The sequence below is a fragment of the Nocardioides sp. Soil_C_8 genome, from assembly GCF_057656315.1.
Genome location: NZ_JBDGKQ010000002.1, coordinates 112,895 through 169,765 on the forward strand (window position 1 = coordinate 112,895; position 56,871 = coordinate 169,765).

Genomic DNA, 56,871 nt, shown 5'->3' on the forward strand with positions numbered 1-56,871 from the left:
ACGGTGTCACCCGGGCGGACGTCCTTGCGCTCGACCTCGTGGCGGTTGTGGAGGGTCGCGTTCTCGACCGTGGACCCCGCCACCTTCGTCGGCTCCATGACGCCGTAGGGGGTGGCCCGCCCGGTGCGACCGATGTTGACGCGGATGTCGAGGAGCCTGGCGTTGACCTCCTCGGGCGGGTACTTGAACGCAATCGCCCACCGCGGGGCTCGCGACGTCGAGCCCATCCGCCGCTGGAGCGAGACCTCGTCGACCTTCACCACGACGCCGTCGATCTCGTAGGGGACGATGGAGTGGCGGTGCTCGCCGGCGTGCTCGACATAGGCCTCGACGTCCTTCAGCGTCGGCACCACCCGCACCTGGTCGGAGGTCGGCAGGCCCCAGGCAGCCAGCGCCTCGTAGGCGTGGGACTGGGCCACCGGCTCGAACCCGCGGCGCTCGCCGATGCCGTGGCACACCATGCCCAGCGCCCGGCTCGCGGTCACGCGCGGGTCCTTCTGCCGCAGCGAGCCCGCCGCGGCGTTGCGGGGGTTGGCGAAGGCGGGACGGCCCGCCTCGGTCATGGACACGTTGAGCCGCTCGAAGGCCTCGACCGGCAGGAACACCTCGCCGCGCACCTCCAGCAGCTCGGGGACCGGGAAGCCGTCCGCTGCCGTCAGCCGGTGGGGCACGGAGTCGATCGTCTTCACGTTGGGCGTGACGTCCTCGCCGGTGCGCCCGTCACCCCGGGTGAGGGCCCGCACCAGCCGGCCGTCCTCGTAGAGGAGGTTGATCGCGAGGCCGTCGACCTTGAGCTCGCACAGCAGCGCCGGCGCCTCGAGGCCCTCGCGCTGCAGCCGGGCGTACCACCCCTGGAGCTCGTCGTAGCTGAACGCGTTGTCGAGGCTCTCCATCCGCTGGAGGTGGTCGACCGCGGTGAACTCGGTGGACACCGCCCCGCCGACCTTCTGGGTGGGCGAGTCGGGGGTGCGGAGCTCGGGGAACCGGTCCTCCAGCGACTCGAGCTCGCGCAGGCGCACGTCGAAGTCGGCGTCCGACAGCGTCGGGTCGTCGAGCACGTAGTAGCGCCAGCGGGCGTCGTCCACCTGCTCGCTGAGCTCACGGTGACGCTCCCGCGCCTCGGGTGGGGCGGACGCCACCGTGGCGTCGGTGGCCTCGAGGTCGGGCTGCTCGGACGTGCTCATGGGCACAGTCTGCCGGTCGGGTCCGACAGACGCTCAGCGCGGCACGCGCCCGGTGGTCTGGACCGGATGGAACTGATTTGTTCCATCGGAATGCATCTGGCTACCGTGACGTTGTGGAACGAAACCGTTCCGTTTCATCCATGACCAGGAGCAGCCCGTGACCCCGACCGAGACCGGCACCCGTCCCCGCGTGGCGGGTGAGCGTGAGCTGGAGATCCTCGAGGCGACCCTCGAGGTGCTCGACGAGGTGGGCTACGACCTGCTGACGATGGACGCCGTCGCGAGCCGCGCCAAGGCGTCGAAGGCCACGCTCTACCGCCGCTGGAGGGGCAAGCCCGAGCTCGTGGTGGCCGCGATCATGGCGCACAAGGGTGACGCGGTGGTGCCGGACACGGGCACCCTGCGCGGCGACCTGCTCGCCGCCTACTGCGGGACCGGCGGCCTCAACGACCCCATCGCGCAGACCGTCCTGTCCGCCGTGGTCACCGCGATGGGGCGGGACCCCGAGTTCGCGGAGGTCTACCGCCGCGACTTCATCGCTCCCAAGGTCGCGGCCTCGCGTGCGATCTACGAACGGGCCCGTGAGCGCGGAGAGGTCCACCCCGACACCGACATCTCGATCCTCGCCCCGTCGCTCGCCGGGATCGTCCTGCACCGGGCCTTCCTGCTCGGCGACGCCGTCACGCCCGAGCTCGTCGGCCGGGTGCTCGACGAGGTCATCCTGCCCGCAGCGCTCCGGGGACCCGCGCCCTCCACCGACTGACCCACCACGTCCGGCACCGCTGTCGGACCCCTCTGCTCGACTCGACCTGCACCACCATCACGAAGGACGTTCCATGACCGACAGCACCCTGGTTGCCGACGAGGTGACCCCCGAGCAGCACAAGCGGCTGCGCTGGGCACTCGTGCTCATCTCGCTCGCGCAGCTGATGGTGGTGCTCGACAGCACCATCGCCAACATCGCCCTCCCCTACATCGGCACCGACCTCTCCATCGACCAGGCCAACCTGCAGTGGATCGTCACCGGCTACGCCCTCACCTTCGGCGGCTTCCTGCTGCTCGGGGGTCGCCTGGCCGACCTGATGGGCCGCCGCCGCATCTTCATGGCGGGTGTGCTGCTCTTCGCCGTCGCCTCGCTCGTGGGCGGCGCCGCGCAGGACGAGGCGATGCTCCTCGGTGCGCGGGCCTTCCAGGGCCTCGGCGCGGCGCTGGCCTCGCCCGCCGCCCTGGCGCTGATCGCCACCACCTTCCCGGCGGGCAAGGAGCGCAACCGCGCGTTCGCGGTCTACGCCGCCATGGCGGGCATCGGTGCCGCCGTCGGCCTGATCCTCGGCGGCTGGCTCACGGGCCTCGACTCCCCCCTCGGCATCGCCGGCTGGCGCTACACCTTCCTCATCGTCGTGCCGATCGGCATCGGCGCGGCGCTGTTCGCCCCCCGGTTCTTCGACGAGTCCGAGCGCCACGAGGGCCAGCTCGACGTCCCCGGCGCCATCACCGGCACCGCCGGCCTGCTCGCGATCGTCTTCGGCCTGAGCCGTGCCGGCCAGCAGGAGTACGGCTGGGACGCCACCAGCACCGTCCTCAGCCTGGCCCTCGGCGTCGCCCTGCTCGCCCTCTTCCTCATCATCGAGTCGCGCGTCGACCACCCCCTGCTGCCGTTCCGCATCTTCGCGAGCAAGAACCGCGCGGCCGCCTTCGCGGTCATGATGATCGTCCCGGCCGCGATGTTCGCGATGTTCTTCTTCCTGTCGCTCTTCATCCAGCTCGTCGTGGGCTACTCCCCGCTGCACACCGGCGTGGCGTTCCTGCCGTTCTCGGTGGCGATGATCATCTCGGCCACGACCGCGTCCAAGCTGATCAGCCACGTCGACCCGCGCATCCTCTCCGGCGTCGGCACACTGCTCTCGGCGGCCGCCCTCTACGGCTTCAGCCGGCTCACGGTCCCCGACAGCGCGTCCGGCATGATCCAGGCGGTGACCGCCGGCAACCTCGGCGACGACGTCAGCTACTGGACCCACGTCCTGCCCTACGTCGTGCTGATGGCCTTCGGCATGGGCCTCAACTTCGTGCCGCTCACGCTGGTCGCCGTCCACCGCCTGCGGGCCCAGGACTCCGGCATCGGGTCCGGCGTGCTCAACACGATGCAGCAGGTCGGTGGCGCGCTCGGCCTGGCCACCCTCAGCACCGTGGCGCTGCACTTCTCCTCGGCCCGCGCCGAGGAGGTCGCGCCGCAGATCGGTGCGGCTGCCCAGGGCCAGATGTCCGCGGACCAGGTCGGCTCGCTGGCCGGGCTCGTCGGGTTCGCCGACGGTGCGACCCACGCGTTCCTCGTCGGCTCGCTGATGATGCTGGCCGCGTCCGCGATCGTCTGGATCTTCCTCGACGTCCGCCACGAGGAGCTCGCGACCGACGAGGCACCCGAGGGCGTCGGGGTCCACTGAGCGATCCGCGGCGGTCGACCGGGTCAGAGGTTCCGGGCGACCGCCGCGGAGAGGCGGACGGCCCTGCCCGCCCACGCCTGCGACGCTCCGGCGAGACCACAGGTCGGCGTGACGACGAGCTGCTCGCCGACGCCGTCGGGGTCGAGGCCGAGCATGTCGAGCCACCGCTGCACCCGCTCGGTGGTGCGCGCGTCGGACGCGTCGGCGGCCGGCGCCGTGGACGGTACGACGCCGAGCGCGGCGGTGCGGCCCGACTCGAGCGCCTCCGCGAACGTGTCGAGATCGGCCGGGCCGAGCATGTCGAGGTCGGCGGACAGTCCGTGCACCCCGGTCCCGGCGACCAGCGACCACGGCGTCTGCGGCGCGCAGGAGTGCACCCACGCCTCGCCGCCCGCCTCGACGATCGCCGCGACGACCCACTCAAGGTGCGCCGACGCCTCCGGGAGGTCGATACTGCGGTGCCGGCCGTAGCCGCTGGCGGTCGGCACCTGGCCGGCCACGACGGCGGCCAGCGCCGGCTCGTCGACCTGCACGATCCAGCGGTCGACGCCGCGCAGCCGCCGGCGCAGGTCCTCGAGGTGCGTGCGGACACCCTCGGCGAGGGCCTGCGCGAGCTCGCGGCGGGCGCCGTGGTCGGCGAGCACCTTGTCGCCGCGCGGCTTCTCGACGGTGGCGGCCAGGGTCCACGGCCCGGCGGCCTGGGTCTTGAACGCGCCGGCGTAGTCCTGCGCCAGCTCCTCGACGGTGTCGAGGTCCTGGGCGAGCAGTGACCGCGCACGTCGATGGTCGACCCCGCTGGCGTCGGTCAGCCGCCACCCGGCCGGCTGCAGGTCGGCCCCGAGCCCCTCCACGACGGCGAGGCCGCGGCCGGTCATCGCCGCCGTGACACCCCGACCGGGCACCTCGGGCACGTGCGGGAGGTCGGGCAGCTCGCCGAGGACGAGTCGGGTCGCCTCGGCGTGGTCGGCGTCGGTGGCCCCCGGCATCGAGCCCACTCCGGTGGCACGCGTCATGCGGGATCACCGGCCTCGGCCAGCAGTCGCGTCGCCGCACGGTCGACCGAGCGGGTGGACGCGCTGACGAGCGCCACGCCGACCCCGTGGTCACGGTCGATCCCGACGAAGGACCGGAAGCCGCCGGTGCCGCCGTTGTGCCAGGTCACGGTGCGTCGCAGGAGCGGCCCGGTCAGCCAGCCGGCGCCGATGCGCATCGGGCCGACGAAGGGCGCGACCGCGTCCATCGCGTCGGCCCCGGCCACCGTGCGGTCGAGCATCGCCCGGAGCAGGAGCGCCAGGTCCGCGGCCGACGCGCGCACTCCCCCGGCGGGTGCGACCGCCTCGTCGGCCCAGGGCTCGACGACGCGCCCGGAGCGGTTGCGGGGTGCGACCGCGCCCTCGCGCACCTGCTCGGCGGAGGTGGGCACGTAGGTGTCGACCATCCCCAGCGGCCCGGTGACGCGCTCGGCCACGAGGTCGGCGTACGGCCGCCCCGCCGCGCTCGCGACCGCGTGCCCGAGCAGCTCGAAGCCGAGGTTGGAGTAGGCCGCCTTCGGCTTGCCCACCTTCACGCCCTCGAGCTGCGTCAGCAGGCCCGCGACGTCCTCGCGGTAGGGGTTGCGACCGCCGCGCCACAGCTCCCAGGTGCGGCGCACCATCTCGGAGCCGCCCGCGAGGCGGGGCAGGCCCGAGGTGTGCGTGGCCAGAGCAGCCAGTCGGATGCCGGACACGTGGAGCGGGACGTCGAGGTGGTCGCCGAGCGCCGCGTCCGGCGCGACCTCGGCCCGCGCGAGCGCATCGCGCCACAGGAACCCCGTGATGCCCTTGCTCACCGAGCCGAGCTCGACGTCCGCATGCTCGTCGGCCCCGACCGCACCGACCTCGGCACCGGCTGGGGTCACGAGCGCGACGACGTAGGACGTGTGGCGCGGGCCGAGCAGCGCACCGGCCCGGTCGGCCAGCGTCGACGACACGATCACGCGGGGGCCTCGACGCGGCGCGTGGACCCGATGGTCGCCGAGCCGACGACCCGGGTGCCGTCGTAGATCACCGCGGCCTGGCCGGGCGCGATGCCCTCGGCCGGGTCGACGAGGTCGATCCCCACCCGGTCGCCGGACACGACGACGACCGCCCGGTGCTCCGCGCCGTGGGCGCGCAGCTGCACGGTGCCCTCGACCCGCTCGGGGACGGTGCCGCACCAGCGCGGCCGGATGCCCTCGATGCGGTCGACCGCCAGGCGCTCGCGCGGACCGACCGTGACCGTGCCGCTGACCGGCTCGATGTCGAGCACGAACCGCGGCTTGCCGTCGGCGGCGGGCACGCCGAGCCGGAGGCCGCGGCGCTGGCCGATGGTGAAGCCGTAGGTGCCGGTGTGGCTGCCGACTGTCTCGCCGGTGGTCGCGTCGACGATGTCGCCCCCGTGGTTGGGCGCGCGGTCGCCCAGCTTCTCGCGCAGCCAGCCGGCGTTGTCGCCGTCGGCGACGAAGCAGATGTCGTGGGAGTCTGGCTTGTCGGCGACCAGCAGGCCACGCGCCTCCGCCTCACGGCGTACGGCGGGCTTGTCGGTGTCGCCGAGCGGGAAGAGCGAGTGCCGCAGCTGCTCCTGGTCGAGCACGCCGAGCACGTAGGACTGGTCCTTCCCGTGGTCGGCCGCCCGGTGCATCTCGATCAGGCCGTCGGCCCCGGTGCGCAGCTGCGCGTAGTGGCCGGTGGCCACCGCGTCGAAGCCGAGGGCGAGCGCCCGGTCGAGCACGGCCGCGAACTTGATCTTCTCGTTGCACCGCAGGCACGGGTTGGGCGTGCGGCCGGCGGCGTACTCGTCCATGAAGTCCTCCACGACGTCCTCGTGGAAGCGGTCGGACAGGTCCCAGACGTAGAACGGGATGCCGATGACGTCGGCCGCGCGGCGCGCGTCGTTGCTGTCCTCGATGGTGCAGCACCCGCGTGCGCCCGAGCGGTACGACGCCGGGTTGCGGCTGAGGGCGAGGTGCACGCCGGTCACCTCGTGACCGGCCTCGACGGCGCGGGCAGCCGCGACGGCGGAGTCCACCCCGCCCGACATCGCGGCGACGACCTTCATCCCTGACCCCAGCCGTCCTCAGCGCGCCTTGGCTGCCCGGGCGCGCTCGACCACCGGGCCGATCGCCTCGACCAGGGCGTCGATGTCGTCGGGGGTGGTGGTGTGGCCCAGGGAGAACCGGAGCGAGTGCCGCGCCTGGTCGGCGTCGCAGCCCATGGCGAGGAGGACGTGGGAGGGCTGGGGCACGCCCGCCGAGCAGGCCGAGCCGGTGGAGCACTCGATGCCGCGGGCGTCGAGCAGCATCAGCAGCGAGTCGCCCTCGCAGCCGGGGAAGCCGAGGTGGGCGTTGCCCGGGAGCCGCTGGGGCCCGGCCGACGCACCGTGCAGGTGGGCGTCGGGCACGACCTCGATCACGCGGCGCACGAGGTCGTCGCGCAGGGCCGCGACGCGCACCGCGTGCTCGTGCTGGTGCTTGACCGACTCCTCGACGGCGGCCGCGAGGCTGGCGATCGCCGGGACGTCCAGGGTGCCGCTGCGGATGTCGCGCTCCTGCCCGCCGCCGTGCACCAGGGCGCTCACCGCCAGGTCTCGGCGTACGACGAGGGCGCCCACTCCGTAGGGGCCGCCCACCTTGTGGCCGGTGAAGGTGAGCGCGTCCACGCCCGACGCGGCGAAGTCCACCGGCACCTGGCCCAGGGCCTGGACCGCATCGGTGTGCACCGGGATGCCGTGCTCGGCGGCGATGGCGACGACCTCGTCGACCGGCTGCAGCGAGCCGACCTCGTTGTTGGCCCACATGACCGAGATCAGCGCGACCGACTCCGGGTCCCTGGCGACCGAGTCCCTGAGCGACTCGAGGTCGAGCACGCCCTGGGTCGACACCGGGAGCAGCTCGACCTCCGCGCCGTCGCTCTCCGCGAGCCAGTGCAGGGGGTCGAGGACTGCGTGGTGCTCGATGGCGGTGGACAGGATGCGCGTACGACGCGGGTCCTCCGCCCGGCGCGCCCAGAAGATCCCCTTGAGCGCGAGGTTGTCGGACTCGGTGCCGCCGGAGGTGAAGACGACGTCACCGGGGCGGGCGCCGATCACGCCCGCGATGGTCTCCCGGGACTCCTCCACCACCCGCCTGGCGCCGCGTCCGGAGGCGTGCAGCGAGCTCGCGTTGCCCACGCCGGTGAGCTGGCGCGTCATCGCCTCGACGGCGACCGGGAGCATCGGCGTGGTCGCGGCGTGGTCGAGGTAGACGAGCGGCTGGTTCATGACCTGCCAAGCCTACGGGGCCGACCTGCGCCAACCGGCCCCGCGTGGCCACCTTCAGACCTAGGCTCCCACCGTGCGCGTCTCCCGGGCCTGGCTCGCCTGCCTCCTGCTGCTGCCGACCCTCGCGTGCGAGGCGGGCGGCCGGCCGTCGGACGTGTCCCCGGCAGCGGGCGGTCCTGCGCGGTCGGCGACGGCAGCCGGGAGTGACGAGTCGCTGCGCGAGCAGGCACTCGCACTCCTCGACGAGCGCGAGCGGGCGCTGGCCGACGGCGACCGCGAGGCGTTCCTCGCCACCGTCGACCCCGACGAGCTCGGCTTCTCGGCGACCCAGGCCCGGTGGTTCGACAACCTCAGCCGCCTGCCGGTGAGCGACGTGTCGTTCGAGCTCGGCGAGGAGGACGCCCTGGCCGACGACTTCGAGGACGGCGAGCTGCGGCTCCCCGTGGACTTCACGATGCGGCTCCGCGGCTTCGACAGCCGCCCCGTCACGGACCTGATGACGTGGACGTTCGTGCACCGCGACGGCGACGTGCTGCTGACCGACGACCGCGACGAGCAGGTCGACCTGGTCAACGGCTGGATCCCGGCTCCGTGGGACCTCGCCCACATCGAGGTGCGCCGCTCCGGCGGCATCCTCGCGGTCTTCGACGAGGACACCAGCCCGCACGCCGACTACGTCATGTCCGACCTCGCCGACGCCACGGCGGTCGTCGAGCGCCACTTCCCCGACTGGTCGGGCCGCTTCGTCGCGTACGGCACCTCCGACACCACCGCCATCGCCGAGATGAGCGGCATGACGGTCAACCAGACCGCCGGCGTGGCGTTCCCCGTGCTGGCGCGTCCGGGTGGTCGGGTGGCCGCCTACCGGTTCGCGGTCAACCCCGACGTCGTCGGTGACGTCCTCAGCCGCGGCCTGGTGTTCCGCCACGAGCTGGCCCACGTCGCGCTGGGCGCCACCGACGACCGCTCCCCCGTCTGGTTGAAGGAGGGCGCCGCCGAGTACGTCGCCCGCTCGACCATGCCTGTCGTCCAACGCCAACAGATCGCCGCCTACCAGCTCGGCGCCGCGTCCCCACGCCGGCTCGAGCCGACCCGGCGCTTCTACGCGGGCGACCCCACCCTGAGCTACAACCTCGCGGCCCTGGTGTGCGACTACGTCGCCACCACGAGGGGCGAGGCCGTGCTGTGGGACCTCGTCCGCACCTTCCGCACGGCCCGCTTCTTCTCCTGGGCCCAAACCGAGGACGTCGTGCGCCGCGAGCTCGGTCTCTCGACCAGGGAGCTGAGCGCGCACGCACTCGCCTGGGCGCGCGCGGCCTGAGGCAGGATCGCGCCATGGACTTCCAGCAGATGCAGCAGCGGGCCCGGGCGGTGCGCGCGAGGTACGCCGAGGCCGAGGCCTCGGCCTACGGCCGGTCGTGGACCACCGAGGAGGTCATGCTGGGGTTCCTGGGCGACGTCGGCGACCTCGCGAAGCTGGTCCAGGGCAAGGCTGGAGTGCGCCCCCGCGAGGACCTCGACGAGGCGCTCGCCCACGAGCTGGCCGACTGCCTCTGGAGCATCCTCACGCTCGCCGACGCCTACGACGTCGACCTGGCCGGCGCATTCAACAACACCATGGACGAGCTGGACGAGGTGCTCGCGAGCGACTGACCCCTAGAGCAGGACGAGGTCGTCGCGGTGGATGACCTCACGCTCGTAGGCCGAGCCCAACGCCTCCTTGAGCTCGCTGGTCGAACGACCCAGGAGGGCGGGCAGCTCGTCGGCGTCGAAGTTGACGAGCCCGCGACCCACGACGGCGCCGTCCGGGTCGAGCAGGTCGACGGCATCCCCCGCGACGAAGGCGCCGTCGACAGCGGTCACGCCGGCCGCGAGCAGAGAGGCACGACGCTCGACGACGGCTCGCACCGCGCCACGGTCCAGGGTCAGCGTGCCCTGCCCGGACGTGGCGTGCGCCAGCCACAGCAACCGGGTCGGACGACGCTTGCCGGTCGCCTCGAAGTGCGTCCCGACCTCGGCGCCGGCGAGCGCGGCCGCCGCCTGCTCGGCCGAGGTCAGCAGGACGTCGATCCCGGCGCCCGTCGCGATCCGGGCGGCGTCGACCTTGGTGGTCATGCCACCGGTGCCGACGCCGGCCGCGCCTGCGGCCCCGACGGTCACCGAGGCGAGGTCCTCCTCGGAGCGCACCACCGGGACCAGCCGCGCACCGGGACGCGACGGCGGGCCGTCGTAGAGCCCGTCGACGTCGGACAGCAGGACCAGCAGGTCGGCGTGCACGAGGTGGGCCACCAGCGCCGCCAGCCGGTCGTTGTCGCCGAAGCGGATCTCTGAGGTGGCGACGGTGTCGTTCTCGTTGACGATCGGGACGACTCCGAGCTCCAGCAGCTTGGCGAAGGTCTGGTGGGCGTTGCGGTAGTGCGCGCGCCGCGTGACGTCGTCGACCGTGAGGAGGACCTGGCCCGTGACGATCCCGTGCCAGGCGAACTCCTCCTGGTAGCGGTGGGCCAGCAGCCCCTGCCCCACGGAGGCGGCTGCCTGCTGTGCGGCGAGGCCGCGCGGACGCTTCGTCAGCCCGAGCGGTGCCAGGCCGGCCGCGATGGCGCCCGACGAGACCAGCACGAGCTCGGCCCCTCCGTCGCGGACGGCGGCGAGGACCTCCACCAGCTGGCGTACGCGAGCGGGGTCGATCCCGCCCGCGGCGGTGGTGAGCGACGACGACCCGACCTTGACGACGATGCGTCGCGCACCGGCGACCAGTCCCAGCCGGGCGGCCGAGCGCTCAGTCGTCACTGCCGTCCCAGTCGGGGTCGTCCTTGCTGCCGATCTCGTAGGCCATCGGTCCCACCCCGGAGCTGCCCGAGCTGCGGTTGGGGCCCTTCTTCCTCCGGCTCTCGTCGAGGCGGCGGGCCACGTCGGCACGGGCCTCCTCCTCCGCCTTCGTCTCCATCGCCTCGTCGATGTCGCGGCGACGGGCACGGGCCGGGCGGTCCTCGCGCAGCCGCTCGTCCTCACCACGGCGACCGAGCATCTCGGCGCCGGCCTCGATGCTGGGCTTGAAGTCGAAGACGACCGAGTTGGCGTCGCTGCCGATGAGGACCGCGTCGCCCTCCTGGGCGCCCATCTGGGCGAGCTTGAGCTCGACGCCGAGCCGGTTGAGGCGGTCGGCGAGGAAGCCCACGGCCTCCTCGTTGCTGAAGTCGGTCTGGCGCACCCACCGCTCCGGCTTGGTGCCGCGCACGCGCCAGCCCTCGTCGGTCGCGACGACGTCGAAGTCGTCACCGCCGTCGACGGCCCGGGGTCGGAGCACGATCCGCTGCGGCTCGGCCTCGGGTGCGGCCTCGCGGGACGCCTCGACGATCTCGGCCATGGCGAACGTGAGCTCGCGCAGGCCGGCACCTGAGGCGGCGCTGACCTCGAAGACCCGCAGGTCGCGGCCGCGGAGCTCCTCGACCACCATGTCCGCGATGTCCTGGCCGTCCGGGACGTCGACCTTGTTGAGGGCGACCAGCCGGGGCCGGTCCTCCAGGCCGCCGTAGCGGGCGAGCTCGCCCTCGATGACGTCCAGGTCGTCGAGCGGGTTGCGGCCGGGCTCGATCGAGGCGGTGTCGACGACGTGCACCAGCGCGGCGCAGCGCTCGATGTGGCGCAGGAAGTCGTGGCCGAGGCCCCGGCCCTCCGCCGCACCCTCGATCAGGCCCGGCACGTCGGCGACCACGAAGGTCGTCTCGCCGGCGGTGACGACACCGAGGTTGGGGATGAGGGTGGTGAACGGGTAGTCGGCGATCTTGGGCCGGGCTCGCGAGATCGCGGCGATCAGCGAGGACTTGCCGGCGCTCGGGAAGCCGACGAGCCCGATGTCGGCCACGACCTTCAGCTCGAGGCGTACGACGAGCTCGTCGCCGGGCTCACCCAGCAGCGCGAACCCGGGGGCCTTGCGCTTGGAGGACGCGAGGGCGGCGTTGCCGAGGCCACCGCGACCGCCCTGGGCGACGACGAGGGTCGTGCCGTGGCCGACGAGGTCGGCCAGCACGGCGCCGTGCTCGTCCTTGACGAGGGTGCCGTCGGGGACGGTCAGGACCAGGTCCTTGCCGTTGCCGCCGTTCTTGTGGTCCCCGGCACCCTGGCCGCCGTTGTCGGCGCGACGCTTGGGGCTGTGGTGGTAGTCGACGAGGGTCGTGACGCTCGTGTCGACCTGCAGGATGATCGACCCGCCCTGACCACCGTTGCCGCCGTCGGGGCCACCGAGGGGCTTGAACTTCTCGCGCTTGACCGAGGCCACTCCGTTGCCACCCCGTCCGGCCGCGAGGTGCAGCGTGGCCTGGTCGACGAACGTGGGGATGGCCATGGTGTTCCTTTGCTCAGGTGCTCTCGGTGGTCGAGGCGCGGGCCTCGAAACCACGAAGGGCGCCCCCGAGTCGGGGACGCCCTTCGCAGAAGTGGATCAGTGTCGCGGTGACGTCACTCGCCAGGAACGACGTTGACGACCTTGCGACCGCGGCGGGTGCCGAACTCGACGGCGCCGGCCTGCAGGGCGAAGAGGGTGTCGTCGCCGCCGCGACCCACGCCGGTGCCCGGGTGGAAGTGCGTGCCGCGCTGGCGGACGATGATCTCGCCGGCGCCGACGACCTGGCCGCCGAAGCGCTTCACGCCGAGGCGCTGCGCGTTGGAGTCACGACCGTTCTTGGTGCTCGCAGCACCCTTCTTGTGAGCCATTGTTCAGTCCTTCTGAAGAGACTTGGTCGACCTCGAGCGAGCGCTCAGAGGGAGATGTCGGTGACCTTGACCTGGGTGTACTTCTGGCGGTGACCCTGGCGCTTCTTGTAGCCGGTCTTGTTCTTGTACTTCTGGATGACGATCTTCGGGCCCTTGGCGGCACCGGTGACCTCGACGGTCACGGACGCCTTGTCGAGACCGGTCGCGGTGACCTTCTCGCCGTCGACGACCATGACGACCGGAAGCGTGAGGGTGTCACCCTGGGCGGCCTCGGTCTTGTCGATGTTGATGACGTCGCCCACGGCAACCTTCTGCTGCTTGCTGCCAGCGCGCACGACTGCGTACACGGCGACTCACTCTCCTCGTCAGACTGCGAAAACTCAAAGGACTTCGAACTGGGCCTACGCACGACACCGCCTCAGGATCGGGCGAGTACGCCGCGGGGCGGGCGCGTAGGGGTGGTGTGTCGAACACCGAGGGTCAAGACTACGGGATCGGGTGCCGACCGGGCAAAACGAGGTCGGCCACCCGCTCCCGAGGACTCATCGCTTGCGCGAGCCCTTCTTCTTGATCGGGACGTGCTCGACGGTCGGCGGCTCGCCGGGGCCACCGGACGCGGCGTCCGGACGCTCGTCCCCCTGACCGTCGACGGCCGTCACGGCCGACACGGCGGTGGGGGGCTCCGTGGCGGCGACGTCACCGGCCGGCGCGGCCGACGGCGGACCCGCGGGCCGGCTGGCGGAGCGACGACGCGTGCGCGTCACCACCTGGGGCTTCTCCGGCTCCGCGGGCTCCTCGGCGGGCGCGTCCGCGGCGGGAGCCTCGACCGGGGCCTCGGCGGCCTCGGCGGCGGCCTCGGACGGGGTCTCCTGCTCCGGGACCTCCTGCTCCGGGATCTCGACCGCGGTCTCGACCGGGGTCTCGACCGGGGCCTCGGCCTGTGCCTCGTGCGCCGGCGTCTCCACCGGAGCCTCCTCGTCGGCGGGCTTCTCGTGGCGCGCCATCGCGGCCACGTCCTTCGGCGAGGGAGCGTGGTGCTCGGCCGGCTTGCCGCCCCCGTTGCCGCCACCGTTGCCGCCTCCGTTGCCGGAGTCGTCGCTGCCCGAGCCACGACGGCCGCGGCGGCGGTTGCTGCGGCGGCCCTCGCCCTCGTCCGAGCGGGCGTCCGGGTCCACCGGCTGGTCCTTGATGACCACGCCGCGTCCGTGGCAGTGCTCGCAGTTCTCGCTGAACGCCTCGAGCAGGCCGGTGCCGATCCGCTTGCGGGTCATCTGCACGAGGCCGAGCGAGGTCACCTCGGCGACCTGGTGGCGGGTGCGGTCGCGACCGAGGCACTCGACGAGCCGTCGGACCACGAGGTCACGGTTGGACTCGAGCACCATGTCGATGAAGTCGACCACGATGATGCCGCCGATGTCGCGCAGCCGGAGCTGGCGCACGATCTCCTCGGCTGCCTCGAGGTTGTTCTTGGTGACCGTCTCCTCGAGGTTGCCGCCGGAGCCGGTGAACTTGCCGGTGTTGACGTCGACGACGGTCATCGCCTCGGTGCGGTCGATGATCAGCGAGCCGCCCGACGGCAGCCAGACCTTGCGGTCCAGTCCCTTGTGGATCTGCTCGTCGATCCGGTAGGTGGCGAACACGTCGCCGCCGGTCGCGCCGCGCTCGAACTTCTCGAGACGCTCGGCGAGGTCAGGTGCGACCGACTCGACGTAGCCGTGGACGGTGTCCCAGGCGTCGTCGCCCTCGATGACGAGCTTGGCGAAGTCCTCGGTGAACAGGTCACGCACGACCTTGAGGGTCAGGTCGGGCTCCCCGTAGAGCAGCTGCGGGCCGGACCCCTTGTGGGTCGCCTTCTTCTCGATGTCCTCCCAGCGGGCCTTGAGGCGCTCGACGTCGCGCGTCAGCTCCTCCTCGCTCGCGCCCTCGGCCGCGGTGCGCACGATGACGCCGGCGGTGTCGGGGACGATCTCCTTCAGGAGCGTCTTCAGGCGGCTGCGCTCGGTGTCGGGCAGCTTGCGCGAGATGCCGGACGTGGTGCCGTCCGGGACGTAGACGAGGAAGCGGCCGGCGAGGCTGACCTGGCTGGTCAGGCGGGCGCCCTTGTGGCCGACCGGGTCCTTGGTGACCTGCACGAGCACCATCTGACCGCTCGAGAGCACCGACTCGATCTTGCGGGGCTGGCCCTCCTTGTGGCCGAGCGCCTGCCAGTTGACCTCACCGGCGTAGAGGACCGCGTTGCGACCCTTGCCGATGTCGATGAAGGCGGCCTCCATGGACGGGAGGACGTTCTGGACCCGGCCGAGGTAGACGTTGCCGATGAGGGACGTCTGCGACTCGCGGGCGACGTAGTGCTCGACGAGGACCTTGTCCTCGAGCACGCCGATCTGGGTGAGGTCGCGGCGCTGACGGATCACCATCACCCGCTCGACCGACTCGCGGCGGGCGAGGAACTCGGCCTCGCTCACGATCGGCGCCCGCCGCCGGCCGGCCTCGCGGCCCTCGCGGCGACGCTGCTTCTTCGCCTCGAGGCGGGTGGAGCCGGAGACGGCGGTGATCTGGTCCTCGGCCGAACGGCCCTTGCGGACCCGGGTCACGGTGTTCGGGTCGCCCTCGTCGGAGGAGCCCTCCTCGCCCGCGCGGCGCCGCCGGCGACGACGGCGCGACGAGCCCTCGCCGGAACCGTCGGAGGCGTCGGAGTCCCCGTCCGCCGGCCCGGCGCTCGCGGTGCCCTCGGAGTCGTCGGCCGTGTCGGCCGCACCGATCTCGGTCGCCTCACCCTCGCCGTTGCCCTCGCCCGACTTGCGGCGGCGGCGGCCGCCACGGCGGCGCCGACGACGGCCGGAGCCGCCCTCCCCGTCACTCTCGGTGTCGGCCTCGGTGGACTCAGCGGACTCGGAGTCGGCCTGGGACTCGCCCTCGGAGGCGGCGTCGGGCTCGGACGGGGTGTCGGCGTCCTCGGTCACGTCGGCGGAGGCGTCGGCCGCGGCGAGGGCCGCGGCGGCCTCCTCGTCCTCGTCGGCGACGGGTGCGTCCTCGACGGCGGCGGCCTTCTTGCCGGACTTCTTCCTGGCCGGCCTGTCGGAGGCGGACTTCTTCGCAGCTGACTTCTTCGCGGCCGCCTTCTTCGCCGGAGCCGGAACGGCGTCAGCGGGCTCCCCGGACTCCTCCACCTCGGCGTCGCCCGGAGCGGTCTCGACCGGAACGGGCGCGGCCTTCTTGCGCGTGCGGCGGGTGGTCGTCGTGACGACGGGCGCCTGGAACAGCACCGCGTGCCCGGTGGCGGCGTCGGCAGCCGGCGCCTCCGCGGTCGGGGCGGCCTCGTCCGCGGTCGGGGTCGGGGTCGGGGTCGGAGTCGTCCCCGGATCGGCAGCCGCCTGCTCGGGCGCCGCCGCGGCCTTCTTGGCGGTGCGCTTGGCGGCGGTCTTCTTCGCCGGCGCCTTGGCGGCGGCCTTCCTGGCCGCGGTCTTCCTGGCCGGGGCGGCGGTCTCGTCGGTCGGGCCGGTCGCAGTCTCGGCGGCGGCGTCGGGCTCCGGGGACGAGTCGGGTTCCGGGGCGGCAGCAGCCTTCTTCGCGGTGCTCTTGCGGGCCGGCGCCTTCTTGGCGGGCGCCCGACGCGAGGCGGTCTTGCGTACGACCGGGGCCTCGTCGCCGGCTCCCGTCGCGGCGGCGTCGGAGGCGTCGGCCGGGTTGTCGCCCGGGGCGTCCGCAGCGGGCGCGGCGGCGGCCTTCTTCGCCGGCGCCTTGCGGGTACGTCGTGTCACGACGGGCGCTGCCGCCTCAGCGGGCTGGCTCGCGGCCTCCGTCGTCGGCGATCCCGACTCGGTGCGCTCGGGCTGGTCGTTCTGGTCATCACTGAGCATGTGGTGCTCCTCGGGCACCGAGACGGTGCCGATACGGCGTCCGCCCCTCTCGCGTGGCGATCGGCGAGGACGCAAAGCTTCTGTGGCGGCGACCCCCTCCGCGGGTGCGTCTCCGGACGGCCGGTGCGCCACCCGCCGCGGTCGCCGGGCCACTGCGAGTCGCTGTCACCGACTCCTGTGGCCGCGTCGCGGTCCGGTGACGTCCACCCACCCGGGGTGCCGACCGCTGGTGCGGCCGGCGAGAACGTCGTCGGCTCGACGGATCCCGACGGTGGTCAGGTCGTCGAACGTGGCGAGTATCGCACACCGGGACCCGAGTGGCCCTATGCCCGATCCGCCAGCGGGTCGCCGACCTGGTCCGACTCCCCCAGCGGGCCCTGTGCCAGGCGGGTCATCAGCGGCGCCTCCCCCGCGGCCAGTCCCGCCACGGCCTCGAGCCCGCGCAGGACGTCGTCCGGGCGGACGGCCGGGGTGCCGTGGCGCAGCACCACGTCGATCGTCGTACGCCCTGCAGCGGCCTCGTCGGTCGGCGCGACACCGAGGGAGAGGACCGCTCCGCGGGCGTCGAACTCACGCATCCCCTTCTTGGTCATCCGCTCCACCAGCACCTCGTCGGCGTCGAGGAAGCGGGCCACGGCGTCCGTCACGGCGGAGTGGTCGGCGCTCAGCGCGATCTGCCACCGACTGGCCTGCAGCAGGTCGGCCAGCGACCCGCCGGGCGACTCGACGACCTCGAGGACGTCCAGGCCCGGCGGGAGCGCCTCGTCGAGCATGGCGTGGACGTCGGCCGGCACGACGACCTCGGCGAGGGCGAGCTCGAGGTACTCCGCCTCGCTCGCCGACCCCGTCGGGGCCGCGCCGGCGTACGAGATGCGCGGGTGCGGGTTGAAGCCGGAGGAGTACGCCATCGGCACCCGTGCCCGGAAGACGGCACGCTCGAAGGCGCGGCTGAAGTCACGGTGGCTGGTGAAGCGCATGCGCCCGCGCTTGGCGTAGCGCACGCGGAGGCGCTGGACGGGCGGGGCCTGCTGCTCGGGTTGCTGCTGGGGCACGGCTGAACGGTAGTGCCGTGCCGCGGGCTCCCTGAAGTCGGCGGGGTCGGCTCAGAAGTTGACCGGGACGAGCTCGAGCCACCACGGCAGCACGACGTACGCCGCGAGCACCACCCAGGACGCGACGAGCGCGGTGCGGGTGCGCAGCAGCAGCCAGGCCGCCAGCGCCAGGCCGAGCGGCCACAGGGCCAGGCCGTACCGGTACTGGATGGGGACGTACTGGTCGGAGCTGACGAAGACGAGCACCACGAGCACGATGGGCGAGACGATCGCACCGACGACGTAGCCCGCCGCCAGGGGGCGCAGCAGCGGGGCGTCCCGGTGGCCGTTCCCACCCCAGACGGCCAGGGCCGAGCCGGTGAGCGCGGCCATCAGCATGGTGCCGAGCAGGACGGTGCCGTGGCCGACGACGGGTCCGACGAAGCGGGTGCTGTCGAGCATGAGCGAGGCCGGGTCCAGCGACGTCGCCGCGTAGTCACCGGGCGGGGCCACCTCGGCGAAGCGCATCGCACCGACGACCACCAGCCAGACGGCCGTGAGGACGACCGAGCTGGCCCCGAGCACGAGGCAGCCGACCGCGGCTCGCTTCCGCAGCGGTCGTGCGAAGCGGTCCGAGGGCCAGAGCGCGAGCACGAGCATGGCCAGGCACATCGCGACCGTGATCGTCAGGTTGGTGCCCTTCACGAAGGCGACGAGCAACCCGCCGAGCACCAGGGTCCACCACGGCCAGTCGCGGCGCAGGAACTTCAACGTCGCCAGTGCGACGAAGGCGCCGACCGGGACGTCGAGCGCGTGCGGGGTCATGTAGTGGTACTGCATCAGGAAGACCGGCACCGTCGTCACCGCGACCGCCGCGGTCGCCGACGCGGCGCGGGTCGCGCCCACCGCCCGGGACAGGACCCAGACCGACCACATGCCGATGGCCGCCCACAGCACCCCGACCAGGCGTCCGGCGAGCACCTGGTTGTCGACCACGCCGGTCAGGGTCGCCACCTTCGCGACGGCTCCGGTCGCCCAGAAGTACGTCGGCGGGTCGGAGGCCGCGGAGTTGGTGGTGTGGCGGACCTTCTCCTCGGGACGGCAGTCCGCAGGCGGCACGATCGTCTCGATGCCGCGACAGGTCAGCAGCCGCTGACCCCATCGGGAGATCTCCTCGCCGTCGCGGATGACGAGGTCCCCCTCCATGACCTGGTGCACGCGGTCGGCGTACTGCCACTCGTCGAACACGCTGAGCTGCGGGTGCTGGACCGCCTTGGTCGCCACGAGGGGCAGGGCGACCAGGGCGAACGCGGCCAACAGCAGGAGGTGGCGCTGCCACGGTCGGGTGCGTCGTGCCGCCTGCCGCAGGCGCTCTCCTCGAGAAACCACCGGCACATCCTGACAGCCCGGTTCCGGCAACAGCAGCAGCAGGTCGTCGCGTTGCTACGGTTCGGGCATGCCGCCACCTGCCGCCGTACCGCGCGCGCTCGCGATCGTGCCGGCCTGGAACGAGCAGGACTCGATCGGCGCGACGGTCGCCGAGATCTTCGCGACCAACCCGAGCCTCGACGTCCTCGTCGTCGACGACGGGTCCAGCGACCGTACGGCGCAGCTGGCCCGCGCCGCGGGCGCCGAGGTCTGCGTGCTGCCCTTCAACCTGGGCGTCGGTGGCGCGATGCGCGCGGGCTACCGCTACGCGCTGCGCCACGGCTACGAGATGGCCGTACAGGTCGACGCGGACGGCCAGCACGACCCGCGCTACGTGCAGACCCTGCTCGACGCCCTCGAGGGAGCCGACGTCGTCATCGGCGCCCGCTTCGCCCGCGAGGGCGATCCCTACCGCGTCCGCGGCCCACGCCGCTGGGCGATGGTCTTCCTCGCCACGGTGCTCAGCTGGCTGGCAGGCACCAGGCTGACCGACGTCACCTCCGGCTTCCGCGCCGCCAATGCCCGCGCCATCCGCATCTTCGCCGCCCACTACCCGGCGGAGTACCTGGGCGACACGGTCGAGTCGCTCGTCATCGCGATGCGGACCGGCCACGTCGTCACCCAGGTTCCCGTCGACATGCGGGTGCGCACCGGCGGCAAGGCGAGCGCGTCGCCCGCCCGGGCCACGATCTACCTCGTCCGAGCCGTCGTCGCGTTGTTCCTGGCCCTGGTCCGCCGCTGGCCCGCCACCGTCGAGCCGAACGTCCCGCGCGAGCAGTACGACGCCTCGCGCGGCGAGCCGGGGACGGCCGCATGAGCAGCTCGACGGTCCTCGGCCTGATCGGCTCGGTGCTCATCCTGGCCACGCTGTTCGAGATGATGCGCCGCCAACGGCTGCGGGAGAAGTACGCGCTCCTCTGGAGCCTGATCGCCGTCGCAGCCCTCGTCCTCGCGCTCTTCCCGGGCCTCCTGGCCGCCCTCACCGACGCGCTCGGCGTCGCCCTGCCGGTCAACCTGGCCTTCTTCGCCGGTGGGCTGCTGCTCTTCCTGGTGTCGCTGCAGCACAGCGCCGACCTCGGCCGCCTCGAGGAGCGCACCCGCACCCTGGCCGAGGAGGTGGCCGTGCTCCGGCTCGAGCTCGACCGGCTCCAGCACCCGGACGCCCCGAGGAGGGGGCGGCCGCAGGGCGGCACGGAGGGCCGGCCCGACGGACGGTCGGACGGCCACGAATGAGCGAGCCCGCCACCGGCCCCCGCGACGGGGTCGTGCACCTGCTCGTGCCCTACTGGGGTGACCCGGCACTGCTCGACCAGACGGTCGAGAGCGTGCTGGCGCAGGACGACGACCGGTGGGCGCTGACCATCGTCGACGACTGCTACCCCGACCCCACCGCGCAACAGCGCTGGGACGGGCACCCCGACCCGCGCGTCACCTACGTCCGCAACGAGACCAACCTCGGCGTGACCGGCAACTTCGAGCGCTGCCGCACCCTCGTGGCCCACGAGCTCGCTGCCTTCCCGGGCTGCGACGACCTGCTCCACCCCTCCTACGTACGGCGGGTCCGGGAGGCGTTCGCTGCGTTCCCGGAGGCGGCCATGGTCCAGCCGGGCGTGCGGGTGGTCGACGAGGACGGCGTCGAGGTGCGCGGGCTGGCCGAGCGGGTGAAGGCGTGGCTGCGCCCGTCCGTCACCACACCGACGCTGCTGCGCGGCGAGCGGCTCGCGACCGGCTTGCTGCACGGGGACTGGCTCTACTGGCCGTCGCTGGCCTTCCGTGGCGACGTGCTCGCCGAGCGGCCGTTCCGCCAGGACCTCCCGGTCATCCTCGACCTCGCGCTCGTCATGGACGTCATCACCGCGGGGGGAGGCCTGGTGCTCGACCCCGAGGTCTCCTTCACCTACCGCCGCCACGACGCCAGCGCGTCCTCGACCGCCCGGTTCGACGGCCAGCGGTTCAGCGACGAGGAGCGCTTCCACCGCGAGGTCGAGGCCCGCCTCGACGAGCTCGGGTGGCGCCGCGCGCGGCGCGCGGCGCGCTGGCACGTCACCAGCCGCCTGCACGCGGCGACGCTGGTGCCCGGCGTCCTCCGCAGCCGCGACCGGGGACAGGTGAGGACGCTGCTCGCGCACGCGCTGGGACGCTCGCCCGGTCCGGACCACCCAGCACGCCAGTGACCCGGGCCGCCCCGCGGCGGTAGCCTTCGAATGCTGTCGGCCACTGGCGAGGGGGTGGCGCATGGCACGGATCGACCGACGGACCGCGTTCGTGCCCGCACTCCTGGCGGCGACCCTGCTCGTGCTCGCCGTCGCGATGTGGCACAACGCCGGCGCCGGCCACCCGATGAGCGTCGTCGACGAGCACATGCACCTCGACACCCAGGTACGGGTGCACCAGGGCACCTATCCGCATCGCGGCTCGCTGATGTCGATGCCGGTCGTGCGCGAGTGGGCGTGCGGGGTCGGCCACGAGGCCGGCGCCGCGATGGCGCCGTGCGACCACCCCGATCTCGGCCCCAACTCGCTGCCCTCGGGCATCTACACCTCGGGGTACATCCACTACCCCACCTACTTCGTCGTCGGTGAGGCCTACCGCGCCGTGGCGAGCGCCCTGGGCGGCGGCTCCCCGTTCATCGACACCTACCGTCACTACGCCGCCATCGTCTTCCTGTCGGGCGTCCTCGCGTGCCTGGCCGGCGCCTGGCGTCTCGGCCTCAGGGGCGCACCGCTGCTGGCGGCCACCCTCGCTCCGGCCTCCGCCAGCGGGATGCTGCTCTACGGCACCATCGTCAACCCCCAGGCCGCGGCCGTGCTCTGTGGCGCCCTGATCGCCTGGAGCGGGTTGTCGTGGGTGCTCACCGGCCGCGGTTTCTGGTGGCTGGCCGCGGCCACAGCCCTCGGCGCGAGCATCGCCGTGGTCCACTCGCTGCCGGCCGGCGCCTTCGTGCTCGCGGCCGTGCTGGCGCTGCTCCTCAGACGCAGGGGCTGGGAGCTGCCCGGCCCCTGGCAACCCCACTGGTGGCAGGTCGGGGTGCTCGCCGTCATCGTCGTCACCCCAGTGGTGCTGTTCGGCCGCTGGATCTCCGAGCAGGCCACCCTCAGCAACTCCGAGCTGTACGCCTTCGTCCCGGTCTCCTCCTCGAAGTCGGTCATGCTGGGGGCCGTCGGCGAGCTGTCGGCCCTGCACACCCCGTGGCTGGAGTCCGGCTCGCTGGCACCGGGTGGGGATGCGTCCGTCGTACGACAGGTGCTGCGCACCGCGGTGCAGGGATTGCCCTTCTGGATCAACGCGGTGATCTTCGGGATGCTGGCGATGGTGCTGCTGCGCGCCTTCCAGGCGTTGCGGGCGCAGCACACCCCGGCCGAGGCGGACGCCGCGCCCGCGCCCCGGGTGCTCCCGGTGCTGCCGCTGCTCGTCCTCGCGGCGCTGGTCACCCTGGTGCTGTACCCGCCGGCACTGCGGGTCGGCCAGGCGATCAACGTCGGCATCGACCACCCCGTGGTCTCCCGCTACTCCATGGCGCTCGCTCCACTCCTGGTCTGGCTGCTGCTGCTCACCACCAGCGACCGGGCCCTGGTCGGCAAGTCCCTCGCCGTGCTCGCCATCGCGACGCTGGTCGGCGTCTCGGTGGGCGCCTGGTGACGTCGCCGCCGTCTTGGGCGCACGAGCGCACCGCCATTAGGTTGAGCGCGTCGTCACGCGCAGGAAGGTGAAACACCATGCACTCCACCCGTCAGGTGGCACTCGGTCAGCCCACGGTCGGCGAGGAGGAGATCGAGGCGCTCCGCGAGGTCTTCGCGAGCGGCTGGCTCTCCGGCGCCGGGCCGACCTGCGTGGCCTTCGAGAAGGAGTTCGCGGCCTCTGCCGGGACCGCCCACGGTCTCGCCACGTCCAACTGCGGCTCCGCGCTCCACCTCGCCCTGCAGGTCCTCGGGTCCGGGCCGGGCGACGAGGTGATCGTCGCCGACTACACCTTCCCCGCGACCGGACACTCGGTCGTGTGGACAGGCGCCACTCCCGTCTTCGCCGACGTACGACCCGACATCGGCACCATCGACGTCGAGTCCGCTGCTGCGCTCGTCACCGACCGCACCGTCGGCATCATCGCCGTCGACATGGTCGGCCAGCCGGCCGACTACGACGAGCTCAACGCGCTCGCCTCGCGTCACGGCCTGTGGCTCCTCGAGGACGCCGCCTGCTCGGCCGGCGCGACCTACAAGGGCCGCCCCGCCGGCAGCCTCGCCGACCTGGCCGCCTTCAGCTTCCACGGCCGCAAGGGCATCACGGCCGGCGAGGGTGGCGCCCTGGTCGGCGACGACACCGAGCTGATGGACCTGGCCCGCAAGCTGCACACCTACGGCATCGCCCCCGCGGTCAGCCGCGAGGGCGACAACACGCTGGCGGTGCCGTCCTTCGACATGGCGGGCTACAACTACCGGATGTCCGACGTGCAGGCCGCGATGATGCGCGTCCAGCTGCGCCGGCTGCCCGACCTGGTCGCCGCGCGCACTGCCGCCGCGGAGGGCTACGCCGAGCGGCTCGCGGGTCTGGAGGGCGTCACCCTCCCCGTCGTCCTCGACGACCGCACCCACCCGTGGCAGTCCTACCTCGTCACGACCGACGACTCCGTCGACCGCGACGCCGTGGTGATGGCGCTGCGCGAGCGCGGTGTCGGCAGCAACTTCGGCACCTACGCCTCCCACGTGCAGCCCATCTACGGCGGCCGGCAGGAGTGCCCGGTCTCGGCGCACCTGTTCACGCACCAGTTCGCGCTGCCGATGCACGCCAACCTGACGGCGGACGACCTCGACCACGTCGCCGAGCAGCTCCGCGCGGTGCTCTCGGACCCCGCCGTACGGCGCTGAGCGGGGCTGGCGTGTCCAACCGGATCCACCCCACTGCGGTCGTCGGCCCCGAGGTCGAGCTCGGGGACCGCAACGTCGTCGGGCCGTTCTGCGTCCTGCAGGGCAAGGTCGTGCTCGGCGACGACAACTACCTCGCGTCCCACGTGGTCGTGGGCGGCGCGGCTGAGGTTCGCGGCCACGACATGACCGCCTCGTGGCAGGAGCCCTTCGACGGGGGGCCCGTCCACCTCGGCTCGCGCAACGTGCTCAAGGAGATGGTCACCATCAGCGGCGGCTGGGCCCACGAGACCAGCCTGGGCGACGACTGCTTCGTCATGACCAAGGCCCACATCAACCACGACGGCCGGGTGGGCGACGAGGTCACCGTCGCCGCGATGGTGGTCACCGCCGGCCACGTCACCGTCGGCACCGGGGCCAACCTCGGCCTCGGGACCGTGGTCCACCAGCGCCTCACCGTGCCCGAGGGCTCGATGATCGGCATGCAGTCGGCCGTCACCCGCCAGCTCCCTCCGTACGTCGTCAGCATGGGCGTGCCGGCCCGACCGGCCCGCCTCAACACCTACCGCCTCGACCGGCTCGGCATCGCTGCCGAGCAGCAGGAGGCGCTGGCCGCGGTCGTGCTCCACGGCTCGCAGGACACCAGCGGCCTCGACGCGCAGCTGCGCGGTCCGGTCGATGCCTGGCTCGAGCGCACCTCCCCCACCTCCTGATCTCCACCTCCTGATCCCCTCCTCCTGATCCCCTCCTCCCCCGCACCGCACCACGTCAGCGACGAAAGGCACCACCATGTCCGCCGAGTTCATCCCGCCCGCCAAGCCGATCATCGGTGACGAGGAGCGCGCCGCGGTCGACCGCGTCATGCGCTCGGGCATGGTCGCGCAGGGCCCCGAGGTGGCCGCCTTCGAGCAGGAGTTCGGCGCCGCCGTCACCGGCGGCCGCACCTGCGTCGCCGTCAACTCCGGCACCTCGGCGCTGCACCTCGGCCTGCTCGCTGCCGGCATCGGGCCGGGCGACGAGGTCATCGTGCCGTCCTTCACCTTCGCCGCCACCGCGAACTCCGTGGCACTCACGGGTGCGACCCCCGTCTTCGCCGACGTCGAGCCCGACTTCTTCTGCCTCGACACCGACAGTGTCCGCGCCGCGGTGACCGAGCGGACCAAGGCGATCATGCCGGTGCACCTCTACGGCCACCCGGCCGACGTGGACGCACTGCAGGCCGTCGCCGACGAGCACGACCTGCGGCTCTTCGAGGACGCGGCCCAGGCACACCTCGCGACGTGGAAGGGCGAGCAGGTCGGCACGTTCGGCGACTTCGCCATGTTCAGCCTCTACCCCACCAAGAACATGACCTCCGGTGAGGGCGGCATGGTCTCGTGCGCCACCGATGACATCGCCCGCATGGTGCGGCTGCTGCGCAACCAGGGCATGGAGCGCCAGTACGCCAACGAGGTCGTCGGCTTCAACGCCCGGATGACCGACATCCACGCCGCCATCGGGCGCGTGCAGCTGACCAAGGTGGAGGGCTGGACCAAGGTCCGCCAGGACAACGCCGCCTACCTCGACCGCCACCTCGAGGGTGTCGTCGTGCCGCCGGTCGCCGCGGACGCGACCCACGTCTACCACCAGTACACGATCAAGGTCGACGGCGACGAGCGCGACCGCATCGTCACCGCCATGCGCGAGGAGCACCAGGTCGGCTCGGGCGTCTACTACCCGATCCCCAACCACCAGCTCGCGTCGCTGACGAAGTACGCCGAGGGCCTCGAGCTGGCGGTGACCCAGCAGCTCGCGCGCGAGGTCATCTCGCTCCCGGTCCACCCCTCGCTCTCGGAGGCCGACCTCGAGCGCATCGTCACCGCCGTCAACACCACGGTCCGCGCCGGCGCCTGATCAGCGGGCGCGGGAGGCGTCCAGCCGGTAGACGTGCTGCGTCGCGCCGTACCACTGGAACTCGTTGGTCGGCAGGGCGCAGCGGCTCGTGGACTCCGTCGTCGTGACGATGTAGCCCACGTCCAGGTCGCTCCTGGCGAGCCAGCACGGGTCCACCCGGACGATGATCACGTCGTTGGCTCCCAGCTCGACGACCGGAGCGTCGCGAGGTCCGTCGAACGTCGCGTAGAGATAGCTCGCGCCCCGGTTCCAGAGCTCCTCGTAGGTGTGGTCCGGGTCGATCTTCTCCCACTCCTCGACCCGAGGCCCGGTGACCTGGTTGCCGGTCATCAGCGGCGCCCCGTTGGCGACGAGGAGGGCGTTGCCGGCGAGCGTGTCCGCGGCGATCAGGCTGTCCTCGCCCTCCGCGCGGTTGACGAGCGCCCGTGCGTCCTGGGCCGCCGGGCTGCTGCGCAGCTCACCGACGCCGTGCACCACCGGGTTGGTGTCGCCCCCCGCGACCAGGCACACGAGCAGCGTGCCGATCACCGGCCACGCACGAGCAGGCCAGCGGGTGACCACCAGGACGACCGCCGCCACACCCGCCACGCCGAGCCAGACCTGCCACGTCGCCAGCCCGGGGAGCGCCTGCTGCAGGTCGCTCACCCCGTACGCCGTCACGGCGGCGCTGGCGGCGGCCGCGGCGACCGCGAGCGCGCCGGTCGGACCGCGGAGGCGTGAGGCGAGCAGCACCAGCAGGAGAGCGGCGGTGAAACCCGCTGTCTGCGCGGAGCGGATCGGCAGGACCACGTTGAGCACCGGGATGTGCTCGCCGAACGAGCCCCACGAGGCCGCCGACCAGGCGGTCCAGAGACCGGTGAAGGCCGCCAGCGTGGCGATCGCGCCCCGCTGGGCACGGGTGGCCGTCGACCAGGCGCGACGCCAGATGACGAGCGCCCAGACACCGCAGACCAGGAAGGCCGAGGTCAGCTCGCTCTGGTTGAGCATCGTCGGCGCCGGGCCGTCCTCCATCTCGAAGAACCCCGGGGCGCCGAAGAGCTGGCCGGGAGACTGCGGCAGCCCGGTGGCCCGCCGCTGGCCGGGGTAGGCCGTGTTGAGCTCGGCCGACAGGGCAGCGGCGTTCTCCCACAGCGTGCCGGCCAGGACGGCCACGGACACCGCAGCGCCGACGCCGACCGTCAGGAGGGTCGCGCGCCGGGTCGCGCGGTCGGCGACGAGGTAGACGCCGGTCGCGAGGACCAGGGGCACGCCGATGGTCAGCGACCACGGCACGTAGTAGGTGACCAGGCGGGCGAGCAGCACACCCGCGAGCGCTGCCTGCAGCAGCCCGGTGACGCGCCGCCCGGCCACGACCCGGTCACGGGCGAGCCAGAGCAGGTAGCTGCCCGCGGCCGCGAACCCGAGGATCCGGATCGGCATGAACGACCACCAGAGCGCCGCAGGGGCCAGGAACGTCAGCACCACGCCCAGCCACGACATCGGCCGGGAGGCGCCCATCCGTCGCAGCAACGGCGGGAGCGCCAGCACCAGCAGGAGCCACGGCCATGCCCGGAACGCCGAGAACAGCATCTCGTCGGGGAGCCACGGACCGAGTCGGAGCAGGTTGCCCTCGTGGAACAGGACCGACTCGACGACCTGTCCCGACGAGATCTGGTAGATCAGGTCGGGGTCCTGCGACAGCGACGGAGCCGTCGAGGACCCGTGCGCCAGGACCGACAGGTCGATGGGGGCCTGGGTCAGCCACTCGTCGCTGCGGATGGGGAGCGACGTGCCCCACTGGTCGGCTCCCTGACCGGTGCCGTCCACGGAGAGCAGTCCCAGGGAGGACGTCGAGAGGCCGGCGACGCTGATGACGGCGTAGGCCAGCAGGGGCAGCACCACCTCGAGCCGGTCGGCCCAACCGCCCATGAGGCGCCACGACCGCCAGGCCGGCTCCCGGACCGACGGGTCGTCGGCGGCTGGCTGCTCGGGGGCCGGGTCCTCGTCGGGGACCGTCCGCTCCGGCGACGTGGTGTTGATGACGGCCTCCCGCATGTCGAGCCAAACGGCGGTCAGGCTACTCCACGCGGGCCTGCGCCACGGGCTCGGGACCGTCGGCGAGCGGATTGGGAGGTGCCCCGCAGGGATCGTTATGGTGAACCGGTTTGTCAGCGCTTTCGAGACGGGGTCCTACGTGCGCATCGTCGTGGTGAACAACTTCTACCCGCCGAGGGTGGGAGGCAGTGCCCACCTCAGCGACGCCCTGGCGCGCGGCTACGCAGCCCGCGGCCACGAGGTGCTGGTGGTGACCGCGGCCTACGAGGACGCACCCGCCGAGGAGTGGCGCGACGGCGTGCGGGTCGTGCGGTTCCCCGCCGTGATGCTGCCCGAGAGCCGCCTCGCCGTGTCGTTCGACATCTCCTTCGCCACGCGTCCCAGCCTCAGGCGCCGGCTCGCGGAGGTCCTCGACGACTTCAGGCCCGACGCGATCCACCAGCACGGGCAGTTCATGGACCTGACCTGGGCCACCGGCGCCTACGCCCGTCGCCGTGGGGTCCCGCTCCTGCTCAGCATCCACACGCGCCTGGAGAATCCCGCCGCGCTGTACCGCAACGTGTTCCGCTTCCTCGACGCCTCCCTCGTCGCACCCCGGCTGCGCCGCTCGCAGCCGTCGCTGGTGGTCATGGACTCCTACATGGAGGACTACATCAAGGAGCGCTACCGCGGCGGTTACCGCGACCTCGTGGCCATCCCGGTGGGCGTCGACCCCGACTGGGTGAGGTCCGGCGACGCCGCCCGCGGGCGCGAGCTCGCCGGCGTCGGCCCGGACGCCCCCATCATCCTGTCCGTCGGTCACGTCATCCCGGTGCGTGACCGCCTCGGCCTCGTCGAGGCGCTGCCGCAGGTCCTGGCTCGACACCCCGACGCCCGCCTCGTCGTCGTCGGCCGCGTCTACTACGACTTGTTCCAGAAGCGCGCCGAGGAGCTCGGCGTGGCCCACGCCGTGGTCAGCCTGGGCGCCGTGCCGAAGCCTGACGTCCCCCACCTCCTGGCCGCGGCGGCCGTCGAGAGCCACGAGCAGGGCATCGGCCTGGGCACCGCCACGCTCGAGTCCATGGCAGCCGGCACGCCGGTCGTGGCCTGGGGTCGCATCGACAACTTCCCCGGCATCCCGATGGTCGACGGCGAGGACATCTTCATGTGCGACCCGGGTGACGTCGACGGGCTCGCCCAGCGCCTCGTCCGCTCCCTGGACGACCCCGAGGCCACCCGGCAGGTCGGCGCCAGCGCCAGGCGCATCGTCGACCAGCACTTCGCCCTCGACCGGGTGCTGGACCGCCACCTCGAGGTGCTCGACGACCTCGTGGCGCGAGCCGCCCCGCAGACGATCCGCTGACACCCGGCGACACCTGCCGCACCTGCACGCACCTGCACGCACCTGCACAGCCCGACCCAGCAACCCAGACCCTGAGGAGATCCACCAGATGAGCTCGAAGGAAACCGTCTTCTTCACCGGCGGGGCCGGCTTCATCGGCATGCACGTCGTGCCCATGCTGCTCGAGAAGGACTACAAGGTCCGCATCTTCGACAACATGTTCCGCGGCGACCGTGACGCCGTGGCCGCCCTCGGCGACGACGTCGAGCTCATCGACCAGGACGTGCGCTACGGCGGCGCCGTGCACGCGGCGATGAAGGGGTGCTCCAAGGTCATCCACGCCGCTGCGGTCTCGATCAACAAGAGCCAGGCCGACCCGTACGAGTCCATGGACATCAACATGATCGGCAACCACAACGTGTTCGCCGCCGCGGCCGACCACGGTGTCGACCGGCTCGTGTACTGCTCGTCCGCCTCGGTCTACGGCGACCCGGAGCGCCTGCCGATGCACGAGGACGACAAGCTGCTCCCCATCACGCCCTACTGCATCGCCAAGCGGGCCGGCGAGGACCTGCTCGGCTACTACAACCGGCGCGCCGGGCTGTCGTGGGTAGCGCTGCGGTTCTTCAACGTCTACGGCCCGGGCCAGAAGACGACCGCCTACTACACCTCGGTCATCAACCACTTCGTCAACCGGATCAAGAACGGCGAGCCGCCGGTCATCGACGGCAAGGGCGAGCAGTCGATGGACTTCATCCACGTCCACGACATCGCGCGCTCGGTCGTGCTGGCGCTGGAGTCCGAGCAGGCCAACGTGCCGGTCAACATCGGCACGGGCATCGACACCTCGATCGCCGACCTGGCCCGCATCCTCATCGACGCGGTCGGTGCCGACGTGGAGCCGCAGTTCAACCCCCGCGACGTGCTCGTCAGCCGCCGCGCGGCCGACACCACGCGCGCCAAGGAGGTCCTCGGCTTCGAGCCGACGATCGACGTGCGCACGGGCATGACCGAGCTCATCCGCGGTCAGTGAGCACACGGTGAGCGCGTCCTTCCCGGCCAACCCGTGGAACGAGCACGCATGGGTGGTCGGCGAGCCGACGGTCGGTGAGGGCACCTGGATCGGGGCCTTCACCGTGATCGACGGCTCGGGAGGCCTCACGATCGGCCGGGGGTGCGACATCTCCTCCGGCGTGCACATCTACACCCACTCCTCGGCGAGGCGGTGCGTCTCCGGCCGCCGCTTCGCCGAGGTGGAGCGGCGTCCGGTCACCATCGGCGACCACGTCTTCATCGGCGCCAACGCCGTCATCAACATGGGAGTCACGATCGGCGACGAGGCCGTCGTCGGCGCGGGTGCCGTGGTCACCGCCGACGTCCCGGCGCGCGCGATCGTGGGCGGCGTACCGGCGCGTCAGATCGGTCGGGTCGACCTGACCGACCCGACCGACCCCGACTTCGTCGTCAGCGGGTCCTGAGGACCGCGTCGACCACCCGGTGCGCCGGGAGGATGCTGGCGCGCTCCGCGTCGGCGTCGACCGAGCCCTCGACGAGCCCGACGAAGTGGTCCAGCTGTGAGACCAGCGGCTCCGCCCCGCCGATCTCGGGGACCTCGATCTCGGTGAACTGGCGGAAGCCGACGAAGTCGTCGTCACCCTCGATGCTGGAGTGGCGGTAGCTGGTCAGTCCACGGCGCAGCAGGTCGATCTCGATCATCCGGTCGAGCTCCTGGATGACCATCGAGCGCACCTTGACCTGACCGAGCCGGCTCGCCGACACCGAGGCGATGCCACCGCCGGAGAAGCGGACGCCCGCCTCGACGATGTCCTCGGCGCCGGAGACGCTCTCGGGGTGGAACTGGCCGACCTTCACGTCGAACGACTCCGGCTGCTCGCCGCCGAAGGCGCGCACGACGAGGTCCACGTCGTGCACCAGCAGGTCCCAGGCCACGCCCGTCTTGATGCGCGGCGCGTAGGGCGAGTGACGCTGGGCACGGACGTAGAGCGGGGCCTCCACCATCCGCATCGCCGTCATGACGGCGGGGTTGAAGCGCTCGAGGAACCCGCACATCAGTGGCGTCCCGGCGGCCGCTGAGGCGTCGACGAGCTCCTGGGACTCCTCGAGCGAGGGGCACAGGGGCTTCTCGACGAGCAGCGGGAGGCCGGCGTCGATGACCTGGGCCGCCAGCTCGCGGTGGACCTCGGTCGCGGCGGCGATGACCACCGCGTCGTAGGCCCCGATCCCGTCGAGGTCGGCCTGCCACGTCGAGTCGTACTGACCGGCGACGGCGCGTCCGCTCTCCTCGTGCGGGTCGATCACGGCAGCCAGCTCGGTGCGCGAGCCGTTGGCGATGACACGGGCATGGTTGCGGCCCATGGACCCGGATCCGACGAGTGCGACGCGCAGTGGTTCAGCCATGGTGAGCACCCTATCGACGGCCGCTCGTTTGGCCGCATGCCGTCCCCGTCGGGCAGGATGGCGGTCCGGGTGCCGCCGTCCACGCGCGTGCGCCCGCCACCGGTGCCGCTCCGAGCGGCCACCCGACGAGAGGATCCGCCACGTCCGCCGAAGTCCAGCCCGCGCACACCACCCGCGGCCGGCTCATCCACTGGGCGCGCATCCTCCTCGTCGTCGCCGTCGTGCTGGCCGCCGGCTACGCCCTCTGGTCCAACCACGAGGTGGTGCAGGAGACCCTCGCCGAGCTGTCCTGGCGCGACTGGCTCCCCTCGTTCATCGCCCTTCCCGTCGCCATCCTCCTGTCGACGTTGAGCTGGCAGCTGCTCGTCGACGAGCTCGGGGAGCCCATCGGCGTGGCACGCGGTGCGCAGATCTTCCTCGTCGGCCAGCTCGGCAAGTACCTCCCCGGGTCGGTGTGGGCCTACGTGCTCCAGATCGAGCTCGGCCGGCGGGCCGGCCTGGCTCGCGCCCGCATCTTCACGGCCACCCTCTTCTCCCTCGCGGTGGCCGTCGTCGCCGCCCTCCTCGCCGGGTCGCTCGTGCTGCCGGGATTCGTCCGGGACTACGAGGCGCTGCGGGGCCTGGTGTGGCTCTACCTCCTGCTGCCGATCGGGCTGGTCTGCCTGCACCCGGCGATCCTCCAGCGCATCGTCGCGATCGGGTTCAAGGTGCTGCGGCGGCCGCAGCCCGACCACCCGGTGCGACTGCGTGCGGTCGCCCTCTCCCTGCTCGCCGCCGTGGCGTCCTACGGCTTCTTCGGCCTGCACCTGTGGCTGCTCGTCCGGGGCGTCTCGGACGTCGACGGCAGCGCGTCGTTCCTGCTCGTGTGCATCGGCACGATGGCGATCGCGATGATCTCGGGCCTCTTCTTCTTCCTGCTGCCCTCGGGCGCCGGCGTGCGCGAGCTGATCATCGTCACCGCCCTAGCACCCACCATCGGCTCGGGCGAGGCCATCGCGCTCGCAGCGGTGTCACGGGTGCTGATCGTGCTGGCCGACCTGCTCACCGCGGCGTCGGCCGCCGGCCTCGGGTGGTGGGAGCGGCGTCGCTACGGGCCGATCCCCCACGACCAGGGCATCGACGACGACGAGGCCTGACTCAGGCGCGGGCCTCGTCCACCCGGTCGACGATCAGGTCGGCGATCGGCAGCGCCGACGTCGCAGCAGGGGACGGGGCGTTCACGACGTGCAGCGTGCGCGGGGTGTCGCGCAGCAGGAAGTCGTGCACGAACGAGCCGTCGCGCATCACGGCCTGCGCCCGGATCCCGGCCTCGCGCGGCTTCAGGTCGTCGAGGCGCAGGTCGGGGCAGTACTTCTGGCACAACCGCAGGTAGCCGCGCTTCGACAGCGAGTTGCGCATCTCCCGGGCCCCGGTGCGGACGTTGGCGCGGGCCACCTTCCACATGCCGGGGAACGACACGATGTCGCGGGCGTCGCGGCGGTCGAAGGAGAACTTGGGATACCCCTCACGTGACAGGCCGAGCACCGCGTTCGGACCGACGTTGAGCCCGCCGTCGACGGTCGGCGTGAGGTGGACGCCGAGGAACGGCAGCTCGGGGTCGGGGATGGGGTAGACCAAGGTGTCGACGAGGTCGGCGCGCTCGGGTCGTACGTCGTAGTACTCGCCGCGGAAGGGCACCATGGCGAAGTCGACGTCGAGCCCCGCCATCCGCGCCACCCGGTCCGCCTGGACGCCGGCGCAGAAGACGACGTGGGAGCCGCGCACGTCGCCGCGACTGGTGGTCAGCACCACCTCCTGGGCGGTCTCGTGGATCCCGAGGACGCGGGTGTCGCGCATCAAGGTGCCACCTGCCTCCTCGACCAGCGTGGCCAGCCGCCGGTTGATCATGCCGTAGTCGGTGATGCCGGTGGCCGAGACGAACAGCGCGCCGAGGCCGGCGACGTGGGGCTCGCGCTCGCGCAGCTCGGCGCCGCTCAGCACGGTCGCCTCGATCTGGTTGACCGCCGCCCGCTCGGCGAGCGCTTGCATCCCCTGGAGCTCCCGCTCGTCGGTGGCCACGAGCAGCTTGCCGATGCGGCGCCACGGGATGCCGTGCTCGTCGGCGAACTGCTCGGTGGCAGCAGCACCCGCCCGGCACAGGTCGGCCTTGAGGCTGCCGGGCGTGTAGTAGATGCCCGAGTGGATCACCCCGCTGTTGTGGCCGGTCTGGTGGCGACCGAACTCGGCCTCCTTGTCGAGGAGCAGCACGCTCCGGTCGGGGTGGCGCCGGCTCAGGGTCCACGCGGTCGCGGCGCCCACGATGCCGCCGCCCACGACGACGTGGTCAAAGGTCTCGGCCACTGAGGCTCCTCCGGGTGCTGGTGCGAGGTCGGGCGACAGCATAGGTAGCGCCCCGCGAGGGTAAGGTGCTGCCCCGTGGACGACCGGCGAGACGAGACCGACCTGGCCGACCGGCTGGCCCGCACCGAGAAGGCGCTGCGCCGGTCCGGGCGCGAGCTGAAGTGGTGGCAGATCGAGCTCGAGCACACCCAGGAGTCCCTGCAGCGCGCCCGGCGCCAGCGGGCGCGCCTGCGCGACCAGGTCGACACCCTCTCCGACGTCCTCGCGGACACCCTGTCCCGCGCCTACTGGGCCGAGCAGGAGCCTCGGCGCTCCGCCATGGGTCGCCTGGTCGGTCGGGGCTCGTCGGGCGACCCCGAGGCCGCGCTCGTGCGCGAGGTGGAGGCCAGCGCCGCCTTCGACGGCGGGTGGTACCTCCGCGCCCACCCCGCCGCGGCGCGCTCCGGGCTCAGTCCCGCCGTGCACCTCGTGCGCCACGGCAACGCGAAGCGACTCGACCCCGGGCCGTCGTTCAGCACCGCCGCCTACCTCGAGCGCCACCCCGAGGCGGCCGAGGCCGGTGTGCCCGCACTGCTCCACGCGATCCGCCACGGGCGGTTGGACGAGACGAGCGACGACGACGCGACCGCGTCCCCGGCCAGCGACCTGCACCTGTGACAGACATGCTGGACCTCGCCGAGTTCACCGCGCGCTGGCGTGCCTTCGTCCCTCGCTGGGCCGCCGCCTCGACCGAGGAGCGGACCCGCCTCGTCGACGACGCGATGGCGCGGGGCCTGCCCCCGGGCGAGCCCGGTGAGGCTCCCCTGCCGGAGGCCGCCCTGGCGGCCGAGGTCGCCGTCATCCGGGCGAGCGGGGAGTTCGACGAGTTCGGCTACATGTGGCACAACCCGGACCTGCGCTGGGACCTGTGCACCGGCCCCGAGCAGGCGATCCACTTCGCCGAGCGCGGGTGGCACGAGATGCGGCACCCCTCCCCCGCCTTCGACCTGTGGCACTACACCAACGCCCACCTCGACCCCGAGGACGACGAGGTGAACCCGGTCGTCCACTACGCGCTCGAGGGGCGGCGCCACGGCCTCGCCACCCTGCCCGAGGTGCGGCAGCTGCCCGCACCCCCGGCGCCGTCCGACTCACCGCGACGGGTCTGCCTGTTCGCGGCCTTCGACGTCGACGGCATCATCGACCCGACCGTGGTCACCTACCTCGCCGACCTCAGCCGCTTCGCCGACGTCTACTACCTCGCCGACTGCGTGCTGGAGGAGGGCGAGCTCGACAAGATCGCGCCCTACACGAAGGGCGCCTGGGCGCTGCGCCACGGCCGCTACGACTTCGGCTCGTACTCGATGCTCGCCACCGACCTCGTCGGGTGGGACGTGATCGACCAGTACGACGAGCTGATGCTCGCCAACGACTCGTGCTGGCTGGTGCAGCCGCTCGACACGGTCTTCGCCAAGATGGACGCCACCGCGTGCGACTGGTGGGGCCTGCAGGCCACCTACGAGGACTTCGGCATCAAGGAGTACGAAGCCCGCGGGGGGCCGTTGCCGCTGGACGACGTCGAGGAGCAGATGCGCCGGCAGGACCTGTGGCGCTACTCCGACTTCATCCACGTCGGGTCGTACTTCCTCGTCTACCGCAAGCGGGTGATCCAGGACCCGGAGTTCCGACGCCGGCTGCAGACCGTGGCCGAGCAGCGGGACAAGACGGCCATCATCCTCAAGTACGAGATCGGCTTCTCCCGCCACCTCATCCTCAGCGGCTACCACCTTGCGACCTTCGTCGACGGGATCCTGGCCTACCACCCCGTCTACCGCGCCTCCGCCTTCGAGCTCATGGCCCAAGGCTTCCCGCTCCTCAAGCGCCAGTTCCTCTACGAGAACCCGTTCTCGGCACCCGACCTGCGGCTGTGGAAGCAGCGCGTGCTGGAGGTCGTGCCCGACGCGGACGTCGAGGCGATGGAGCGCAACCTGCGACGGATCGCGCCGGCGTGGAGCCTGCACCGCAGCTTCGCCATCCGCTCGCGCGCCGACGGGGCTGCGATCCTGCCCGAACCGCTCGGACCCGAGACCTTCCCAGACGAGGACAAGTGGGTCCCGTCGTTCGACCACTGGTGGGGATTCCCCGCCGATCCCCGGACCGGCTTGCTGAGCGGTGCCGTGCGCGCGGTGTTCGACGCCGTGCGCGACGACCCCACCGTGAAGAAGATCGTGCTGGAGGGCACCCGTCCCCTGTCCGCGCCCGGTGAGAACGTCGTTCGCGTGGCGACGGAGAGCGCGCCGGGACAGATGTACTGCCTCCGGATGGGCACGATCTTCACGTCGGTCGGCCCGCGGTCCGACGTCAACCACCCGCTCTCACCCCGGCACCACCGCTTCCTCCAGCTCGGTCGGCCCACCGGGCTGGTTGCCCCCGACATCGGGCTCGACGGCAGCGGCGACACCTGGGGCCTGCGCGACACGGCCGCCCTCGAGCTCGACGACGCCCTCACCCGGGTCGTCGTGGTGTCGGGAGCAGAGGGCATCGCCGCCCTCGCCGACCTGCCGCGGCTCGAGCCGGACGGGGTCTGGGAGCTGGGCTCACCGCGCATCGACCTCCTGGTGCAGGAGGAGTGCGACCTCGCCGGCCCCCATGTCGCCGAGCTCGGACGGCTGCGTGCGGTGCTGGGCGATCGGCGCCTGGTCGTCGTCGAGCCGTGGGGACAGCCCCTCGACATGGACGACCTCGCCGCATGGGCGGCCGAGCACCCCGACGTGGCGGTCGGCGTACGACGTGGGAGCGCCGAGTCGACCCGGCTCCCCGAGCCGCTGCTCGACCTGGGTGACGAGATGCTCGTCGCCGACTCACCGAAGACGCGCATGCCCGTGCACCCCGAGACCGCATGGCGTCTGGCCGACGTGCTCGTCTCCGGCTCCGGGGCGGACCTCGCCGACTGGGCGGTGCTGGGCCGCCCGGCAGTGGCCCTGGTGGACTCCGACGTCGTGCCGCTCCCGGCCGTGCCGGCCTCCGACGTCCCCACGGCGATCGAACGGGCCATGTCCGCGCCGCCCGCCGAGGACTACCTCTCCTGGGGTCGCCGGCTGCACGCGATGAGCGACGGGCGCGCCGCCGAGCGGGTCGTCATGGCGCTCAAGCGCCGCTACCTGCCCATCGACGACTGGCTCGCCGACGACCCCCCGATGGACGACGAGGCGGTCAACGGCCTCCTCTGAGCTCGATCCGGGCCACCTCGCGCTCTCGCGCCCGGTGCACGAACCTGCGTGCCGCCTGCCCGTCCATCAGGGGTACGGGCCCGGATCCCGCACCCGGCCTCGACCAGCCCTGAGCGCCCAGGTCCTCGAGGCGGCCGAGCACGGCATCGAGGTCGTCGCCCGCGCGGTGCTCGAGGAGCACGTGACCGGCGGCCCGCGCGTCAAGCACGCCGGCGGCGCTGTCGGCCACGACCGCGGAGGCTGCTCGCCACACCGCGACCTCCGAGACCACCGCACGGTCGCTGAGCCCGATCGGCGCGAGCGGCCCGAAGGCGTGCGTGAGCCCGTCGGCGGCGTCCGGGTTCACTTCCCGGACCCCCAGGACCACGCCGCTCGCGCGAACCCACTCCCCCAGCCGGGCCACGTCGCCCTCGCTGTAGGGCGACGGGCCGGCCCCCTCGACGACCACCAGCGGGCGTCCGCCGAGGCGGTCGCGCAGCTGCTCCTCGGCGCGAGCCAGGTCGGCGGGCAGGTGGGCCGGATCGGCAGCGAGGAGGTCGTGGCGGGGCAGCCCGCCGAGCCAGACCGACTCCGCGCCGAGGGTGGGGTCGGCGACCCGGCGTGCCAGCGCCTCGACCTCGGACGCGACGGCCACCGCGTCCACCGCGCCCAGCGCGGGGGCGACGGCGGCGGGCGACCAGCGCGCGCCCACGTGGAGGAAGCGGTGACGGGTGGCGAGCGGGGTGAGGGGCAGGGCCGTCTCGAGCGGGTCCGCGACGATCACCACGCCGCAGCGCACGAGGGCGTTCTGTCCCTCGAAGGTCGCCACGGGGACGGAGACCACCTCGGCACCCGAGAGGTCCTCGTCGAAGGAGCGTGTGCGGGTGAGGACCACCTTCTTCAGCGACGGGTCGTGCCTCACCGCGTCCAGCACCGCCCGGACGCCCGCGTCGAGCCGCCCGGACGGCCCGGCGACGAAGGCCCACCAGTGGTTGAACGATGGTGTCTCACGGTCCATCCGGCGGAACGAGTAGCCCGTGTGCGGGTACGTCGGAACCGTGCGGCGCCCCGTTCGTGGGTCCACCGTGACGTCGTAGGCGTCGTGGATCCGGGCCGGGTCGGTGACACGTCGGATGTTGACCTGCATCTCCTCTGTGCGGGCCTCCGGGGCGATCTCGCGCAGGCGCTGCGGCCAGCTGCCGACACCGGGCGCGCGGCGCGGGTTCTCGCCGAGGAAGTTGCGCTTGGCGAGCGGGAATCCCTGCTCGATCAGGTCGAACACGTGGCGGGAGTAGAGCGGGTGGAACGGCTGCAGGTCAGGCAGCCACGTGTCGAAGTCGAAGCCCCGGTCCATCAGGTAGCGGCTGATGCCGATCTCGTACTTGTGGACCACGAGCCCCTTCGCCTCCTGGGGCACCACCGTGTCCAGCCGCCAGCGGAAGCCCGGGTCGGTGAAGACCGGGCGTCGGAAGGCCAGGAAGTACGAGCTCAGGTGGAGGTAGCGCACGTCGCTGAAGTGGCGCGGCCCCACCAGCCTCCGCTTGGCCTCGGCGAGCGGGATCGGGGCGTCGTCGCGGAAGTAGTTCTCGTCGTGCTCCATCGACGTCGCCTGCAGGCTCCACCAGTCGCACGCGCGCCCACCCATGGTGGCGAACACCTCGTCGAGCGGCCTCAGGAGGAAGCAGGAGTCGTTGGCGAGCAGCAGCTCGTCGTAGCCGTCGATCACGTCCCAGCCCACGAGGTCGCGCGCCAGCACCGAGAAGGAGCCGAAGTCGTAGGCGCCGTGCGGGACGCTCCACGCCCCCGCGGTGACTCCCTCGAGGCGGTCGAGCTGGCCGGGCTCGAGGACGCCGTCGGACAGGTAGTAGACGTCGGCGTGGCGGGAGAGCTCGCGCAGGTAGGTGACGACGTAGTCGTCGACGATGCCGTCGCGGTCGTGCGCCGCGAAGAGGCACACCCGACGGGTCCCTGCGTCTGGCGCGAGACGGGCCGGGTTCCTCGACGGGACCTGCTCGGGGACCGGTGGCCAGCCGCGCTGCCGTCCGTCGACCAGCCAGTGCAGCAGCGGGTCGACGGTGTCGCTGGTCGGATCGAGGTGGTCGACCCAGTAGGACCACAGGTCGAAGCGCGGGCTCGGGTTCTGCAGGAGACGCCACCCGGTCTCGACGTGGTGGCGGTAGGGGTCGGTGCCGCGCTTGAGCCGGTGACGGACCGTGTACTGCTCAGGCTCGAGGTAGCCGCTCGCAGCGACGACCGCCCGGGCAGCGGTGAGCGATGCTGCGTCCGACGGTCGAGCCCGGTTCGCGTCTGCCTCGGGCAGGCCGACCTCGAGCACCTCCGCGACGGCTTCAGCCGCTGCCTCGGCCCCCTTCGCCGCGGCGCGACGCCATCGTCGGACGAACGCCGCCCACCGGGTGCCGAAGTCCGCCAGGTCGGCGCGACGCGCAGCGAGCTGTTCCTCGAGCCCTTCCACGCGCGCCGTCACCCCGCCGTCGGCGGGTAGGCGTCGGCCCCGTCGGACTCGGGCGAGGACAGGAAGTGGATGACGGGGTTCACCCGCTCGTCGGTCACCTCGGGGTGGTCGAGGACGTACTGCGCGATGTCGAAGGCCTCGCTCGGCTGCCGGAGCGGGTGGTCCCAGTGGCGCAGGAAGTGGAGCCCAGGTTCCTCGCCGCGCCGGGCCACGTCGAGGTAGGAGCGGAGGTAGTAGGCGGGGTCGAAGAGCGGAGTCTGGCGCAGCAGCTCGAGCTGACCGGCCTCCTCCGGCGTGATGGTGTCGGCGCCGCGCCGCCACCAGGACCGCGAGCCGGCGCCCACCACGGCTAGCTCGCCGCGCAGCCGCTCGGCGAGCAGGGTCGAGAGCACGTCGGCAGCCTTGACGGCGCGGTCGCGGGACTTGCGCAGCCGCGCCTCGCGCTCGCCCCACTTCTCCTGGTCGTGGCGCACCTGCGCGAGCTCGCGACGCAGCAGGTCCACCTCGGCGCGCAGGTTCTCGGAGTCGTGCTCGTCCACGCGCCGCACTCTAGCGAGCCGCCTGTCCCGGGACGATGCCGCTCCTGCCCTCCCACGAGCCGTGCTCGGAGGTGGGCCGGAACCGGAACGTCGCGAACTCGTGGTGGAAGTCGCGGCGCTCGCGCTCGACCATGGCCGAGGCGTGGCGCGACGGGTCCGCGACGTCGGAGCGACCGTGCACCATCTCCTCCATCTCCCGGACGCTGCGCCACACCGAGAACGTCGCGATGGTGCGCGGCGGCCGGATGCCAGCGAGCGCCAGGGTGACGCCCGGGTGGTCGCGCACCAGCCGTTCCACGGGCTTGCCGTGGCGCAGGAAGCGCGGAAGCTCCGGGATCCGCATCCGGGCGACCGTCACGGCCACGACGGGCTCCTCCTGGTCCCACGGGCCGGCGCGGACCGGGAGCCCCGGCAGCGAGGCGAGGGTCGACCAGCGACGCAGGAACTCCAGGCGCACGTGCCAGCCGTCCGCGAGCCGTCGCCCGAGCGGGTCGGCCTCGAGGTAGGTGTCGAGCGCGGCGTCGTCGCGCCACTGCGCGAAGACGGCGACGCGACGCAGCTGGAGCCGGTCGGGCGAGACGGTCGGCGCACCGAGCCGCATCAGTGACAGGCACTCGGCGTGGTCGAGCCCGGCGACCTCCGGACCGGACCCCATCAGGGCTCGCAGCCCGACGTGCCGCGGCACCTCGGCGAGGTGGAACGAGTGCAGGGTCACCGGACGCGCTCCAGGCGGTAGTGCAGCCGGACCGCGGAGGCGCCCCACACCCGCAGCTGGTGGTCGGTGCGCAGCACCCCGTCCTCGTCGACGTGGACGTGGAAGGTCTCGTGCAGCGGCACCCGGGCAGCGTGCGTGCCGCTGTCACGGACCACGACGTACGCCCCGTCCTCCCCGAAGCGTCCCGGGGGCGAGGCCAGCAGCAGGCCCCCGTCGCCGGTGACGCTCGGTCGGAGGAAGACCTGGACGTTGCCGGACTCGAGCGGGAACGCGACGTGCACGCTCGGGCTCGGCGCGCCGGGCAGCGATCCGACGGAGTAGGCGCCGCTGAAGACCGGCCGCCCGTCGGAGCGCAGGGTGCGGGTCCACGCCGCCGAGACCTGCGTGCCGGCAGCGTCGCGGACGGGCGTGACCAGGCTGTCCATCCCGCGGGCCACGTCGAGCGGTCGCATGGGCAGCGCGAGCTGCTCGACCCGGCGACCCCAGACCCGCGACACGACCTCGCCCCCGGGCCAGAACAGCGGCGACCACCCGCTCCACACCTCCATCCGCCAGGCCGACGTGTGCTCGTAGAAGTCGCGGACCTCCGGGCGCAGCCGGGCCGAGTCGAAGCCCGGCCCGTCCAGCGCGGCCATCGACGGAAGCAGGCCGGCGTCGTCCTCGACGACCGGAGCCGGGCCGCCGTGCCGGGCGGCCTCCTCGGCGACCCACGCCGTGCCCACCCGCGACGAGGCGCTCATCGGCGCGTCCAGCCACCGTTCCCTGCCGGCGAGGTCGACGGGGCGACCCGTCAGCCGCCAGAACTTCCGGGTCCCGAGGTCGAGGAGGTGCAGCACGAGCCGCGACTATGCCACGGCGGGAGCCGCGGCACCGGCGTTCGGGCCGGTCAGACCACGGACAGCGGGAGGAGCTTCTGTCCCGTCGGACCGACCTGGATCTCGGTGCCCATCTCCGGGCACACGCCGCAGTCGTAGCACGGCGTCCAGCGGCAGTCCTCGACCTCGATGTCCGCGCCGTCGGCGGCTGCGAGGGCGTCCTCCCAGTCACCCCACAGCCAGTCCTTGTCCAGACCGGAGTCGAGGTGCTCCCACGGGAGGACCTCGTCGTACTCGCGCTCCCGCGTGGTGTACCAGTCGACGTCGACGCCGGTGCCCGCGAGGGCCTTCTCGGCCGACGTCATCCAGCGGTCGTAGGAGAAGTGCTCGCTCCAGCCGTCGAAGCGACCGCCGTCGCGCCACACCTCCTCGATGACCCGACCCACGCGCCGGTCACCTCGTGACAGGAGGCCCTCGACGATGCCGGGCTTGCCGTCGTGGTAGCGGAAGCCGATCGCGCGGGCGTACTTCTTGTCCTCGCGGACCACCTCGCGCAGCAGCCGGAGCCGCTCGTCGGTGGCCTCGTGGTCGAGCTGGGGCGCCCACTGGAACGGCGTGTGCGGCTTGGGGACGAAGCCGCCGATCGAGACGGTGCACCGGATGTCGTTGCGACCCGAGACCTCGCGGCCGGTCTTGATGACGCGCTTGGCGAGGTCGGCGATGGCGAGCACGTCCTCGTCGGTCTCCTGCGGGAGGCCGCACATGAAGTAGAGCTTCACCTGGCGCCAGCCGTGGGAGTACGCCGCTGCGACGGTGCGGATGAGGTCGTCCTCGCTGACCATCTTGTTGATCACCTTGCGCATCCGCTCCGAGCCGCCCTCAGGCGCGAACGTGAGGCCCGAGCGGCGACCGTTGCGGGAGAACTCGTTGGCCAGGGTGATGTTGAAGGCGTCGACGCGCGTGCTGGGAAGCGACAGCGAGACGTTGGAGCCCTCGTAGCGGTCGGCGAGGCCCTTGGCGACCTCACCGATCTCGGTGTGGTCGGCGCTGGAGAGCGACAGCAGGCCGACCTCCTCGAAGCCGGACTTGCGGATGCCGTTCTCGACCATGTTGCCGATGGTCTCGATGGACCGCTCGCGCACCGGGCGGGTGATCATGCCCGCCTGGCAGAAGCGGCAGCCGCGCGTGCAGCCGCGGAAGATCTCGACCGAGAAGCGCTCGTGCACGGTCTCGGCGAGCGGGACCAGCGGGTTGGCCGGGTAGGGCCACTGGTCGAGGTCCATCAGCGTGTGCTTGCGCACCCGGAAGGGGACGCCGGGTCGGTTGGGCACGACGGCCTCGATCGAGCCGTCGGCGGCGTAGGCGACGTCGTAGAACCGCGGGACGTAGATGTTGCCGGTGACGGCCAGGCGCCGCAGCAGCTCGTCGCGGCCACCGGGGCGGTTCTCGGCCTTCCACTCGCGCACCACCTCGGAGATGGCCAGCACGACCTCCTCGCCGTCGCCGAGGACCGCGGCGTCGACGAAGTCGGCGATGGGCTCCGGGTTGAACGCGGCGTGGCCGCCGGCGATCACCACCGGGTCGTCCTCGCCGCGGTCGGCCGCGTGCAGCGGGATCCCGGCGAGGTCGAGCGCGTTGAGCATGTTGGTGTAGCCGAGCTCGGTGGAGAAGCTCAGGCCGAAGAGGTCGAAGGCGCCGACCGGGCGGTGGCTGTCCACGGTGAACTGCGGGATCGGGCCGTGCTCGTCGCCCTCGCGCATCACCTGCTCCATGTCGGGCCACACCGAGTAGGTGCGCTCGGCGACGATCCAGTCGCGCTCGTTGAGCACCTCGTAGAGGATCTGCACGCCCTGGTTGGGCAGGCCCACCTCGTAGGCGTCGGGGTACATCAACGCCCACCGGACCGTCGGCCCGCCGGTCGCGGACGCCTCGGCGCAGTCCCAGTCCTTGACGACCGAGTTGAGCTCGCCGCCGACGTACTGGATGGGCTTCTGCACCGACGGAAGCCTCGCCTCCAGGCGCGGGAAGACCGACGCGACGGACATGCAGCAACACCTCGAACGGGGATCGGGAGCAGGGAAGGGCGGGCGCAGCGACAGCGCCGACCCTCAAGGTTACGTCCCGAGCGGTGGTGCGGCCTACTCAACGACCCTGACGAGGGGTCAGCGCCGGACCGGACCGGCCGACCTGAGGTGGATGTTCTGGAGCAGGCCGAGGGCCAGCATCCCGGCGAACAGCGAGCTGCCGCCGTAGGAGACGAACGGCAGCGGCACGCCGGTGACGGGCATGATCCCGAGGCACATGCCGATGTTCTGGAAGGCCTGGAATCCCCACCAGCAGGCGATGCCGGCGGCCGCGACCCGGCCGAACAGGTCGCCGGCCCGGGCCGAGATGGTCAGCGCGCGCCAGATCAGGACGGCCACGAGGAGGATCAGCACGCCGGCTCCCGCGAGGCCGAGCTCCTCGCCGGCGACGGTGAAGATGAAGTCGGTGTGCTGCTCGGGCACGAAGCCGGATCGGGTCTGCGACCCGTCGAAGAGGCCCTGGCCGAAGAGGCCGCCGTTGCCGACGGCGATGCGCGCCTGCTCGGTGTTGTAGCCGGCGCCCCGTGGGTCGAGCCCGGGGTTGGTGAAGGCGAGGAAGCGGTCGACCTGGTAGGGCTTGAGCACCCCCATCGACACCGCGGCGACGGCGCCACCGACGGCCCCGAACGTCAGGCCGGCCAGCCACAGCCGACCGGCGCCCGCCACCGTCAGGACGCCGAAGACGGTCGCGGACAGCACGAGCATCGTGCCGAGGTCCGGCTGGAGCAGGATGAGCGCGGCCGGGACCCCGGCGATCGCCAGCATGGCGACCACCTCGACGCTGCGGACGCCGCGGCCCCACCGGCGTTCGGTGCGCTCGGCCACGACGAGCGCCATGCCGATGACCACCGCCAGCTTGGCGAACTCCGCGGGCTGGATCGACATGCCGCCGACCTGGATCCACGAGCGCGAGCCGTTGATCGTGCTGCCGGCCACCAGCACCATGACGAGTCCGCCGACGCTGGCGAGGTAGGCCAGCGGCGCGAGGATGCGCACCCACCGGTGGTCGGTGGCGAGGACGGCGACCATCAGCACCAGGCCGATGGCGACGTTGACGAGCTGCTTGCGCAGGTAGGCGTTGGGGTCGCCGCCGGTGAGGTCGGCTCGGGTCGAGGTGGCCGACCAGACGAGCAGGGTGCCGAGGGTGACGAGCGCGAGGGCGGCCAGCATCAGCAGCCAGTCGAGGCCCGGGGCGCGCAGGCTGGTGGCCGGGCGCAGGGACCGCGTGGACGGTCGCGACGAGGGCCGGGAGGACGGTCGGGTCGACAGGACGGTCATCGTGCGCTCACTCCCCTGCCTTGTCCGGGACGGGCGGCATGATCGAGCCGTCCTCGAGGAACTGCGGCAGCCTGGTCGGCGGCACGGTGCCCGGGATCGCCGCGCGTGCCGGGCGCACGGTCTCGCCGTCGACGCCGTACAGCGCCTCCCAGATCGCGCGGATGCCCTCGCCGGTCGACCCGGACCCGGTTCCGCCCTGGCTGATCATCATCACCACGACGTAGTCCTCGGAGTACGACGCGACCCAGCCGGTCGACTGCTTGCCGTAGACCTCGGCGGAGCCCGTCTTGGCGCGGATGGTGACGTCGTCGAGCGGGAAGCCGACGAGCTTCCACGCCATCGTGCCGACGCGGGAGACGTTCTGCAGAGCACTGTCGATGTAGTCGAGGTACTTCTTCGGGACGTCGACCTGGCCGACCTTCCGCGGCGCGATGCGGCGCAGCACCTTGCCCTCGGGGCTGACGATGGCCTTCGCGACGGTGGGCGCCCAGAGCGTGCCGCCGTTGCTCAGCGCCGCGTAGCCGCGGGCGAGCTGCAGCGGCGTGACGATGGTGTCGCCCTGTCCGATCGAGAAGTTCACGGCGTCGCCGGCGCGGTAGAGGTTGCCCTCGAGGCAGAACTCTCGCGCGAACTTGTAGACGAAGTCGCTGGTGTCCTCGGTCTGCGGCTTGCTGCTGAGCTCGCAGTAGTAGTCCTTCTGCGACTCGTAGTAGGCCTGCTTCCAGTGGCGGTCGGCGATCCGGCCGGGCGCCTCACCGGGCAGGTCGATGCCGGTGCGGGAGCCGAAGCCGAACTCCTTGGCCTCCTCGACCAGCGGGTCCTTGGCGTCGATGTCGGCGGGGTCGCTGCCGAAGCGCTGCCAGAAGTTGTAGCCGATGCGGTAGAAGAACGTGTTGCAGGAGACCTCGAGCGCCTTCGCGAAGCCGATGTTGCCGTAGGCGCCGGACTCGTAGTTCTTGAACACCCGGTTGCCGACCTGGAAGCCCGAGGAGCAGGGCAGCGTGGTGTCCATCGAGTAGCCGTTGGTGAGCGCGCCGGCAGTCATGAACGGCTTCCACGTCGACCCCGGGGCGAACTGGCCCTGGGTGGCGCGCGAGAGCAGCGGGGTACCGGCCCTCTCGGAGTAGAGCCGGGTCAGCTGCTCCTCGCTGATGCCGCCGGTCCACACGTCCGGGTCGTACGTCGGCTGGCTGGCCATCGCGACCACCCGACCGGTCTTCGCGTCGAGGACGACGGCCGCACCGGAGTCGGCGGCGAACTTACGGCCGGTCACCGGGTCGACCTGCGTGCGCTGGAAGGCGATCCGCTGCGCCAGCTGGCGCTCCACCACCGACTGCACCTTGGCGTCGATCGACGTGACGAGGGTGTCGCCGGGCGTGCTCTCGACGAGCGAGTCGTCGCCGAGCACCCGGCCCATCGAGTCCACCGCCACCCGTCGGTAGCCGGGCAGGCCGCGCAGCCACTCGTCGTACTGCTTCTCCACGCCGGCCCGGCCGACGACCGACGCACCGTTGAGGGAGCGGTCGTCGCGCTCGGCGGCGAGGTCGTACTCGTCCTCGGTGACGGGGCTGAGGTAGCCCAGCACGTGGGCGAGGTTGATCCCGAAGGGTCGCGGGTAGGAGCGGACGTTCTGCTGCTCGGCGAGCACGCCGGGGTAGTCCTCGGGCTGCTCGAGGACCTGCAGGGCGACGCTCTTGGGCACGTCGGTGGCGACCGGCACGGGCTGGTAGGGCGAGCCGTTCCAGCAGACGTCGCGGACGCTGCCCGGGTCGCCGCAGGTCACGAGACGGGCCTCGACGTCCTCGGGCTTCGCATCGACGACCACGGCGACGCGCCTGACGAGCTCGGTGCGCTGGCCCTCCCCCAGCTTGCCGAGGAGCGTGCGGTCCATCGAGATGACCCACGACGTGCGGTTGGCGACGAGCGGTCGGCCCTGGTTGTCGACGATCAAGCCGCGCTGGGGCTGCACGACGATGTCGCGCACGGACTGGTCGGCGGCCTGTGCCTGGTAGGACTCGCCGCCGATGACCTGGAGGTAGTAGAGCCGGACGAAGAGGGTGGCGAACAGCGAGAACACCAGCGCCTGCACGACCACCAGGCGCAGTCGGCTCTTGTCGCTCCTGGCAGCGGGGGCGCCCCTCACGAGGCGGCCCACTGCGGGCTGAGCCGAGCGAACAGCTTCATCAGGGGCGGCAGCACGAACGGCGTCAGCAGCACGTCCCAGAGGACGGCGACCAGGACGACCTCGAGGAGGCCCGCCACCGACATGTCCGGGTCCTGGAGCAGCACGCCCGAGAGCGCGAACAGCGAGGTGGCGACGAAGGACGCGGCCGCGACGGTGCCGACGACGGCCAGGGCGGTGGGCTTCTGGTCCTGTCGCACGCGGGCGGCGAGGAACGCTGCGATCGTCATGGCGAGGGCCCACCGGCCGGCGACGTGGTCGGCCGGCGGCGCGAGGTCGAGCGTCAGCCCGGCGGCGAAGCCGAGCACGAGCGCGAACGGCGCCTCGACGGTCAGCGCGGCGGCGACGACCACCAGCAGGCACAGGTTCGGGACGATCCCGTGCCAGGCGACGTGCGGGAAGAGGGTGACCTGCACGACCAGCGCGATCACGACGGCTGCGAGGGCGGCGATCCAGCGGAGGTAGCTCATCGCAGGCTCCCGTCCGCCTCGATGACGGCACGGTCGCTGCGTGACCCGCTGGGGACCATCACGCCGACGACGTCGAGGGCGGAGAAGTCGACGAACGGCTTGACGACCGCGCGCTGGGACGCCTCGCGCAGCGAGCTGTAGACCTCGGTGATCGTGCCGATCGGCACGCCCGGGGCGTAGGGCCCGGTCGCGCTGCCCCACGTCACGACGGTGTCGTCGCGGGCCGGGACGGAGGCGTCGTCGACGAGGCGGAGGTCGAGCCCCGACTTCTGGTCGAGCGACCCGCTGCCGGTGACGAACCCGATCTCCATGCTCGACCCCACCCGGCCACCGACGGTGGAGTCGGGGTCGATGACCAGCAGCACGGTGGCGGTGCTGCGGGTGACGCGGAGGACGCGACCGACCAGGCCGTCGTTGTTGACGACCGTCATGTCGGGTCCGACGCCGGCCTCGGAGCCGGCGTCGATGGTGACCGTGAAGCTCTGCGACTGGCGCGAGCCCAGCGCGACCACGCGGGCCGGGACGAGGGCCGAACCCAGGTCCTCGGCGGCCGAGGTGAGTCCGTCGTACTGCTCGAGGCGGTTGCGGTCGAAGCCGGCCAGCTGCACCTGCCCCTTGAGCTCGGCGTTGCTGGCCTCGAGGTCGCGGACCTGGTCGGCGAGGTCGCCCTTGCTGCGGAACCAGGAGGGCACGGCGGTGAAGGGGCGTACGGCGGCGGCGACGCCGGCCTCGGCGGGACCGAAGGCCTCGCCGACCACGCGCCGCGCCGGCTCGAGCGGCGAGCTGCCGCCGCCCGACACGTCGAGCGTGATGAGCGTGATGCTCGCGAGCACGAGTGCCACGAGCAGCGACCGAGGCGGGCGGTTGCGGGACTCGAGCTTGTCGAGGCCGGTCCAGCGTCGTTCGCGACCGTCGTGCCCCCCGAAGGCCCCCATCAGAAGCGCCTCGGATCGGAGACGAGGACCTGCTGGAGCGCCTCGAACTCCTCGACGCACTTGCCGGCGCCGTAGGCCACCGACGACAGCGGGTCCTCGGCGACGTGGACGGGCATGCCGGTCTCGTGGCGCAACCGCTCGTCGAGGCCGCGCAGGATCGCGCCGCCGCCGGTGAGGACGATGCCGCGGTCCATGATGTCGCCGGCCAGCTCGGGCGGCGTCTGGTCGAGGGTGGTGCGCACGGCGTCGATGATGTTGTGGAGCGGCTCCTCGAGCGCCTGGCGCAGCTCGGAGCTGGAGACGACGACGGTGCGGGGCAGGCCGGAGACCATGTCGCGACCGCGGATCTCGGCGTCGGGCTCGCTCGGCAGCGGGAAGGCCGAGCCGAGGGTCATCTTCATCTCCTCGGCGGTGCGCTCCCCCAGCATCAGGGAGTACTCCTTCTTCATCCACGCGATGATCGCCTGGTCGAGGTCGTCGCCCGCGGTGCGCACGGACAGGCTGGTGACGATGCCGCCGAGGCTGATCACCGCGACCTCGGTGGTGCCGCCGCCGACGTCGACGACCATGTTGCCGGTGGCCTCGTGGACGGGCAGCCCGGCGCCGATCGCGGCGGCCATCGGCTCCTCGACGATGTAGACCCGGCGGGCGCCGGCCTGGTAGCCGGCCTCCTTGACCGCGCGCTGCTCGACCGCGGTGATGCCGCTCGGGACGCAGATGACCATCCGGGGCTTGGCGAAGTAGCGGCGGCGGTGCACCTGGTGGATGAAGTAGCGCAGCATCTGCTCGGTCGCCTCGAAGTCGGCGATCACGCCGTCCTTGAGCGGCCGGATGGCGGCGATGCTGTCGGGCGTGCGGCCGATCATCCGCTTGGCCTCGTGGCCGACCGCGAGCACCTCGCCGGTGGTCGTGTTCATCGCGACGACGGACGGCTCGTCGAGCACGACGCCCCGGCCGCGGACATAGACCAGCGTGTTGGCGGTGCCGAGGTCGACGGCCATGTCTCGGCCGATGAAGCCCCCTGTTGTGCCATTCAGTGCCATGCCGCTGCTGCCCTCAGGTCGGGTCGTTCGGGGAAGGAGGGTCAGCGAGGCTGCCGACCCACGCTCAGGTTAAGGAGCGAGAGCAGGTCTTCCCGGGAGGACACGCGCGGGGCGGGTGTGGCTGGCGTGAAAGATGTCCTCGACGGAGTCAGTGGGTCGCGAGCAAGCTCGCGCTCACTGACTCAGCTCGGAAACCAGATGCCGATCTCGCGAGCGGCCGACTCCTCGGAGTCGGAGCCGTGGACGAGGTTCTGCTGGACGGCGAGGCCCCAGTCGCGGCCGAGGTCGCCGCGGATGGTGCCCGGGGCTGCGACGGTCGGGTCGGTGGCGCCGGCGAGGGAGCGGAAGCCCTCGATGCAGCGCTGCCCCTCGACCACGACGGCGAGCACGGGGCCCGAGAGCATGAACTCGACGAGCGGGCCGTAGAACGGCTTGCCCTCGTGCTCGGCGTAGTGCTCGGCCAGGATGTCGGGGGTCGCGGTGCGCAGCTCGACGGCCGCGAGCGTGTAGCCCTTGGCCTCGATCCGGCGCAGGATCTCCCCCGAGAGGCCACGGCGCACGCCGTCGGGCTTGACGAGGACGAGGGAACGCTGGACGTCGGTCATGCCGCGCAGCCTAGCGAGGGCCCTGCTCCGCGCGGTACGCCGCCCACGCGGCGGCACGCTCGCGCTCGATCTTGCGACCCAGCAGGTCCGCGGCCGTCCAGAGCAGGGCGAAGACGAGCCCGAGGCCGAACATGACGGGCACCACGAAGCCGACGCCGATAGCGGCCACCTGCACCACGTAGCCCGCGAGGTAGGCCCACTCGGCGCGCAGCATCCCGGCCAGCAGCAGGCAGACGACGGCGAGCCCGAGCCCGACGGTCAGGGCCGTGCCGGCCGGGACGTCCGCGATCGTGATCATCACGGGCGTGGTCAGGCCGAGGGTGATCGCCTCGAGGCTGAGGACGGCGGCGGCCATCCCGCGCCGGGGCGAGCGCTCGGTGTTGGTGGGCACCGGGTCGTCGGCGGGGGTGGGCGCCTGGTCGCTCATCGCCGGCCCTTCAGCAGGGAGCGGGCCTCGCCCACGGTGACCACGGAGCCGGTGACCAGCACCGCGCCCGCGCCGATCGAGACGTCGACGGCCTCCCCTGCCTCGGCGAGCGTCGCGGCCCGGTCGATGGCGTCGGCCAGGTCGGGCACGACGCTGACGCGGTCCTCGCCGAACACCTCCGCGGCGGCGCGGCCGAGTGCCGCGGCGGACATCGAGCGGGGCGTGGAGTTCTGGGTGCACACGAGGTGCGCGAGGTGCGGCTCGAAGGCGGCGAGCAGGCCCTCGTGGTCCTTGTCCTCCATCACGCCCATCACCCCGACCAGCGGGCTGAAGGAGAACGAGTCGTCGAGCGCGGCGGCGGCGGCCTCGGCCCCGTGCGGGTTGTGCGCGGCGTCGAGCAGGATCGTCGGGCTGCGCCGGACGATCTCGAGCCGACCCGGAGAGGTGACCTCGGCGAACGCGGCGCGGACCACCTCGTCGTCGAGGACGCCCGTCCCGGCGAACGCCTCGACCGCGGCGAGCGCCACGGCCGCGTTCTGCGCCTGGTGGGCGCCGTAGAGCGGCAGGAACACGTCGTCGTACCGGGCCCGCAGACCCTGCAGCGAGACGACCTGCCCCCCGACCGCGGGCGTGCGGGAGACGACGCCGAACTCCATGCCCTCGCGGGCGATGGTCGCGCCGGCCTCGGCCGCGCGCTCGAGGAGCACGGCTGCCACCTCCGGCGTCTGCTCCGCCAGGACGGCGACGGAGCCCGGCTTGATGATCCCGGCCTTCTCGGCCGCGATGGTCGCCGGGTCGTCGCCGAGGTACTTGGCGTGGTCGACGGCGACCGGCAGCACGACGGCGACGTCGGCGTCGATGACGTTGGTGGCGTCCCAGGTGCCACCCATCCCGACCTCGACCACCGCGACGTCGACGGGCGCGTCGGCGAAGGCGGCGTAGGCCATCCCGACGATCGTCTCGAAGAAGCTGAGCGGGTGGTCCTGCTCGGCGTCGACGAGGTGGGTGTAGGGCGCGACGTCGTTGAAGGCGCGCACGAACGCCTCGTCGTCGAGCGGCTCGCCGTCGATGCTGATCCGCTCGCTAATCCGCTCCAGGTGCGGCGAGGTGAAGCGGCCGGTGCGCAGGTCGAGCGCGCGCAGCAGGGTCTCGACCATCCGACTGGTGCTGGTCTTGCCGTTGGTGCCGGTGAGGTGGATCGAGCGGAAGGAGTGCTGGGGCTCGCCCAGCAGCTCGGTGAAGGCCTCGATCCGGTCGAGGCTGGGCTCCAGCTTGGTCTCGGGCCAGCGGGACAGCAGGGCGTCCTCGACCTCGTCGAAGGTCTCGGCGAGGCGGGGAGCGTCGGGGGCATCAGTCATGGCGCGTCGAGTCTATTGACCCCGGTCAGCAGGACACGACTCGCCGCCAGGGCTTCACGACCTCGAGCGCCCTGCCGTCCAGCGGGCGGGAGCGGAACTGGTCGAGCGCGTCCTCCCAGCGCGGGTCGGCGGTGCCGGTGACGTACATCGACGAGCCCTGGTCGGCGTAGACCAGGCCGTAGCGCTTCATCGCCACGACGATCGTGCGGGCGGCACCCGTGTAGCGCTTCGCGGGGAACGACTTCCTCAGCCGGAAGCGGAGCCCGTACGCCGGCAGGTCGCGCGCCGTGTTGCCGCTCGGGCCGCAGTGGCGGGCCGGCCGGGTGTAGGCGCTCCGTGCCGACGGGAGCGTGAACCGCAGCGCGTGGGTGATCCGCCCCGAGGCCGCTTCGTCGTAGGACAGCAGCCCGGGCAGGATCGGCAGGCCGGCCGCGTCGGCCGAGGTCCAGCCCGCCGGGCGCAGCCGGTTGGAGGACAGGTCCCAGCGGGCGGCGGACGCTGCTCGCCAGGCGACGACCTTGCCGGACGCGTCGCGCACCCGCTCGGCGGCGTACAGCTCGACGAGGTCGCAGGTGCCGCGGCGCACCGTCAACACGTGGCGATCGCCCTGTCCCGGGTCCGGGTCACCCGCGCTGCCGCCCTCGATCGCCGCGTCGGCCGGCACGAAGACCGGGCCGCGGTCGCTCTCCTCGCGGTAGCCCTCACCGTCGGTGCCGAACCGGAGCGGGAGCAGCGGCTGGTCGGCGTCGACCACGTTGACCGGGATGCCGTAGTACTCCTCGGTGGTGCCGAGGTCGAGGTGCAGGTCGTGGCCCGCGGCCTGCTTGCCGACGATCGCCTTCGACCACCTCCACACCGGCCGGTCGTCGATGCGGCGGTTCCACGGGTTGTCGGTCGGGAACAGCTCACAGCCGCCGACGCGGTGCACCGGCGCCCGGCGCGCGTCGAGCCGGCCCACCTGCGGCACCGCCGCGGCAGGCATGGCGACTGCCGTGACGACGAGGAGCAGGGTGAGGACCAGGCTGGACCGTGGGAGTCGCCGCACCCGACGAGGCTAGGGGTTCGGCGGGAGCGTGACGAGGTGCTCGGCCATGTCCACGACGGGCTCGTAGCCGAGGCCCGCGTAGATCTTGTTCGACGTCGGGTTCGCGCGGTCGGTGAACAGGCACATCCGGTGCCCGGCCTCGAGGCCGCGACGGGTGAGCTCCCCGACGACGTACGACGCGATGCCGCGGCCGCGGAACTCCTTGGGCGTGTAGACGGGACCGATCCGGCCGACGCCGTAGGCCGGCAGCCCGGACCCCGTCAGGTGCGCGACCGTCCCGTCGGGGAGCTCCCAGAGCCACTCGGCACCCTCACGGATCCGGATGAGCACGCTGTCGAGCGTGTTGTGCTCGCCGGAGGCGGGGTCGGGCTCACGACCCGCCTGCTCGTCCGCCTCGGCGTGGAAGGCCTCGAACCACGCGAGGACGAGCTCGGCGTCGTCCTCGGTCGCCTGCCGCAGCCGGCCCTCGGGTGCCGACGGCACGTGGACCGTCGTGCACTCCCACAACCGGGTTCCCTTGTCGGCGACCAGCGCGCCGCCGGAGAGCTCGGCGGTCGTCCTGGCCAGCACCTCGGCCCCCGGCAGCGCGCCGTTGGCGCCACCCAGGTGCTCTCCGCGCTCGTGGAGCGCCGTGGCGAGCGCGCGTGCGGCACCGTCGGACATCGGCATCGCGAACGTCGGGTGCGGCCTGAACGGTGCCGTGCGCATCACGGCGCTGACCACCTCGCCGTCGGCGTCCCGGACCGCCAGCCACCACCGCTGGAACCCGGCGTCGACGTCCGCCCAGGAGTCGATGCCGTCAGCGAGCTCGCGCGCGGTCCGCATGCTGACGCTGGCGATGACGCTGCCCAGGACCGGGTCGGCGGCGAGCAGGTCACCGGCCGCCTCGAGGAAGGGCTGCGGGGTGTCGAAGAACTCCAGCGTGACGTCGCCCTCGGTCGGTACATCCATGACCGCACGCTAGGGCCGGCGGGGCGTGCGTCGATACTCGTTTTCGCAGGCCCGAGGCCCGTCAATAGACTCGGTGCATGACTGAGAACCCCAGCACCCAGGCCCCGGACAGCGGTCCGACGACAGCGAGCACCGACCAGCGTGCCGTCGTCGTACCGGAGCGTCCGGCGCTCGAGGGTCTGGAGGACAAGTGGTCCCGGGCGTGGGCCGACAACGACACCTACGCCTTCGACCGCACGCAGCCGCGGGAGAACGTCTACTCGATCGACACCCCGCCGCCCACGGTCAGCGGGTCGCTGCACGTCGGCCACGTCTACTCCTACAGCCACACCGACCTGATCGCGCGCTACCAGCGCATGCAGGGCAAGGCCGTGTTCTACCCGATCGGCTGGGACGACAACGGCCTGCCGACCGAGCGTCGCGTCCAGAACTACTTCGGCGTGCGGTGCGACCCGTCGCTGCCCTACGACGCCGACTTCACCCCGCCGGAGAAGCCCGACCCCAAGCGGCAGGTCGCCATCAGCCGTCCGAACTTCATCGAGCTGTGCGAGCAGCTCGTCGTCGAGGACGAGAAGGCCTTCGAGGCCCTGTGGCGCCAGCTCGGCCTGTCGGTCCAGTGGAACCCGACCTACACCACCATCGGCGACCACTCGCGCACGGTCAGCCAGCGGGCGTTCCTGCGCAACTACGCCCGCGGGGAGGCCTACCTCTCCGAGGCGCCGACGCTGTGGGACGTCACGTTCCAGACCGCCGTCGCGCAGGCCGAGCTCGAGGCGCGCGACTACCCGGGCGCCTACCACCGCGTCGCCTTCCACAAGCCGGACGGCACCCCGATCCACATCGAGACCACGCGTCCCGAGCTCATCCCGAGCGTGGTCGCCCTCATCGCGCACCCCGACGACGAGCGCTACCAGGACGTCTTCGGGACGACCGTCACCTCACCCGTCTTCGGCGTCGAGATCCCTGTCCTCGCCCACCCGGCCGCCGAGCCCGACAAGGGTGCGGGCATCGCGATGTGCTGCACCTTCGGCGACCTCACCGACGTGATGTGGTGGCGCGAGCTCAGCCTGCCGATCCGCACCGTCGTCGGCCGCGACGGCCGCCTGGTCCGGGAGACGCCCGAGTGGCTGGCAGCCGAACCGGCAGCGGCGGCGTACGCCGAGATGGCCGGCAAGACCACCTTCAGCGCCCGCGAGGCGATGGTCGCCCTGCTCCGCGAGTCGGGCGACCTCGACGGGGAGCCCAAGGCGACCCAGCGCATGGCGAACTTCTACGAGAAGGGCGACAAGCCGCTCGAGATCGTCGCGACCCGCCAGTGGTACATCAAGAACGGCGGCAAGGACGCGGCGCTCCGCAAGGAGATGCTGGTCCGCGGCGAGGAGATCACCTGGATCCCGGCGCACATGAAGCACCGCTACGACAACTGGGTCGGCGGCCTCAACGGCGACTGGCTGATCTCGCGCCAGCGGTTCTTCGGCATCCCGTTCCCGGTCTGGTACCCCCTCGACGCCGACGGTGAGCCCGACCACGACCACCCGCTGATGCCCAGCGAGGCCCAGCTGCCGGTCGACCCGTCGACGCAGGCGCCCGAGGGCTACACCGAGGACCAGCGGGGCAAGCCCGGCGGCTTCATCGGCGATCCCGACGTGATGGACACGTGGGCCACCTCCTCGCTGACCCCGCAGATCGCGGGCATGTGGGAGGTCGACGACGACCTGTTCTCCCGGGTCTTCCCCTACGACCTCGCCACCCAGGCGCACGACATCATCCGCACCTGGCTGTTCTCGCGCGTCGTCCGCGCCGACTACGAGCACCAGGTCGTGCCGTGGTCGCACGCGATGATCTCCGGCTTCATCGTCGACCCGGACCGCAAGAAGATGTCGAAGTCCAAGGGCAACGTCGTGGTCCCGACCGACATCCTCGACAAGTACGGCGCCGACGCCGTCCGCTGGCGCGCCGCGATCGGCCGCCCGGGCCTCGACTCGCCCTTCGACGAGTCGCAGATGAAGGTCGGCCGGCGCCTGGCCATGAAGGTCCTCAACGCCTCGAAGTTCGTCCTCGGCAACGTCGGCGCCACCGAGCTCAGCCCGGCCGCCGTCAGCGCCCCGGTGGACTGCGCCCTCCTGGGCCGGCTCGAGATCGTCGTGCGCCGGGCCACCGAGGCCTTCGACGCCTACGACTACACGACCGCGCTCGAGGTCACCGAGAAGTTCTTCTGGGAGTTCTGCGACGACTACCTCGAGCTGGTCAAGGAGCGCGCGTACGACGCCGAGGGCGGCGCCGGCACCGACTCCGCGCGCGCGACGCTGGCCATCGCGCTGCACGTCCAGCTGCGGCTGCTCGCGCCGTTCCTGCCGTACGCCACCGAGGAGGTGTGGTCGTGGTGGCAGGACGGGTCCATCCACCACGCAGCATGGCCCACGGCCGCCGACCTCGGCTCCGCCGCGGCCTCCCAGCCGCTGGTCCTCGACGCCGTGGCGGCCGCGCTGACCGGGATCCGCGGCGCCAAGTCGCAGGCCAAGGCCAAGATGCGCGCCCCGCTCGCCCGCGTCGAGATCACCGGTCCTGCGGACCTGGTGCAGGCCGCCCAGCAGGCGCAGGACGACCTCCGCGCCGTCGGCACCATCGTGGGTGACCTGGACTTCGTCACCGACGAGTCCGCCACCGAGCTGCGGGTCACCGCCGCCGAGCTGGCACCCACCGAGGACTGAGACAGCCGAGTCCCCCTCCCGCACCGTCAGCGGTGCGTGAGGGGGACTCGTGCGTCCGGGGTCTCAGCCCTTGCCGTTCCCGTTGTTGCCGTGGCCGTGGTTGCCGCTGTTCCCCGGGGCGCCGGCTGCCTGCTGGGCGGTCTGGGCGGCCGCCCGCTCGGCCTCGCGCTGGGCCTTGGCCGCGTCCCGCTCCGCGGCACGCTGGGCCTTCTCCGCGTCGCGCTGGGCCTTGGCCGCGTCACGCTCGGCGGCACG

General features: G+C 72.4%; 49 protein-coding genes (1 of these 49 running past the window's edge). 18 read left to right on the forward strand and 31 right to left on the reverse strand.

The features are described 5' to 3' along the window. Positions 1-1,184, reverse strand: partial view of an NAD-dependent DNA ligase LigA gene (ligA, locus tag AC3A3L_RS10330; RefSeq protein WP_487639946.1) — the 5' portion only. 940 nt of this gene lie to the left of the window's left edge; only the first 1,184 of its 2,124 coding nucleotides appear in the window; the start codon lies at positions 1,182-1,184; its stop codon lies beyond the left edge, outside the window. A gap of 157 nt (positions 1,185-1,341) precedes the next feature. On the opposite strand from ligA, the gene AC3A3L_RS10335 reads away from it, so the two are divergent. Beyond that, on the forward strand, positions 1,342-1,947 hold the full coding sequence (locus tag AC3A3L_RS10335) for a TetR/AcrR family transcriptional regulator (protein WP_487639947.1): 606 nt from the start codon (positions 1,342-1,344) through the stop codon (positions 1,945-1,947). Positions 1,948-2,020: 73 nt separating this feature from the next. After that, positions 2,021-3,625, forward strand: a complete 1,605-nt coding sequence (locus AC3A3L_RS10340; RefSeq protein WP_487639948.1) for an MFS transporter — start codon at positions 2,021-2,023, stop codon at positions 3,623-3,625. A 23-nt stretch (positions 3,626-3,648) separates the two neighbouring features. Here AC3A3L_RS10340 and AC3A3L_RS10345 read toward each other — a convergent pair whose 3' ends face one another. Genes AC3A3L_RS10345 through AC3A3L_RS10360 form a run of 4 tightly spaced genes read right to left on the reverse strand, consistent with a single transcriptional unit; the run spans position 3,649 to position 7,900 of the window. Then, positions 3,649-4,638: a uroporphyrinogen decarboxylase/cobalamine-independent methonine synthase family protein gene (locus AC3A3L_RS10345; RefSeq protein ID WP_487639949.1), complete on the reverse strand. Its 990-nt coding sequence runs from the start codon at positions 4,636-4,638 to the stop codon at positions 3,649-3,651. Further along, positions 4,635-5,600: a serine hydrolase domain-containing protein gene (locus tag AC3A3L_RS10350; protein WP_487639950.1), complete on the reverse strand. Its 966-nt coding sequence runs from the start codon at positions 5,598-5,600 to the stop codon at positions 4,635-4,637. The genes AC3A3L_RS10345 and AC3A3L_RS10350 overlap by 4 nt, the downstream gene beginning before the upstream one ends. Beyond that, a complete protein-coding gene (mnmA, locus tag AC3A3L_RS10355) occupies positions 5,597-6,700 on the reverse strand; it encodes a tRNA 2-thiouridine(34) synthase MnmA (RefSeq protein ID WP_487639951.1) in 1,104 nt (367 codons plus the stop codon). Before mnmA ends, AC3A3L_RS10350 begins: the two co-directional genes overlap by 4 nt. A gap of 18 nt (positions 6,701-6,718) precedes the next feature. Next, entirely contained in the window at positions 6,719-7,900 is a 1,182-nt protein-coding gene (locus tag AC3A3L_RS10360; protein WP_487639952.1) for a cysteine desulfurase family protein, read from the reverse strand. Between the two features lie 73 nt (positions 7,901-7,973). On the opposite strand from AC3A3L_RS10360, the gene AC3A3L_RS10365 reads away from it, so the two are divergent. Together AC3A3L_RS10365 and AC3A3L_RS10370 are read left to right on the forward strand one after the other, a co-directional pair. Further along, the gene (locus AC3A3L_RS10365; protein WP_487639953.1) at positions 7,974-9,221 is read left to right on the forward strand and encodes a hypothetical protein; all 1,248 of its coding nucleotides are present in this window, start codon (positions 7,974-7,976) and stop codon (positions 9,219-9,221) included. 14 nt (positions 9,222-9,235) lie between these two features. Continuing rightward, positions 9,236-9,553, forward strand: coding sequence for a nucleoside triphosphate pyrophosphohydrolase family protein (locus AC3A3L_RS10370; protein ID WP_487639954.1), 318 nt, complete (start codon positions 9,236-9,238; stop codon positions 9,551-9,553). Between the two features lie 3 nt (positions 9,554-9,556). Here AC3A3L_RS10370 and proB read toward each other — a convergent pair whose 3' ends face one another. The 7 genes from proB to AC3A3L_RS10405 all read right to left on the reverse strand — a co-directional run bounded on the left by proB (position 9,557) and on the right by AC3A3L_RS10405 (position 18,893). Further along, on the reverse strand, positions 9,557-10,690 hold the full coding sequence (gene proB / locus AC3A3L_RS10375) for a glutamate 5-kinase (RefSeq protein ID WP_487639955.1): 1,134 nt from the start codon (positions 10,688-10,690) through the stop codon (positions 9,557-9,559). Then, on the reverse strand, positions 10,680-12,245 hold the full coding sequence (gene obgE / locus AC3A3L_RS10380; protein WP_487639956.1) for a GTPase ObgE: 1,566 nt from the start codon (positions 12,243-12,245) through the stop codon (positions 10,680-10,682). The genes proB and obgE overlap by 11 nt, the downstream gene beginning before the upstream one ends. 113 nt (positions 12,246-12,358) lie before the next feature. Next, on the reverse strand, positions 12,359-12,613 hold the full coding sequence (rpmA, locus tag AC3A3L_RS10385; RefSeq protein ID WP_268112748.1) for a 50S ribosomal protein L27: 255 nt from the start codon (positions 12,611-12,613) through the stop codon (positions 12,359-12,361). Positions 12,614-12,657: 44 nt separating this feature from the next. Continuing rightward, positions 12,658-12,960 carry a 50S ribosomal protein L21 gene (gene rplU, locus AC3A3L_RS10390; RefSeq protein WP_310254251.1) on the reverse strand — a complete coding sequence of 101 codons (303 nt, stop codon included), beginning with the start codon at positions 12,958-12,960 and terminating at the stop codon, positions 12,658-12,660. 195 nt (positions 12,961-13,155) lie between these two features. After that, entirely contained in the window at positions 13,156-16,473 is a 3,318-nt protein-coding gene (locus tag AC3A3L_RS10395; protein ID WP_487639957.1) for an Rne/Rng family ribonuclease, read from the reverse strand. Between the two features lie 323 nt (positions 16,474-16,796). Further along, positions 16,797-17,525 (reverse strand): TIGR03936 family radical SAM-associated protein, encoded by a 729-nt coding sequence (locus AC3A3L_RS10400; protein WP_487639958.1) that lies wholly within the window; start codon positions 17,523-17,525, stop codon positions 16,797-16,799. Between the two features lie 51 nt (positions 17,526-17,576). After that, on the reverse strand, positions 17,577-18,893 hold the full coding sequence (locus tag AC3A3L_RS10405; RefSeq protein ID WP_487639959.1) for a hypothetical protein: 1,317 nt from the start codon (positions 18,891-18,893) through the stop codon (positions 17,577-17,579). 67 nt (positions 18,894-18,960) lie between these two features. On the opposite strand from AC3A3L_RS10405, the gene AC3A3L_RS10410 reads away from it, so the two are divergent. The 7 genes from AC3A3L_RS10410 (at position 18,961) to AC3A3L_RS10440 (ending at position 25,684) form a co-directional block, all read left to right on the forward strand. Further along, positions 18,961-19,749 carry a glycosyltransferase family 2 protein gene (locus AC3A3L_RS10410; protein WP_487639960.1) on the forward strand — a complete coding sequence of 263 codons (789 nt, stop codon included), beginning with the start codon at positions 18,961-18,963 and terminating at the stop codon, positions 19,747-19,749. Further along, positions 19,746-20,165: a DUF2304 domain-containing protein gene (locus AC3A3L_RS10415; RefSeq protein ID WP_487639961.1), complete on the forward strand. Its 420-nt coding sequence runs from the start codon at positions 19,746-19,748 to the stop codon at positions 20,163-20,165. The genes AC3A3L_RS10410 and AC3A3L_RS10415 overlap by 4 nt, the downstream gene beginning before the upstream one ends. Beyond that, positions 20,162-21,106, forward strand: a complete 945-nt coding sequence (locus tag AC3A3L_RS10420; RefSeq protein WP_487639962.1) for a glycosyltransferase family 2 protein — start codon at positions 20,162-20,164, stop codon at positions 21,104-21,106. Before AC3A3L_RS10415 ends, AC3A3L_RS10420 begins: the two co-directional genes overlap by 4 nt. 61 nt (positions 21,107-21,167) lie before the next feature. Continuing rightward, positions 21,168-22,571, forward strand: coding sequence for a hypothetical protein (locus AC3A3L_RS10425; protein WP_487639963.1), 1,404 nt, complete (start codon positions 21,168-21,170; stop codon positions 22,569-22,571). A 77-nt stretch (positions 22,572-22,648) separates the two neighbouring features. Further along, on the forward strand, positions 22,649-23,794 hold the full coding sequence (locus tag AC3A3L_RS10430) for a DegT/DnrJ/EryC1/StrS family aminotransferase (protein ID WP_487639964.1): 1,146 nt from the start codon (positions 22,649-22,651) through the stop codon (positions 23,792-23,794). Positions 23,795-23,805: 11 nt separating this feature from the next. Further along, positions 23,806-24,504 carry a hypothetical protein gene (locus tag AC3A3L_RS10435; RefSeq protein ID WP_487639965.1) on the forward strand — a complete coding sequence of 233 codons (699 nt, stop codon included), beginning with the start codon at positions 23,806-23,808 and terminating at the stop codon, positions 24,502-24,504. A gap of 76 nt (positions 24,505-24,580) precedes the next feature. Then, positions 24,581-25,684 carry a DegT/DnrJ/EryC1/StrS family aminotransferase gene (locus tag AC3A3L_RS10440; protein WP_487639966.1) on the forward strand — a complete coding sequence of 368 codons (1,104 nt, stop codon included), beginning with the start codon at positions 24,581-24,583 and terminating at the stop codon, positions 25,682-25,684. On the opposite strand, the gene AC3A3L_RS10445 is transcribed toward AC3A3L_RS10440, so the two are convergent. Further along, positions 25,685-27,718 (reverse strand): DUF7657 domain-containing protein, encoded by a 2,034-nt coding sequence (locus tag AC3A3L_RS10445; RefSeq protein WP_487639967.1) that lies wholly within the window; start codon positions 27,716-27,718, stop codon positions 25,685-25,687. It abuts the gene before it with no gap. Between the two features lie 139 nt (positions 27,719-27,857). Here AC3A3L_RS10445 and AC3A3L_RS10450 point away from each other — a divergent pair, with 139 nt between their 5' ends. From AC3A3L_RS10450 to AC3A3L_RS10460, 3 genes are all read left to right on the forward strand, one after another. Further along, the gene (locus AC3A3L_RS10450) at positions 27,858-29,060 is read left to right on the forward strand and encodes a glycosyltransferase family 4 protein (protein WP_487639968.1); all 1,203 of its coding nucleotides are present in this window, start codon (positions 27,858-27,860) and stop codon (positions 29,058-29,060) included. Positions 29,061-29,148: 88 nt separating this feature from the next. Then, on the forward strand, positions 29,149-30,072 hold the full coding sequence (locus AC3A3L_RS10455) for an NAD-dependent epimerase/dehydratase family protein (RefSeq protein ID WP_487639969.1): 924 nt from the start codon (positions 29,149-29,151) through the stop codon (positions 30,070-30,072). A 7-nt stretch (positions 30,073-30,079) separates the two neighbouring features. Beyond that, positions 30,080-30,517 carry an acyltransferase gene (locus AC3A3L_RS10460; protein WP_487639970.1) on the forward strand — a complete coding sequence of 146 codons (438 nt, stop codon included), beginning with the start codon at positions 30,080-30,082 and terminating at the stop codon, positions 30,515-30,517. Here AC3A3L_RS10460 and AC3A3L_RS10465 read toward each other — a convergent pair. Beyond that, positions 30,504-31,457, reverse strand: a complete 954-nt coding sequence (locus tag AC3A3L_RS10465) for a Gfo/Idh/MocA family protein (RefSeq protein ID WP_487639971.1) — start codon at positions 31,455-31,457, stop codon at positions 30,504-30,506. The two genes, AC3A3L_RS10460 and AC3A3L_RS10465, sit on opposite strands and share 14 nt — an antisense overlap. A gap of 221 nt (positions 31,458-31,678) precedes the next feature. Here AC3A3L_RS10465 and AC3A3L_RS10470 point away from each other — a divergent pair, with 221 nt between their 5' ends. Beyond that, positions 31,679-32,593 carry a lysylphosphatidylglycerol synthase domain-containing protein gene (locus tag AC3A3L_RS10470; protein WP_487639972.1) on the forward strand — a complete coding sequence of 305 codons (915 nt, stop codon included), beginning with the start codon at positions 31,679-31,681 and terminating at the stop codon, positions 32,591-32,593. Between the two features lies 1 nt (position 32,594). On the opposite strand, the gene lhgO is transcribed toward AC3A3L_RS10470, so the two are convergent. Next, positions 32,595-33,797: an L-2-hydroxyglutarate oxidase gene (lhgO, locus tag AC3A3L_RS10475; RefSeq protein ID WP_487639973.1), complete on the reverse strand. Its 1,203-nt coding sequence runs from the start codon at positions 33,795-33,797 to the stop codon at positions 32,595-32,597. Between the two features lie 75 nt (positions 33,798-33,872). On the opposite strand from lhgO, the gene AC3A3L_RS10480 reads away from it, so the two are divergent. Together AC3A3L_RS10480 and AC3A3L_RS10485 are read left to right on the forward strand one after the other, a co-directional pair. After that, complete coding sequence (locus tag AC3A3L_RS10480; RefSeq protein ID WP_487639974.1) at positions 33,873-34,454, forward strand: hypothetical protein; 582 nt, start codon at positions 33,873-33,875, stop codon at positions 34,452-34,454. Between the two features lie 5 nt (positions 34,455-34,459). Then, positions 34,460-37,006 carry a rhamnan synthesis F family protein gene (locus tag AC3A3L_RS10485; protein ID WP_487640573.1) on the forward strand — a complete coding sequence of 849 codons (2,547 nt, stop codon included), beginning with the start codon at positions 34,460-34,462 and terminating at the stop codon, positions 37,004-37,006. Here AC3A3L_RS10485 and AC3A3L_RS10490 read toward each other — a convergent pair. From AC3A3L_RS10490 to AC3A3L_RS10560, 15 genes are all read right to left on the reverse strand, one after another. Next, positions 36,990-39,458, reverse strand: coding sequence for a rhamnan synthesis F family protein (locus AC3A3L_RS10490; protein ID WP_487639975.1), 2,469 nt, complete (start codon positions 39,456-39,458; stop codon positions 36,990-36,992). The genes AC3A3L_RS10485 and AC3A3L_RS10490 overlap by 17 nt on opposite strands. Positions 39,459-39,466: 8 nt before the next feature. Continuing rightward, positions 39,467-39,997 carry a hypothetical protein gene (locus AC3A3L_RS10495; RefSeq protein WP_487639976.1) on the reverse strand — a complete coding sequence of 177 codons (531 nt, stop codon included), beginning with the start codon at positions 39,995-39,997 and terminating at the stop codon, positions 39,467-39,469. A gap of 10 nt (positions 39,998-40,007) precedes the next feature. After that, a complete protein-coding gene (locus AC3A3L_RS10500; RefSeq protein WP_487639977.1) occupies positions 40,008-40,712 on the reverse strand; it encodes a hypothetical protein in 705 nt (234 codons plus the stop codon). Continuing rightward, positions 40,709-41,548: a hypothetical protein gene (locus tag AC3A3L_RS10505; RefSeq protein ID WP_487639978.1), complete on the reverse strand. Its 840-nt coding sequence runs from the start codon at positions 41,546-41,548 to the stop codon at positions 40,709-40,711. The genes AC3A3L_RS10500 and AC3A3L_RS10505 overlap by 4 nt, the downstream gene beginning before the upstream one ends. A 50-nt stretch (positions 41,549-41,598) precedes the next feature. Beyond that, the gene (locus AC3A3L_RS10510) at positions 41,599-43,572 is read right to left on the reverse strand and encodes a TIGR03960 family B12-binding radical SAM protein (RefSeq protein ID WP_487639979.1); all 1,974 of its coding nucleotides are present in this window, start codon (positions 43,570-43,572) and stop codon (positions 41,599-41,601) included. Between the two features lie 117 nt (positions 43,573-43,689). After that, positions 43,690-44,889, reverse strand: a complete 1,200-nt coding sequence (rodA, locus tag AC3A3L_RS10515; RefSeq protein WP_487639980.1) for a rod shape-determining protein RodA — start codon at positions 44,887-44,889, stop codon at positions 43,690-43,692. 7 nt (positions 44,890-44,896) lie between these two features. Then, complete coding sequence (gene mrdA, locus AC3A3L_RS10520; protein WP_487639981.1) at positions 44,897-47,032, reverse strand: penicillin-binding protein 2; 2,136 nt, start codon at positions 47,030-47,032, stop codon at positions 44,897-44,899. Next, positions 47,029-47,541 (reverse strand): rod shape-determining protein MreD, encoded by a 513-nt coding sequence (gene mreD / locus AC3A3L_RS10525; RefSeq protein WP_487639982.1) that lies wholly within the window; start codon positions 47,539-47,541, stop codon positions 47,029-47,031. The genes mrdA and mreD overlap by 4 nt, the downstream gene beginning before the upstream one ends. Further along, positions 47,538-48,476 carry a rod shape-determining protein MreC gene (mreC, locus tag AC3A3L_RS10530; protein WP_487639983.1) on the reverse strand — a complete coding sequence of 313 codons (939 nt, stop codon included), beginning with the start codon at positions 48,474-48,476 and terminating at the stop codon, positions 47,538-47,540. Before mreC ends, mreD begins: the two co-directional genes overlap by 4 nt. After that, positions 48,476-49,519, reverse strand: a complete 1,044-nt coding sequence (locus AC3A3L_RS10535) for a rod shape-determining protein (protein ID WP_487639984.1) — start codon at positions 49,517-49,519, stop codon at positions 48,476-48,478. The genes mreC and AC3A3L_RS10535 overlap by 1 nt, the downstream gene beginning before the upstream one ends. A gap of 182 nt (positions 49,520-49,701) precedes the next feature. After that, positions 49,702-50,124 (reverse strand): nucleoside-diphosphate kinase, encoded by a 423-nt coding sequence (ndk, locus tag AC3A3L_RS10540; protein ID WP_487639985.1) that lies wholly within the window; start codon positions 50,122-50,124, stop codon positions 49,702-49,704. Positions 50,125-50,134: 10 nt separating this feature from the next. After that, positions 50,135-50,551, reverse strand: coding sequence for a DUF4233 domain-containing protein (locus tag AC3A3L_RS10545; RefSeq protein WP_487639986.1), 417 nt, complete (start codon positions 50,549-50,551; stop codon positions 50,135-50,137). Further along, a complete protein-coding gene (folC, locus tag AC3A3L_RS10550; RefSeq protein ID WP_487639987.1) occupies positions 50,548-51,909 on the reverse strand; it encodes a bifunctional tetrahydrofolate synthase/dihydrofolate synthase in 1,362 nt (453 codons plus the stop codon). The genes AC3A3L_RS10545 and folC overlap by 4 nt, the downstream gene beginning before the upstream one ends. Positions 51,910-51,934: 25 nt before the next feature. After that, a complete protein-coding gene (locus AC3A3L_RS10555) occupies positions 51,935-52,954 on the reverse strand; it encodes a hypothetical protein (protein WP_487639988.1) in 1,020 nt (339 codons plus the stop codon). A 9-nt stretch (positions 52,955-52,963) separates the two neighbouring features. After that, entirely contained in the window at positions 52,964-53,905 is a 942-nt protein-coding gene (locus AC3A3L_RS10560) for a GNAT family N-acetyltransferase (RefSeq protein WP_487639989.1), read from the reverse strand. 77 nt (positions 53,906-53,982) lie between these two features. Between AC3A3L_RS10560 and valS the strand changes: the two genes are divergently transcribed. Then, positions 53,983-56,616, forward strand: coding sequence for a valine--tRNA ligase (gene valS / locus AC3A3L_RS10565; protein WP_487639990.1), 2,634 nt, complete (start codon positions 53,983-53,985; stop codon positions 56,614-56,616). Between the two features lie 63 nt (positions 56,617-56,679). Here valS and AC3A3L_RS10570 read toward each other — a convergent pair. Then, positions 56,680-56,871 (reverse strand): hypothetical protein (locus AC3A3L_RS10570; RefSeq protein ID WP_487639991.1); only part of this gene is annotated, 192 nt, incomplete at its 5' end.

Bases quoted from the DNA above. Each gene is read 5' to 3' on its own strand.
- AC3A3L_RS10535 (WP_487639984.1), bottom strand. From the start codon at position 49,519: ATGGCACTGAATGGCACAACAGGGGGCTTCATCGGCCGAGACATGGCC.
- AC3A3L_RS10360 (WP_487639952.1), bottom strand. From the start codon at position 7,900: ATGAACCAGCCGCTCGTCTACCTCGACCACGCCGCGACCACGCCGATG.
- AC3A3L_RS10465 (WP_487639971.1), bottom strand. From the start codon at position 31,457: ATGGCTGAACCACTGCGCGTCGCACTCGTCGGATCCGGGTCCATGGGC.
- mreC (WP_487639983.1), bottom strand. From the start codon at position 48,476: ATGGGGGCCTTCGGGGGGCACGACGGTCGCGAACGACGCTGGACCGGC.
- AC3A3L_RS10445 (WP_487639967.1), bottom strand. From the start codon at position 27,718: ATGCGGGAGGCCGTCATCAACACCACGTCGCCGGAGCGGACGGTCCCC.
- AC3A3L_RS10425 (WP_487639963.1), top strand. From the start codon at position 21,168: ATGGCACGGATCGACCGACGGACCGCGTTCGTGCCCGCACTCCTGGCG.
- AC3A3L_RS10510 (WP_487639979.1), bottom strand. From the start codon at position 43,572: ATGTCCGTCGCGTCGGTCTTCCCGCGCCTGGAGGCGAGGCTTCCGTCG.
- folC (WP_487639987.1), bottom strand. From the start codon at position 51,909: ATGACTGATGCCCCCGACGCTCCCCGCCTCGCCGAGACCTTCGACGAG.
- AC3A3L_RS10370 (WP_487639954.1), top strand. From the start codon at position 9,236: ATGGACTTCCAGCAGATGCAGCAGCGGGCCCGGGCGGTGCGCGCGAGG.
- mnmA (WP_487639951.1), bottom strand. From the start codon at position 6,700: ATGAAGGTCGTCGCCGCGATGTCGGGCGGGGTGGACTCCGCCGTCGCG.
- AC3A3L_RS10455 (WP_487639969.1), top strand. From the start codon at position 29,149: ATGAGCTCGAAGGAAACCGTCTTCTTCACCGGCGGGGCCGGCTTCATC.
- rpmA (WP_268112748.1), bottom strand. From the start codon at position 12,613: ATGGCTCACAAGAAGGGTGCTGCGAGCACCAAGAACGGTCGTGACTCC.
- valS (WP_487639990.1), top strand. From the start codon at position 53,983: ATGACTGAGAACCCCAGCACCCAGGCCCCGGACAGCGGTCCGACGACA.
- AC3A3L_RS10415 (WP_487639961.1), top strand. From the start codon at position 19,746: ATGAGCAGCTCGACGGTCCTCGGCCTGATCGGCTCGGTGCTCATCCTG.
- rodA (WP_487639980.1), bottom strand. From the start codon at position 44,889: ATGACCGTCCTGTCGACCCGACCGTCCTCCCGGCCCTCGTCGCGACCG.
- AC3A3L_RS10440 (WP_487639966.1), top strand. From the start codon at position 24,581: ATGTCCGCCGAGTTCATCCCGCCCGCCAAGCCGATCATCGGTGACGAG.
- AC3A3L_RS10430 (WP_487639964.1), top strand. From the start codon at position 22,649: ATGCACTCCACCCGTCAGGTGGCACTCGGTCAGCCCACGGTCGGCGAG.
- AC3A3L_RS10485 (WP_487640573.1), top strand. From the start codon at position 34,460: ATGCTGGACCTCGCCGAGTTCACCGCGCGCTGGCGTGCCTTCGTCCCT.
- AC3A3L_RS10560 (WP_487639989.1), bottom strand. From the start codon at position 53,905: ATGGATGTACCGACCGAGGGCGACGTCACGCTGGAGTTCTTCGACACC.
- AC3A3L_RS10395 (WP_487639957.1), bottom strand. From the start codon at position 16,473: ATGCTCAGTGATGACCAGAACGACCAGCCCGAGCGCACCGAGTCGGGA.
- AC3A3L_RS10545 (WP_487639986.1), bottom strand. From the start codon at position 50,551: ATGAGCGACCAGGCGCCCACCCCCGCCGACGACCCGGTGCCCACCAAC.
- AC3A3L_RS10340 (WP_487639948.1), top strand. From the start codon at position 2,021: ATGACCGACAGCACCCTGGTTGCCGACGAGGTGACCCCCGAGCAGCAC.
- AC3A3L_RS10420 (WP_487639962.1), top strand. From the start codon at position 20,162: ATGAGCGAGCCCGCCACCGGCCCCCGCGACGGGGTCGTGCACCTGCTC.
- AC3A3L_RS10345 (WP_487639949.1), bottom strand. From the start codon at position 4,638: ATGACGCGTGCCACCGGAGTGGGCTCGATGCCGGGGGCCACCGACGCC.
- mreD (WP_487639982.1), bottom strand. From the start codon at position 47,541: ATGAGCTACCTCCGCTGGATCGCCGCCCTCGCAGCCGTCGTGATCGCG.
- AC3A3L_RS10410 (WP_487639960.1), top strand. From the start codon at position 18,961: ATGCCGCCACCTGCCGCCGTACCGCGCGCGCTCGCGATCGTGCCGGCC.
- obgE (WP_487639956.1), bottom strand. From the start codon at position 12,245: ATGGCCATCCCCACGTTCGTCGACCAGGCCACGCTGCACCTCGCGGCC.
- ndk (WP_487639985.1), bottom strand. From the start codon at position 50,124: ATGACCGACGTCCAGCGTTCCCTCGTCCTCGTCAAGCCCGACGGCGTG.